Source organism: Mycobacteriales bacterium (genome assembly GCA_030697205.1).
Classification (GTDB): domain Bacteria; phylum Actinomycetota; class Actinomycetes; order Mycobacteriales; family SCTD01; genus JAUYQP01.
Genome location: JAUYQP010000011.1, coordinates 56,693 through 97,676, shown reverse-complemented (window position 1 = coordinate 97,676; position 40,984 = coordinate 56,693). Strand labels below are relative to the sequence as shown.

45 protein-coding genes, 2 tRNA genes and 1 pseudogene (1 of these 48 only partly in view) are annotated in these 40,984 nt (G+C 73.7%); 32 read left to right on the top strand and 16 right to left on the bottom strand.

Going from position 1 to position 40,984, the window contains the following annotated elements:
• Together Q8R60_03295 and Q8R60_03290 are read right to left on the bottom strand one after the other, a co-directional pair.
• On the bottom strand, positions 1-323 hold a 323-nt coding region (locus Q8R60_03295), incomplete at its 3' end, for a hypothetical protein (GenBank protein ID MDP3711496.1).
• A 216-nt stretch (positions 324-539) separates the two neighbouring features.
• The gene (locus tag Q8R60_03290; GenBank protein ID MDP3711495.1) at positions 540-2,747 is read right to left on the bottom strand and encodes a hypothetical protein; all 2,208 of its coding nucleotides are present in this window, start codon (positions 2,745-2,747) and stop codon (positions 540-542) included.
• 278 nt (positions 2,748-3,025) lie between these two features.
• Between Q8R60_03290 and leuA the strand changes: the two are divergent.
• The 9 genes and pseudogenes from leuA to Q8R60_03245 all read left to right on the top strand — a co-directional run bounded on the left by leuA (position 3,026) and on the right by Q8R60_03245 (position 11,202).
• A pseudogene (leuA, locus tag Q8R60_03285) lies at positions 3,026-4,681 on the top strand (2-isopropylmalate synthase).
• A gap of 101 nt (positions 4,682-4,782) precedes the next feature.
• On the top strand, positions 4,783-5,796 hold the full coding sequence (locus tag Q8R60_03280) for a 3-isopropylmalate dehydrogenase (GenBank protein ID MDP3711494.1): 1,014 nt from the start codon (positions 4,783-4,785) through the stop codon (positions 5,794-5,796).
• A gap of 102 nt (positions 5,797-5,898) precedes the next feature.
• Positions 5,899-6,519 carry a hypothetical protein gene (locus Q8R60_03275; GenBank protein MDP3711493.1) on the top strand — a complete coding sequence of 207 codons (621 nt, stop codon included), beginning with the start codon at positions 5,899-5,901 and terminating at the stop codon, positions 6,517-6,519.
• 63 nt (positions 6,520-6,582) lie between these two features.
• A complete protein-coding gene (locus Q8R60_03270; GenBank protein ID MDP3711492.1) occupies positions 6,583-6,963 on the top strand; it encodes a CBS domain-containing protein in 381 nt (126 codons plus the stop codon).
• A 162-nt stretch (positions 6,964-7,125) separates the two neighbouring features.
• Positions 7,126-8,691 carry a citramalate synthase gene (gene cimA, locus Q8R60_03265; protein MDP3711491.1) on the top strand — a complete coding sequence of 522 codons (1,566 nt, stop codon included), beginning with the start codon at positions 7,126-7,128 and terminating at the stop codon, positions 8,689-8,691.
• A 49-nt stretch (positions 8,692-8,740) separates the two neighbouring features.
• Positions 8,741-9,532, top strand: a complete 792-nt coding sequence (locus Q8R60_03260; protein ID MDP3711490.1) for a fumarylacetoacetate hydrolase family protein — start codon at positions 8,741-8,743, stop codon at positions 9,530-9,532.
• Positions 9,529-10,977, top strand: a complete 1,449-nt coding sequence (gene gltX, locus Q8R60_03255) for a glutamate--tRNA ligase (protein ID MDP3711489.1) — start codon at positions 9,529-9,531, stop codon at positions 10,975-10,977. The genes Q8R60_03260 and gltX overlap by 4 nt, the downstream gene beginning before the upstream one ends.
• Before the next feature lie 44 nt (positions 10,978-11,021).
• A tRNA-Gln gene (locus Q8R60_03250) sits at positions 11,022-11,093 on the top strand.
• 36 nt (positions 11,094-11,129) lie between these two features.
• A tRNA-Glu gene (locus tag Q8R60_03245) sits at positions 11,130-11,202 on the top strand.
• Positions 11,203-11,249: 47 nt separating this feature from the next.
• Here the strand turns inward: Q8R60_03245 and Q8R60_03240 are convergent.
• The 3 genes from Q8R60_03240 to Q8R60_03230 form a co-directional block, all read right to left on the bottom strand.
• Positions 11,250-11,933, bottom strand: a complete 684-nt coding sequence (locus Q8R60_03240) for an HNH endonuclease (protein ID MDP3711488.1) — start codon at positions 11,931-11,933, stop codon at positions 11,250-11,252.
• 48 nt (positions 11,934-11,981) lie between these two features.
• Entirely contained in the window at positions 11,982-12,254 is a 273-nt protein-coding gene (locus tag Q8R60_03235; GenBank protein MDP3711487.1) for a hypothetical protein, read from the bottom strand.
• A gap of 108 nt (positions 12,255-12,362) precedes the next feature.
• The gene (locus Q8R60_03230) at positions 12,363-13,064 is read right to left on the bottom strand and encodes an IclR family transcriptional regulator (GenBank protein MDP3711486.1); all 702 of its coding nucleotides are present in this window, start codon (positions 13,062-13,064) and stop codon (positions 12,363-12,365) included.
• A 48-nt stretch (positions 13,065-13,112) separates the two neighbouring features.
• On the opposite strand from Q8R60_03230, the gene leuC reads away from it, so the two are divergent.
• From leuC to Q8R60_03210, 4 genes are all read left to right on the top strand, one after another.
• A complete protein-coding gene (leuC, locus tag Q8R60_03225; GenBank protein MDP3711485.1) occupies positions 13,113-14,540 on the top strand; it encodes a 3-isopropylmalate dehydratase large subunit in 1,428 nt (475 codons plus the stop codon).
• Positions 14,540-15,136 (top strand): 3-isopropylmalate dehydratase small subunit, encoded by a 597-nt coding sequence (gene leuD, locus Q8R60_03220; GenBank protein MDP3711484.1) that lies wholly within the window; start codon positions 14,540-14,542, stop codon positions 15,134-15,136. Before leuC ends, leuD begins: the two co-directional genes overlap by 1 nt.
• Complete coding sequence (locus tag Q8R60_03215) at positions 15,133-15,378, top strand: hypothetical protein (GenBank protein MDP3711483.1); 246 nt, start codon at positions 15,133-15,135, stop codon at positions 15,376-15,378. Before leuD ends, Q8R60_03215 begins: the two co-directional genes overlap by 4 nt.
• A 137-nt stretch (positions 15,379-15,515) precedes the next feature.
• On the top strand, positions 15,516-16,013 hold the full coding sequence (locus Q8R60_03210) for an HU family DNA-binding protein (GenBank protein ID MDP3711482.1): 498 nt from the start codon (positions 15,516-15,518) through the stop codon (positions 16,011-16,013).
• A gap of 62 nt (positions 16,014-16,075) precedes the next feature.
• On the opposite strand, the gene Q8R60_03205 is transcribed toward Q8R60_03210, so the two are convergent.
• Genes Q8R60_03205 through cofC form a run of 3 tightly spaced genes read right to left on the bottom strand, consistent with a single transcriptional unit; the run spans position 16,076 to position 19,730 of the window.
• Positions 16,076-16,951, bottom strand: a complete 876-nt coding sequence (locus tag Q8R60_03205) for an NUDIX domain-containing protein (GenBank protein ID MDP3711481.1) — start codon at positions 16,949-16,951, stop codon at positions 16,076-16,078.
• On the bottom strand, positions 16,938-19,073 hold the full coding sequence (locus Q8R60_03200; protein ID MDP3711480.1) for an RNA degradosome polyphosphate kinase: 2,136 nt from the start codon (positions 19,071-19,073) through the stop codon (positions 16,938-16,940). Before Q8R60_03200 ends, Q8R60_03205 begins: the two co-directional genes overlap by 14 nt.
• 18 nt (positions 19,074-19,091) lie before the next feature.
• The gene (cofC, locus tag Q8R60_03195) at positions 19,092-19,730 is read right to left on the bottom strand and encodes a 2-phospho-L-lactate guanylyltransferase (protein ID MDP3711479.1); all 639 of its coding nucleotides are present in this window, start codon (positions 19,728-19,730) and stop codon (positions 19,092-19,094) included.
• 101 nt (positions 19,731-19,831) lie between these two features.
• Between cofC and Q8R60_03190 the strand changes: the two genes are divergently transcribed.
• From Q8R60_03190 to Q8R60_03160, 7 genes are read left to right on the top strand one after another with little or no spacing between them, the layout of a single operon-like run.
• Positions 19,832-20,551 carry a lysophospholipid acyltransferase family protein gene (locus Q8R60_03190; protein MDP3711478.1) on the top strand — a complete coding sequence of 240 codons (720 nt, stop codon included), beginning with the start codon at positions 19,832-19,834 and terminating at the stop codon, positions 20,549-20,551.
• Positions 20,548-21,552 (top strand): NAD(P)H-dependent glycerol-3-phosphate dehydrogenase, encoded by a 1,005-nt coding sequence (locus Q8R60_03185; GenBank protein ID MDP3711477.1) that lies wholly within the window; start codon positions 20,548-20,550, stop codon positions 21,550-21,552. Before Q8R60_03190 ends, Q8R60_03185 begins: the two co-directional genes overlap by 4 nt.
• Positions 21,553-21,564: 12 nt before the next feature.
• Complete coding sequence (locus tag Q8R60_03180; protein MDP3711476.1) at positions 21,565-22,740, top strand: aminotransferase class I/II-fold pyridoxal phosphate-dependent enzyme; 1,176 nt, start codon at positions 21,565-21,567, stop codon at positions 22,738-22,740.
• On the top strand, positions 22,737-23,480 hold the full coding sequence (locus tag Q8R60_03175) for an endonuclease III domain-containing protein (GenBank protein MDP3711475.1): 744 nt from the start codon (positions 22,737-22,739) through the stop codon (positions 23,478-23,480). Before Q8R60_03180 ends, Q8R60_03175 begins: the two co-directional genes overlap by 4 nt.
• A 57-nt stretch (positions 23,481-23,537) precedes the next feature.
• Positions 23,538-24,914 carry an NAD(P)/FAD-dependent oxidoreductase gene (locus Q8R60_03170; protein ID MDP3711474.1) on the top strand — a complete coding sequence of 459 codons (1,377 nt, stop codon included), beginning with the start codon at positions 23,538-23,540 and terminating at the stop codon, positions 24,912-24,914.
• Complete coding sequence (locus Q8R60_03165) at positions 24,911-25,669, top strand: glucose 1-dehydrogenase (protein ID MDP3711473.1); 759 nt, start codon at positions 24,911-24,913, stop codon at positions 25,667-25,669. Before Q8R60_03170 ends, Q8R60_03165 begins: the two co-directional genes overlap by 4 nt.
• 9 nt (positions 25,670-25,678) lie before the next feature.
• Positions 25,679-26,767, top strand: a complete 1,089-nt coding sequence (locus Q8R60_03160; GenBank protein MDP3711472.1) for a D-alanine--D-alanine ligase family protein — start codon at positions 25,679-25,681, stop codon at positions 26,765-26,767.
• 37 nt (positions 26,768-26,804) lie between these two features.
• On the opposite strand, the gene Q8R60_03155 is transcribed toward Q8R60_03160, so the two are convergent.
• From Q8R60_03155 to Q8R60_03135, 5 genes are read right to left on the bottom strand one after another with little or no spacing between them, the layout of a single operon-like run.
• Positions 26,805-27,758: a universal stress protein gene (locus tag Q8R60_03155; protein ID MDP3711471.1), complete on the bottom strand. Its 954-nt coding sequence runs from the start codon at positions 27,756-27,758 to the stop codon at positions 26,805-26,807.
• Between the two features lie 13 nt (positions 27,759-27,771).
• A complete protein-coding gene (locus Q8R60_03150) occupies positions 27,772-28,359 on the bottom strand; it encodes a class I SAM-dependent methyltransferase (protein MDP3711470.1) in 588 nt (195 codons plus the stop codon).
• The gene (locus Q8R60_03145; GenBank protein MDP3711469.1) at positions 28,356-29,123 is read right to left on the bottom strand and encodes an alpha/beta hydrolase; all 768 of its coding nucleotides are present in this window, start codon (positions 29,121-29,123) and stop codon (positions 28,356-28,358) included. The genes Q8R60_03150 and Q8R60_03145 overlap by 4 nt, the downstream gene beginning before the upstream one ends.
• Positions 29,123-29,596, bottom strand: a complete 474-nt coding sequence (locus Q8R60_03140; protein MDP3711468.1) for a DUF3515 family protein — start codon at positions 29,594-29,596, stop codon at positions 29,123-29,125. The genes Q8R60_03145 and Q8R60_03140 overlap by 1 nt, the downstream gene beginning before the upstream one ends.
• Before the next feature lie 8 nt (positions 29,597-29,604).
• Positions 29,605-29,838, bottom strand: coding sequence for an Lrp/AsnC ligand binding domain-containing protein (locus Q8R60_03135; GenBank protein MDP3711467.1), 234 nt, complete (start codon positions 29,836-29,838; stop codon positions 29,605-29,607).
• A gap of 33 nt (positions 29,839-29,871) precedes the next feature.
• Between Q8R60_03135 and Q8R60_03130 the strand changes: the two genes are divergently transcribed.
• Both Q8R60_03130 and thiD read left to right on the top strand, forming a co-directional pair.
• Positions 29,872-30,888, top strand: a complete 1,017-nt coding sequence (locus tag Q8R60_03130; protein MDP3711466.1) for a thiamine-phosphate kinase — start codon at positions 29,872-29,874, stop codon at positions 30,886-30,888.
• Positions 30,885-31,667 (top strand): bifunctional hydroxymethylpyrimidine kinase/phosphomethylpyrimidine kinase, encoded by a 783-nt coding sequence (thiD, locus tag Q8R60_03125; GenBank protein MDP3711465.1) that lies wholly within the window; start codon positions 30,885-30,887, stop codon positions 31,665-31,667. Before Q8R60_03130 ends, thiD begins: the two co-directional genes overlap by 4 nt.
• A 25-nt stretch (positions 31,668-31,692) precedes the next feature.
• Here the strand turns inward: thiD and Q8R60_03120 are convergent, their stop codons facing one another.
• From Q8R60_03120 to rpmB, 3 genes are all read right to left on the bottom strand, one after another.
• Entirely contained in the window at positions 31,693-31,872 is a 180-nt protein-coding gene (locus tag Q8R60_03120; GenBank protein MDP3711464.1) for a hypothetical protein, read from the bottom strand.
• 87 nt (positions 31,873-31,959) lie between these two features.
• A complete protein-coding gene (locus Q8R60_03115) occupies positions 31,960-32,163 on the bottom strand; it encodes a cold-shock protein (protein ID MDP3711463.1) in 204 nt (67 codons plus the stop codon).
• 229 nt (positions 32,164-32,392) lie between these two features.
• A complete protein-coding gene (gene rpmB, locus Q8R60_03110; protein MDP3711462.1) occupies positions 32,393-32,587 on the bottom strand; it encodes a 50S ribosomal protein L28 in 195 nt (64 codons plus the stop codon).
• A gap of 116 nt (positions 32,588-32,703) precedes the next feature.
• Between rpmB and Q8R60_03105 the strand changes: the two genes are divergently transcribed.
• From Q8R60_03105 to rnc, 10 genes are all read left to right on the top strand, one after another.
• Positions 32,704-34,308, top strand: a complete 1,605-nt coding sequence (locus Q8R60_03105) for a DAK2 domain-containing protein (protein MDP3711461.1) — start codon at positions 32,704-32,706, stop codon at positions 34,306-34,308.
• A complete protein-coding gene (gene recG / locus Q8R60_03100) occupies positions 34,308-36,449 on the top strand; it encodes an ATP-dependent DNA helicase RecG (GenBank protein MDP3711460.1) in 2,142 nt (713 codons plus the stop codon). Before Q8R60_03105 ends, recG begins: the two co-directional genes overlap by 1 nt.
• 191 nt (positions 36,450-36,640) lie before the next feature.
• Positions 36,641-37,180: a 16S rRNA (guanine(966)-N(2))-methyltransferase RsmD gene (gene rsmD / locus Q8R60_03095; protein ID MDP3711459.1), complete on the top strand. Its 540-nt coding sequence runs from the start codon at positions 36,641-36,643 to the stop codon at positions 37,178-37,180.
• Complete coding sequence (coaD, locus tag Q8R60_03090; GenBank protein MDP3711458.1) at positions 37,177-37,659, top strand: pantetheine-phosphate adenylyltransferase; 483 nt, start codon at positions 37,177-37,179, stop codon at positions 37,657-37,659. Before rsmD ends, coaD begins: the two co-directional genes overlap by 4 nt.
• A 43-nt stretch (positions 37,660-37,702) precedes the next feature.
• Entirely contained in the window at positions 37,703-38,206 is a 504-nt protein-coding gene (locus tag Q8R60_03085) for a hypothetical protein (GenBank protein ID MDP3711457.1), read from the top strand.
• 69 nt (positions 38,207-38,275) lie between these two features.
• The gene (locus Q8R60_03080; GenBank protein MDP3711456.1) at positions 38,276-38,839 is read left to right on the top strand and encodes a YceD family protein; all 564 of its coding nucleotides are present in this window, start codon (positions 38,276-38,278) and stop codon (positions 38,837-38,839) included.
• Positions 38,840-38,842: 3 nt separating this feature from the next.
• The gene (gene rpmF, locus Q8R60_03075) at positions 38,843-39,013 is read left to right on the top strand and encodes a 50S ribosomal protein L32 (protein MDP3711455.1); all 171 of its coding nucleotides are present in this window, start codon (positions 38,843-38,845) and stop codon (positions 39,011-39,013) included.
• A gap of 23 nt (positions 39,014-39,036) precedes the next feature.
• Positions 39,037-40,047: a phosphate acyltransferase PlsX gene (plsX, locus tag Q8R60_03070; GenBank protein MDP3711454.1), complete on the top strand. Its 1,011-nt coding sequence runs from the start codon at positions 39,037-39,039 to the stop codon at positions 40,045-40,047.
• Positions 40,044-40,313, top strand: coding sequence for an acyl carrier protein (locus Q8R60_03065; GenBank protein MDP3711453.1), 270 nt, complete (start codon positions 40,044-40,046; stop codon positions 40,311-40,313). Before plsX ends, Q8R60_03065 begins: the two co-directional genes overlap by 4 nt.
• A protein-coding gene (gene rnc / locus Q8R60_03060) for a ribonuclease III (protein ID MDP3711452.1) crosses the window boundary here: on the top strand, positions 40,310-40,984 show its 5' portion. It continues 45 nt past the right edge of the window; the window shows 675 of its 720 coding nt (coding positions 1-675); the start codon lies at positions 40,310-40,312; its stop codon lies off the right edge, out of view. Before Q8R60_03065 ends, rnc begins: the two co-directional genes overlap by 4 nt.

Below are 40,984 nucleotides of genomic sequence, written 5' to 3'. Positions count from 1 at the left end.
GTGACTTGCTCGGGGGTGAGGGTGTCGTAGATCGCGAACGAGACGGCGAGGGCCGCGACGCGGGTCGCTTCGCGCAGGAGGCGTTCGGCGCGGCGTTCGCTGATGCGCAGGCAGAACGCGAGGCTGATGTCGGTGAACGCCGCGGCGGGGCCGGACGCGGCCTGCAGCGCAAGGGTGAGCTGGAGGAGCCGGGCGTGCTCGGCCGCGTTGGACTGCGCCCACGCTTCGAGCTCGGCCTCGATCTGAGCAGAGGTCTCAGCTGCAGCACTACCGGGTTCGGGGCAGCCGGGAGCCACCGGCGTGGTCGCTCCGGTGGCTGGCATCTGGTCCCTTTCCCGTCTGACGTCAGTAAAGCATAGGCAACCTGGTGTGGCAACATCCTGGTGCAAGATGTGTCCCGCGGCCCAGCCGGGGGTGTGGCGCGGCGCCCAAGGGCCAGGTCAGCGGGCAGCCGTCATCGTCACCCGACTCGCGACCCCGTGGGGCCGAGAAGGCCGAGCATGTGGACAGCCGAAAGGCCTGTGGAGACAGGCCGTGGGTTACGCCGGGCCGAACCACCCGGCGACGTCGGCGATGAGGGCGACTGCCCCGCTGTTGTTGTAGAAGCGCACCTTCGAGCCACTGCCGACCGGGACGATCGCCGCGTCCGCGGCGGTCTGACCCGGGACGAGGTTGAGGGTGCTGACGGTCGGTACGGCGCTGCCACTGGCCGGTGCCGGGAAGACCCGCACGTCTGTCGACCGGGTGGGCCCGGTGCCGGTGACGTTGAGGACCACGGCGGTCGCGCCCGCGCCGACACCGCCCGCGCCGGCGACGACGAGGTCGATGGAGCCGGGCCCACTGACCTTGGTGACCGTGTTGCGCCGCGTGTCGAGCACTCGGTCCGGGGTGAGCGCGCGGAACAGCGAGCCCGAGGCCGACGGGTCGTAGTAGCCGTAGACGTCGGCGAGCAGGTCGACCTCGCCGCTGTTGTTGCGCAGCCGCACCTTGCCGTCGGTCCCGAGGGCGACGATCACGAGGTTGGGCGTCGGCCCGCCGCGGTAGGCGTTGATGTTGCTGATCTCGGGCGACGCGCTCCCGGCGAGGGGGAAGACCCGCACGTCGGTGCTCGCTGTCGCGTTGGCGGCGGTGACGCCGAGGACCACGGCCGTCGCCGACGGCGGCACCCCGGCGACCCCGGCCACCTGCAGGTCACGGACATCGCCCGCGGCGACCTTGCCCGCGACGGCGACACCGCGCGTGTCACCCGGCCGGGTGTCCAGGGTGCGCACCGGTGAGACCGGGAAGTAGGTCGAGCTCGCTCCGGGGCTGTAGAAGCCGGCGAGGTCCGCGACGAGGTCCACCGTCCCGCTGTTGTTGCGGAGCCGGACCTTCCCGCCCGCGCCGACCTTGACCGTCACGAGGTTGGCCCGGGTGAGGCCCTTGGCGAGGTTGAGGTTGGACACCGTCGGTGCAGCCGACGGCGCGCTCGGGGTCGGGTAGACGCGGATGTCGGTGGCGACCGAGGGTGCGACGCCGGTGACGTTGAGGACGACGGCCGTCGCGTCGGACGGGACGCCGTTGGTCCCCGCCACCTGCAGGTCGCGGGTCGCGCCGGCCCCCACGCGCGCGAGCGTCGTACCGACGCCGCTGCGGGTGTCGAAGACGCGAGCCGGAGCCAGCGGTGTGTAGCGCGTCGCCACCGGCGGGTCGGCCGCGGCCGACAGCTGCCAGCCCTGGTCGGCGAGGATCCCGAGCGCGATCGGGCCCGGCTCGTTGTTGACCTCCTGGGCGTCGCCGATCGGCGTCATCAGCGAGTTGAGGGTGCCTGACGCGTAGACCGTCTCGTCGAGGTGGCTGTAGCTCGAGCCCTGCTGCCAGGTCGAGGGCGCGAAGAGCTCCGGCCGCGTCCCGCCGGCCGCGGCGACGCCCTTGGCGCCGTCCCAGAAGACCGACCCGCTGCGCAGCGCCGTCCCCATGGCGGTGCTGCCGCAGGCGTAGTCGAGCAGCCGGGTCGTCGAGCTGGTGACGTGGACCGTCGAGCGGTCGAAGATGAACGGCGCGTCGAAGGCCGGGTCGCAGCTGCCGTAGCCGCCCTGGTCGCCCTGCACCGTGAGCGCTCCGAGGAAGCCGAGACCGTGGCCGAGCTCGTGCATGACGGTGCTCGCGAAGTCGTACTTCCCGGCCGGGACGTTGCCGTCGGTCCCGTAGTAGATGAGGTTGTCGTCGTCGGCGAAGGTCGCGTCGATGTCGACGTCGGCGTCGTAGGGGTCGGTGCTGCTCGTGCCCGGCGGGTCGAGGTCCTCACCGGCCAGGGCGTTGGCGAGCGCGACCGCGTAGAACGCCTCCGTCGAGGAGTTGTAGAGCGCGTTGGCCGGCCCGGCGGAGCCGAGCACGCCCGGGTCGAGGACGGCGAGCTCGGCCCGCACGACGATCGGGATCGAGCTCACCAGCAGTCGTGACCACACGTCGACGGCCTTCTGGAAGGCCGCTTTCTGCTGGGAGTCCCACGCGCCGACGTAGCTGGTCTGGAAGGTCGCGGTCACCGGGTCGGAGGGGTCGACCGAGGCCCGCAGCGCCCGCATCGCGCGGCGCTCCGCCTTCGGGACCGCGCGGCCGCTGGCCAGGCGCACGACGGGAGCCGGGGCGCCGACGGCGGTCCAGGACGTGGGGGTGGAGGCGGCTGCCGGCAGCGCGGGCGTGCCCGCGACGAGCAGGGCGACACCTGCGGCGAGACCAGCCAGATACGAGCGGGCGGGGACGGGCACGGGACTCCCTCCGGTTCACCCGGGCGGGTGACAGGACCGAGCCTGCCCTGTCCCGGCCGCGAGCGGTAGGACCCTTGCGGAGACGGCACGGCGACGATCGGGTTACCCTCGTCCTGTGACGCGGTCGAGCCTCCTGCTTACGCGCCGCGGCGGGGCCCTCTCCTAGGCCGGCTCCCTGCCGCGGGTCGACGTGCTGGCCGCACCCACCCCGTCGTACTGGAGCCACTCCCGTGAGCCGTCCCGCCACCCCCGTCGTCACCCGGATGCCGTTCGGGCGCTACACCGCCTTCCCGCCGGTCGGCCTGTCCGACCGCACCTGGCCCGATCAGGTCATCACCGCCGCGCCGACGTGGTGCAGCGTCGACCTGCGCGACGGCAACCAGGCCCTCATCGACCCGATGGACACCCCGCGCAAGCTGCGGATGTTCGAGCTGCTGGTGGCCATGGGCTACCGCGAGATCGAGGTCGGCTTCCCGTCGGCGAGCCAGACCGACTTCGACTTCGTGCGCGCCCTCGTCGAGGAGGACCGCGTCCCCGAGGGCGTGACGATCCAGGTGCTCACCCAGGCCCGTGAGGAGCTCATCGAGCGCACCGTGCAGTCGCTCGCCGGCTTCCGCGGCACCGCGCTGATCCACCTCTACAACTCCACCTCGACCCTCCAGCGCCGGGTCGTCTTCGGTCTCGACAAGGACGGGGTGAAGGACATCGCCGTCCAGGGCGCTCAGTGGTGCCAGAAGTACGCCGAGCAGCTGCTCGAGGGCACCGACGTCCGTTGGCAGTACTCCCCGGAGTCCTTCACCGGCACCGAGCTCGACTACGCGCTCGAGGTCTGCACCGCCGTCATGGACGTCTGGGGCCCCACGCCCGAGCGCCCGGTCGTCCTCAACCTCCCGGCCACGGTCGAGATGTCGGTCCCGTCGACCTACGCCGACCAGGTCGAGTGGTTCTGCCGCGCCCTGGGCGAGCGCCGCGAGAGCGTCATCCTCTCGCTGCACCCCCACAACGACAGGGGTACGGCGGTGGCCGCCGCAGAGCTGGGCGTCCAGGCGGGCGCCGACCGCGTCGAGGGGTGCCTGTTCGGCAACGGCGAGCGCACCGGCAACGTCTGCCTCGTGACGCTCGGCCTCAACCTGTTCAGCCAGGGCGTCGACCCGCAGGTCGACTTCTCCGACATCGACGAGGTCCGGCGCACCGTCGAGTACTGCAACCAGCTGCCGGTGCACCCGCGCCACCCCTACGGCGGCGACCTCGTCTACACCGCCTTCTCCGGCTCCCACCAGGACGCCATCAAGAAGGGCTTCGAGGCGCTCGAGCGCGACGCCGAGGCCGCGGGCGTCCCCGTGCGGGACTTCACGTGGGGCGTGCCCTACCTGCCGATCGACCCGCTGGACGTGGGTCGCTCCTACGAGGCCGTCATCCGCGTCAACAGCCAGTCCGGCAAGGGAGGTGTGGCCTACGTGCTGAAGAACGAGCACCACCTCGACCTGCCGCGGCGGATGCAGATCGAGTTCTCCCGCGTCGTGCAGGAGGTGGCCGATGCCGACGGCGGCGAGATCGCGGGCTCGGCGATCTGGGAGCTGTTCCAGACCACCTACCTGCGCCACGCGACCCCGCTCGAGCTGGTGTCCTACACGAGCAGCAGCGGCGACCTCGACTGCGTCGACGCCCTCGTGCGCTGGCAGGGGGAGGAGCGGACCGTGAGCGGCTTCGGCAACGGCCCGCTGTCGGCGTTCGTCCACGCCCTTGCCGAGCTCGACCTCGACGTGCGGGTCCTCGACTACGCCGAGCACGCCACCGGAGCCGGTGAGGAGGCGCAGGCGGCGTCCTACCTCGAGGTCGCCGTGGACGGTCGCGTCCTGTGGGGCTGCGGGGTCCACCCGAGCATCGTCACCGCGTCGTTCCGCGCCATCGTCAGCGCCGTCAACCGCGCCTGACGGTGGTCACCGAGACCGCGAGCGTGATCACGCGGGCAGTCTCCCACCCCGCCCCCGTCCTGCATGTTGGGACGCGCCATCTCACTGGCTAGGCTGCCACCATGACGACGAAGCTCGCGGTCATCGGTGGCGACGGCATCGGCCCGGAGGTGGTGGCCGAGGGCCTGAAGGTCCTCGACGCGGTCCTGCCCGGTGTCGAGCAGACCCACTACGACCTCGGCGCGACGCTGTGGCACCGCACCGGGGAGGCGCTTCCCGACAGCGTCCTCGAGGAGCTGCGCGGCCACGACGCGATCCTGCTCGGTGCCGTCGGCGACCCGTCGGTGCCACCCGGTGTCCTCGAGCGCGGGCTGCTCCTGCGGCTGCGCTTCGCCCTGGACCACCACGTCAACCTGCGGCCGGTCCGGCTCTTCCCCGGGGTCACCGGGCCGCTGCGGGACAAGGCCTTCGACTTCGTCGTGGTCCGCGAGGGCACCGAGGGCCCCTACGTCGGGGCCGGCGGCTCGATGCGCACCGGCACCCCCCATGAGGTCGCGACCGAGGTGAGCCTCAACACCGCGTACGGCGTGGAGCGCGTGGTCCGCGACGCCTTCCACCGGGCCACCGCCCGGCGCGGCCACCTCACGCTGGTCCACAAGAACAACGTCCTCGTGCACGCCGGTGGGCTCTGGAAGCGGGTCTTCGACGAGGTGCGCACCGACTTCCCCGGCGTCGCGGTCGACTACCAGCACGTCGACGCCGCCTCGATGTTCTTCGTCACGCAGCCCGAGCGCTTCGACGTCGTCGTCACCGACAACCTCTTCGGCGACATCCTCACCGACATCGGGGCCGCGATCGGCGGCGGCATCGGGCTGGCCGCCAGCGGCAACCTCGACGTCTCGCGCGCCCACCCGTCGATGTTCGAGCCGGTGCACGGCAGCGCCCCCGACATCGCCGGCCAGCAGAAGGCTGACCCGACGGCGACGGTGCTCTCGGTCGCGCTCCTGCTCGACCACCTCGGCCACGCCGAGCAGGCCGCCCGCGTCGAGTCCGCCGTCGCCGCCGACCTCGCCACCCGAGGTGACGCCGTCCGCACGACCAGCCAGGTGGGCGACGCGCTGGTCGCGCTGCTCTGATCCCACCCGTCCGAGGCCTTGCCCTCCGGCTCTGTCAGGAGCACCCTGCCGCTGCGGCCGGGTGCCGACAGGGCACCTGCCTCGACGGAGGGAGGTGGCGCGATGCACGTCCGCGCCACGACGATCAGCGCCGACCCGAGCCGGGTCGATGAGCTCATCCGCTTCGCGGCGGAGCAGGTCGCGCCGGCCTGCGACGGCCTGCGTGGCTCGCGCGGCCTGTCGATGTTCGTCGACCGGACGACCGGGACCTGCACCATCAGCACGGCCTGGGAGAGCGAGCAGGACCGCGACGACTCGGACTCTGCTCTGCGGCCGCTCCGGAGCCGTGCGGGGGAGCTGTTCGGCGCCACCCCGGCAGTCGAGCTGCTCGAGATGGTCGTGCTCGACCGGCGCCGTCCGGCCGAGCCCGGCTTCTGGGCCCGCACGACGCGGGTGTCGATCGACCCGGCGCACGTCGACGATGCCATCGACGCCTACGGCGCGACCACGCTGCCCGCCGTCGAGCTGATGGACGGCTTCTGCAGCGCGGTGCTCCTCGTCGACCGCACCGCCGGGGCCGGTGTCTCCACGGTGGTCTTAGACACCCGCTCCGCCCTCGAGGCCAGCCGGCCGGCCGCCGACGAGATCCGCCGCACCAGTGCCGCGAAAGCCGGTGCGGAGGTCGTCGACGTTCGCGAGTCGGAGGTGGTGCTCGCGGGCATCCGGGCACCAGAGACCGGGTGAGCCTGCTGACGAGCACACCGCGTCGGGTCTAGGGTCGGCCCCCAGTCGACCTGGAGGTGGCCGGTGCTGGTCCGAGACGCCATGACCCCCGCGGTGCTCACGGTGGGGCCGACGCACACCCTGCGACAGGCTGCCAAGCAGATGGCCGGCCGCAAGGTGGGAGCGGCCGTGGTGATGGACCCCGACGGCAACGGCCCCGGGATCCTCACCGAGCGCGACGTGCTCGAGGCGCTCGCGCAGGACCAGGACCCCGACGTCGAGATCGCCGGTGACCACCTGACGCCCGACGCCGTGACGGCCACGCCCGACTGGGACCTGCAGCGCGCCGCGCAGGTCATGGTCGACGGCGGCTTCCGGCACCTCGTCGTCTGCGAGGGCGACGAGGTCGTCGGCGTGCTCTCCGTCCGCGACCTCGTGCGGGTCTGGAGCGGTCCTAAGGCGTGAGACGCGTTTGACGCCTGATGAGACGACTGGCACCGTGGCGGGCGATGACCCGCACCGTGATCATTCGCAGGCGCGCACTGCAGGGGTAGTGACCCCCGCACTGCGCGCGACCCTCCACGCCCTCGGGCCTGGGGGGTCTTCTCGTCTCAGGAGCACCCACGCATGAGCGTCCCCACCGACGCCTTCCACGTCTACGACACGACGCTGCGCGACGGCGCGCAACGCGAGGGCTTCTCGCCGTCGGTCAACGACAAGCTCGCGATCGCCCGCCACCTCGACGACCTCGGCGTCGGCTTCATCGAGGGCGGCTGGCCGGGGGCCAACCCCAAGGACGCGGAGTTCTTCGCCCGCGCCCGCACCGAGCTGGTCCTGCAGACCGCGCAGCTCGCGGCCTTCGGCTCCACCCGGCGGCCCGGCGGCGACGTCGCGAGCGACCTCGCCCACCTTCGCGACAGCGGGGCCGGCATCGCCACGATGGTCGCGAAGGCCGACGTGCGCCACGTCGAGCGGGCGCTGCGCACGACCCGCGAGGAGAACCTCGCGATGGTCCGGGACTCGGTGGCCCACCTGCGCGGCGAGGGCATGCGCGTCTTCCTGGACGCCGAGCACTTCTTCGACGGCTACCGCGCGGATGCGGCGTACGCCCTGGAGGTCCTGCGGGTCGCGGCCGACGCGGGCGCCGACGTGCTGGTGCTGTGCGACACCAACGGCGGGATGCTGCCGTCGCAGCTGCAGGACGTCGTGGGCGCCGCGGTCGCCACCGGCCTGCGCATCGGCATCCACGCCCACGACGACACTTCCTGCGCCGTCGCCAACTCGCTCACCGCGATCGACGTCGGCGCGACCCACGTGCAGGGCACCGCCAACGGCTACGGCGAGCGGTCGGGCAACGCCGACCTCTTCAGCGTCGTCGCCGCATTGGAGGCCAAGCTCGGCCGGCAGGTGCTGCCGGACGGCCGGCTCAAGGAGCTCGGACGGGTCTCCCACGCCGTCGCCGAGGTCGCCAACATCACGCCCGATCCGCACCAGCCGTGGGTGGGCGCGAGTGCCTTCGCCCACAAGGCCGGGCTGCACGTCAGCGCCATCAAGGCCGACCCCGACCTCTACCAGCACGAGGACCCCTCGGTCGTCGGCAACGACATGCGGCTGCTCATCAGCGAGCTCGCGGGCCGCGCGACCATCGAGCTCAAAGGCCGCGAGCTCGGGCTCGAGCCCGATGCCGCCACCATCACCAGGGTCATCGACCGGGTGAAGGACCTCGAGAGCGTCGGCTGGTCCTTCGAGGTGGCAGAGGCGAGCTTCGAGCTGCTGCTGCGTGAGGAGATGGGGGAGCGGCCGCGCTTCTTCGAGCTGGAGAGCTGGCGCGTCATCGTGGAGCGGCGCGACGACGAGAGGGTCGTCTCGGAGGCGACCGTCAAGCTGCACGCCCACGGCGCGCGCATCGTCGCGACCGGCGAGGGCAACGGCCCGGTCAACGCCCTCGACACGGCGCTGCGGACCGCGCTGCTGGAGCTCTACCCGGGGCTGTCGGCTCTCGAGCTCGTCGACTACAAGGTGCGCATCGTCAGCGGCGCCCACGGCACCGACGCGGTGACGCGGGTGCTTGTCGAGACCAGCGACGGCCACACCGAGTGGAGCACCGTCGGGGTCCACGAGAACGTCATCGCCGCGTCCTGGCAGGCCCTCGACGACGCCTACACGTCGGGGCTCCACCGCCAGCAGTCCTGACCGCCCGGCCCCGCGACCGGGCGGGACGGCCCGGGTAGCCTCGCCCCTCGTGCGCATCTGCCGGTTCTCCCGTGACGGGGACGTCTCCTTCGGTGTCGTCGAGGGGCCGGGGGACGACCCCGCCGACCTCGTCGTCCACGCGATGGCGGGCCACCCGTTCGCCCCGATGCAGCCCACCGGCGAGCAGCACCCGCTGAGCGCCGTGCGGCTGCTTGCCCCCGTGCTGCCCAGCAAGGTCGTGTGCATCGGCAAGAACTACGCCGACCACGTCGCCGAGATGGCCGCCGTGACCGGGGGCGAGGCGCCGGCGACGCCGGTGACCTTCCTCAAGCCGTCGACGTCGGTCGTCGGACCAGGCGACGCGATCGTGCTGCCGCGCGACAGCGAGCGGGTCGACCACGAGGCCGAGCTCGCCGTCGTCATCGGCCGGCTGTGCCGCGAGGTGCCGCGGGCGCGCTTCGCCGACGTGGTGCTCGGCTACACCGTCGGCAACGACGTCACCGCCCGCGACCACCAGAAGGCCGACGGCCAGTGGACCCGAGGCAAGGGCCACGACACCTTCTGCCCGCTCGGTCCCTGGGTCGAGACCGAGATCGACCCACGCGACCTGCGGGTCACCTGCACCGTCGACGGACAGCCCCGTCAGGACGGTCGGACCTCGGCGCTGCTGCACGACGTCGGGGCGATCGTCGAGTGGGTGAGCGCCTTCATGACGCTGCTGCCCGGTGACGTCATCCTCACCGGCACCCCCGCCGGGGTGGGTCCGCTGTCCGCAGGGCAGTCGGTGTCCTGCGCCATCGAGGGCATCGGCACCCTCACCAACCCGGTGGTGTCCCGATGACCGTGCGTGTCCGCGTCGCCCCTTCGCCGACCGGCGACCCGCACGTCGGTACGGCGTACATGTCGTTGTTCAACCTCGCCTTCGCGCGCCAGCAGGGCGGCCAGTTCCTGCTGCGGGTGGAGGACACCGACCGCGCGCGGTTCCGCGCCGACAGCGAGCAGCAGGTCTACGACACGCTGTCCTGGCTCGGCCTCGACTGGGACGAGGGGCCTGATCGCGGGGGCCCGGTCGGGCCCTACCGGCAGAGCGAGCGGCTCGAGACCTACCGCCCCGTCGTGCAGCAGCTGCTCGACGCCGGCCACGCCTACCACTGCTGGTGCACCCCCGAGCGGCTGCAGCAGATGCGCGAGGACCAGCAGGCGCGCAAGGTCCCGACCGGCTACGACCGCCTGTGCCTCGGCAAGTCGGCAGAGGAGCGGGCCGAGCTGGGCGGTGCCTCCGAGGTGCCGGTCGTACGGATGCTCGTGCCCGACGACGCGCCGCTCGCCTTCACCGACCTCATCCGCGGCGAGGTGCACGCGCCGCGGCCCGACGACCAGGTGCTGCTGAAGGCGGACGGCTTCCCGACCTACCACCTGGCCGTGGTCGTCGACGACCACCTCATGGGCATCACCCACGTCGTGCGCGGCGAGGAGTGGATCAGCTCGACGCCCAAGCACGTGCTGCTCTACCGCTGGCTCGGCTGGGACGAGCCGGCCTTCGCCCACATGCCGCTGCTGCGCAACACCGACAAGTCCAAGATCTCCAAGCGCAAGAACCCCGCGGCCCGGCTCACGTGGTTCCAGGAGCAGGGCTACCTGCCGGAGGCGCTGCTCAACTTCCTCGGCCTGCTCGGCTACTCCCTGCCGTCGCAGGAGGAGGTCTTCTCCTTCGCCGAGATGTCCGCGAGCTTCGACTGGGCGCGGGTCAACACCGTCGGGCCGGTCTTCGACCTCGAGAAGCTGTCGTGGCTCAACGGCCACTACGTGCGGGAGCTCTCGCCCGCGGAGTTCGTACGACGTACGACGCCCTTCCTCGTGGCCGCCGGTCTGGTGAGCGAGCCCGTCCCGGCCGACGCCGCAGCGCTGATGGCCGACCTCGTCCCGCTCGTCCAGACCCGGGTCGCGCTGCTGTCGGAGCTGCCCGCGCTGGTCCGCTGCTTCTTCGTCGCCGACGACGACTTCGCGGTGGACCCCGAGGCCGCGGCGAAGTCCCTCGGCCCCGACGCCGCTCCCGTGCTCACCTCCTGCGCCGACGCCCTCGAGGGGCTGGAGTCGTGGACGACCGAGTCCGTGCAGGCCGCCATGGACGCCGCGCTCATCGACGGCCTCGGCCTCAAGCGGGGCAAGGCCTACGGCCCGGTGCGGGTCGCCGTCTGCGGTGCCTCCATCGCGCCGCCCCTGCCGGAGTCGATGGCGCTGCTGGGCAAGCAGCGCGTGCTGAGGCGGCTGCGGGAAGCGGTTTGAGGTCCGACCTCGCGGTCCGCTAGACTTCACGACCGCTGCACCTGTGGGCTATGGGGTAATTGGCAGCCCGACGGTTTCTGGTTCCGTTAGTCTTGGTTCGAGTCCAGGTAGCCCAGCGCATCACCACAACTCCACATGCACGACCAAGTCCGGCCCCCGTCGTCTAGCGGCCTAGGACGCTGCCCTCTCACGGCAGTAGCGTGGGTTCGAATCCCATCGGGGGTACATTCAGTAACTGTCCGACTACGCAAAGTAGTCGGACAGTTCTGCGTCTAGGGACGATCCACCGCCGCGGGTGGGACCTCGCGGAGCGCGTGAGGTGCGTACGTCAGCAGAAGCTGGTGGGCCCACTCGACCAGGTCCTCGACGCGTTGGCCCTGTGGCTGGAACCGCGACCAGAGCTCGAGGTTGGAAGGCCGGTTGTCGTCGCGCTGGCCGTTGCGGTGGTGGACGGACTCGGCTGGGGTAAGCGGGCGTCCTAGCATCCTTGCCATCACGAGGCGGTGCTCGGCCGCGCTGGTCGCCCCCGACACCAGCCAGCGGTCCTCGGAGGCGACGGGCACGTAGCGGTAGCCGCGCTTGACGTACCCGGTACCTGCGGGAGTGCGCACCGGTTCCTCAGGTGCGGCGTCACCAGAAGTCCGGTGCCTGCCGACGTGGGTGCGGCACAACCCGTGGGAGTGGTGCGGTCGGACGCACGACGGGACCGAGCAGGCGTCAGGGGTGACCTCGCGGAGTGGCTCGTCGGCGCGGACGTCGCCGTGGCGCGACCAGCGCAGGTAGTGACCGTGGCACCAGCCTCGCGTCACGGCGCGTCGGTCGCAGGCCTCGACGGCGCAGGCGGTCGGCGCCTGGTCGGGCAGCAGGGTGCCGTGGCGGAGGAGCTGGCGGTAGTGGCGCGAGCAGTGACCGCGGGCGTAGACGGGGGCGGTGCAGCCAGGGTCCGAGCAGTCCATGCCGACATGGTCACGCGGTGGTGCGACAGGCCGGGTGCGGCCTGTGGATCAGCGGGCCGAGACGCGCCGGACGAGCTCGAGGGCGGCGGCCTCCACAGGCTCGAGGCCGCCCCAGGAGCCCTGCAGGGCGTCGAGGAACGCCGCCGGCACGTAGCGGACGGGGGCCGCGGCGGTGCGGCGCACCGCGACCTCGTGGCGGCTGCGCCAGGCAGCGAGGTCGACGGGGGCGGCCGGGGCGCCGGCTCGGGCGCGGCGGCGCTGCGACGGGACGCCGGTGACGCCGGTGACGCCGGTGACACATCGGACGGGGGAGCGGTGCACGGTGACCTCCGGAGGGGGCGGGGCGACTGCACCCACTGTCCGGCCGGGCGGCGGTGCCCGCCATGGCCCGGTGTGACCGTTTTGCGGCACCTGACCTGACTAGTCCGGTCAGGCCCCGAGCTGGCGGGAGAGCTCGCCGGCGGCCGCGACGACGGCCTCGGCGTGCAGTCGGCCGGGGGAGCGGGTGAGGCGCTCCAGCGGGCCGGAGACGCTCAGCGCCGCCAGGACCCGGCCGTCGCGGCCGCGGACGGGCGCGGAGACCGAGGCCACGCCCTGCTCGCGCTCGGCGACCGAATGCGCCCAGCCGCGGCGGCGGACCTCGGCGAGGGTGCGGGCGGTGTAGGCGCTGCCGGCGGGCGGCTCGGCCGGGTCGGTCCAGGCCAGCAGGACCTGCGCGGCGGAGCCGGCGGTCATCGGCAGCAGGCTGCCGACGGGCACGGTGTCGCGCAGCCCGCTGCCGCGCTCGGACGCCGCGACGCACAGCCGGCGGTCGCCCTGCCGGCGGTAGAGCTGGGCGCTCTCCCCGGTGTGGTCCCGCAGTCTCTGGAGCACCGGGCCGGAGCGGGCCAGTAGCAGGTCCTCCGCGGGACCTCCGGCGAGCTCCGCGGCCCGCGGGCCCACCTTCCAGCGGCCGTCGCGGTCCCGGGCCAGCAGGCGGTGCACCTCCAGGGCCACGGCCAGCCGGTGGGCCGTCGCGCGCGACAGCCCGGTGCGCGCCGTCAGCTCAGCAAGGGTCTGCGCGCCGCCCTCGATGGCACCCAGGACGAGGACGGCCTTGTCCAGGACGCCGACTCCGCTAGTCTGTTCCACACGTTGATACTGCCATCTCAGATACTGAGAGTGCAAGGAGAGGTCGCCATGGGACGCACGCTGGCCGAGAAGGTCTGGGAGCACCACGTCGTACGACGTGCCGACGGTGAGCCGGACCTGCTCTACATCGACCTCCACCTCGTGCACGAGGTCACCAGCCCGCAGGCCTTCGACGGGCTGCGACAGGCTGGTCGGGCCGTGCGCCGGCCCGACCTCACCCTCGCCACCGAGGACCACAACGTCCCCACCGACGTCCTCGAGATCCGTGACGCGGTCAGTCGCCAGCAGGTCGAGACGCTGCGCCGCAACTGCGAGGAGTTCGGCGTCCGGCTGCACCCGATGGGTGACAAGGACCAGGGGATCGTCCATGTCATCGGCCCGCAGCTCGGCATCACCCAGCCCGGCATGACGATCGTCTGCGGCGACAGCCACACCAGCACCCATGGCGCGTTCGGGGCGCTCGCCTTCGGCATCGGCACCAGCGAGGTCGAGCACGTCCTCGCCACCCAGACCCTGCCGCTGCCGCGGCCGCGCACGATGGCCGTCACGGTCGAGGGCGACCTGCCGGCGGGCACCACCGCCAAGGACCTCGTCCTCGCGCTCATCGCGCAGGTGGGCACGGGCGGTGGCCAGGGCTACGTCGTGGAGTACCGCGGCGCCTCCATCGAGGCGCTGTCGATGGAGGGCCGCATGACGGTCTGCAACATGAGCATCGAGTGGGGTGCGCGCGCCGGCCTCATCGCCCCCGACCGGACCACCTACGACTTCCTGCAGGGCCGTCCGCACGCGCCCACCGGCGCGGACTGGGACGCCGCCGTCGCGCACTGGGAGTCGCTGCGCACCGACCCCGACGCGGTCTTCGACAAGGAGATCGTGCTCGACGCCTCGCTCGTCACCCCCTTCGTCACCTGGGGGACCAACCCCGCGCAGGGCGTCGCGCTGTCGGGCTCCGTGCCCGACCCGCAGGCCCTGCCGGTCGGCAACCAGCGCGACGCCGCGGAGCGAGCCTTGGCCTACATGGGCCTCGCCGCCGGCACGCCGATGCGTGACATCGCCGTGGACACGGTGTTCCTCGGCTCCTGCACCAACGGCCGGATGGAGGACCTGCGGGCCGCGGCCGCGGTCGTGCAGGGCCGCACGGTCGCCGACGGCGTGCGGATGCTCGTCGTCCCGGGCTCAATGCTCGTCAAGCTCCAGGCCGAGCTGGAGGGCCTCGACCGGGTCTTCACCGACGCTGGAGCCGAGTGGCGCAACGCCGGCTGCTCGATGTGCCTGGGCATGAACCCCGACACCCTCGCTCCTGGGGAGCGCAGCGCCAGCACCAGCAACCGCAACTTCGAGGGCCGTCAGGGCCGCGGCGGTCGCACCCACCTCGTCTCCCCGCAGGTCGCCGCGGCCACTGCCGTCGTCGGCCGGCTGGCCGCCCCCACCGACCTGCCCGCCCTCGCATCCACCCCCGACGGGAGCACCTCCTGATGGAGCCCTTCACCACCCACACCGGCACCGCCGTACCGCTGCGCCGCAGCGACGTCGACACCGACCAGATCATCCCGAGTGACTGGCTCAAGCGCGTGGAGCGCACCGGCTTCGGTGCGGGGCTCTTCAGCGAGTGGCGTGAGGACGCATCGTTCGTCCTCAACCAGCCCGAGCGGCAGGGCGCGAGCGTCCTCGTCGCGGGGGAGAACTTCGGGACCGGCTCGTCGCGCGAGCACGCCGTCTGGGCCCTGACCGACTACGGCTTCCGGGCCGTCATCAGCAGCCGCTTCGCCGACATCTTCCGGGGCAACAGCCTCAAGGGCGGGCTGCTCCCCGTGCAGCTCCCCGCCGAGGTCGTGGCAGAGCTCCAGCAGCTCGTCGAGGACGAGCCGACCACCCAGGTCACGGTCGACCTGGAGGCCCGCGAGGTCCGCGCCGCAGGCATCACCGCGGCCTTCGAGCTCGACGACTTCACCCGCTGGCGGCTCATGGAGGGCCTCGACGACGTCGGACTGACCCTGCGGCACGCCGAGGCGATCGACGACTTCGAGTCACGTCGGCCCCCCTTCCTGCCCCGCGCGCGCGTCACGGCGTGACCGACCCGTCCGACGCCGAGGCGAGAGCAGCGGCGCTCGCGGACCGACTGCGCGACGCGCACCGCGCGTTGCGTTCGCTCGACGTCTCCGACGACGAAAAAGCCCGTGCTGCAAGGAGATTGCTCGCGATCAGCGATGCGGCCAAGCACGACGTCGACCGCGCCGCGCTCCGGCTCGACAGCCTCCTGTCGGACTGGGAAGCGGGCCGCGTGGGTGCCGCGGACGACGCCGGAACGACCTGATCCAGGGTCGTCGTGACGGGAAAAGGCCCGCGACACAAGCAGATTCCGACGTCGAGGTGTTTGTGGTGACCCCTCGTGACCCCTACCGTTCCTGGCAAGGGGCACAGTGCCTCGTCCGTCCAGGAAGGGACACCGTCGTGAACAAGGCCGATCTGATCGAGGCCATCACCGAGCGGGTCGGTGACAAGCGGACCGCCAGCAACGCCGTCGAGGCCGTCGTCGACGCCATCACCGCCGCCGTGGCTCGCGGTGAGAAGGTCGCCATCACGGGCTTCGGCGTCTTCGAGAAGATCGACCGCGCCGCCCGCACCGCGCGCAACCCCGCGACCGGCGCGGCCGTGAAGCTCAAGGCCACCTCGGTGCCGAAGTTCCGCGCCGGCCAGGGCTTCAAGGACGTCGTCAGCGGAGCCAAGAAGGTCGCCGCGGCCACGTCGGCCAAGACGACCGCGAAGGCCACCGCCAAGGCGGCTCCGGCGAAGAAGGCCGCTCCGGCCAAGAAGGCAGCGCCCGCCAAGGCGGCGGTCAAGAAGGCCGCGCCCGCCAAGGCCGCGGTCAAGAAGGCCGCGCCCGCCAAGAAGGCCGCTCCGGCCAAGAAGGCGGCCCCCGCGAAGAAGGCCGCTGCCAAGAAGAAGTAGCAGCACCCGCACCTCGCACGAAGGGCCCCGGCGCATGCCGGGGCCCTTCGTGCGTGCCGGGGTCAGGGAAGCGGCAGGGTGTGGTCGGCGTCGACGAACCTGCCGTCGGTGTCGAACGACAGCGCCCAGGTGCTGCCCTTCTTGGCCCGGACCCGCCCGTCCGTGGACGTGAGGTGCGCGACGAGGTCGGGGATCGCGCCGCCCTGGCTGCAGATCACGGCGGGGGTGCCGGCACGGGCCAGGCCCCGTAGATCGGCCAGTGCGGCGTCGCGGTCCCAGGCGTCCTCGCCCCAGTGCGCGACGACCTCGACGTCGTGGCCGACCCGCGCGGACAGCGGCGCCACTGTCGCCCTGCACCGCACCGGCGGCGCCGACAGGACCCGCACCGGCCGCCACAGGGACAGCACGTCCGCGAGCAGGTCGGCCTGAGTGCGACCGTCGTCGTCGAGGGGCCGTCGGTCGTCAGTGCCGCGGAAAGACGAGCGGTCACCCGCGGACGCGTGACGCACCACCAGCAGGGTCACCGCGTCCGCAGGGCCGGACAGGAAGCGCCGCAGCGGCGCCGCCTCCGCCCCGAGCAGGTCCACTGCTGCGGCGGCGTCGACCCAGCGCAGCTCGTCGACCTCGTCGCCTGCCGTGAACGCCCCCTCGGCGGCTTCGAGCGACCACCAGCGCACGGTCTTGGGCACCAACCGACCGGCGACGACCACGTCGTACTCCGTGGTCCCCAGCCCGCGACCGAGCGGGCCCGTGAAGCCGGTCTCCTCGACGACCTCGCGCACGGCCGCGACCGCCTCCGGCTCCGACGGGTCGAGCTTGCCCTTGGGCAGCGACCAGTCGTCGTAGCGAGGGCGGTGGACCAGCGCGACCTCGACCCCCGCGGGGGAGCGGCGCCACAGGACCGCGCCGGCCGCGCGCACCAGGTCAGCCACCGGCACCGCGCTCGAGCGTCCGGGTCATGAGCTCCGTCTGCAGGTCGCAGACGGGTACGCCGTGGAGCGGCCGGCGGGTCCACGAGCCGTCAGGCCCCAGCGCCCAGTGCGCGACGTCGTCGGCGAACGCCCGGTCGAGCACCGCGTCGAGCTGGGCCCGGACGTGGGCGTCCTTGACCCGCACCAGCACCTCGACCCGCCGGTCGAGGTTGCGGTGCATGAGGTCGGCGCTGCCGAGCCAGTGCTCCTGCTGGCCGGCAAAGACCATCGCGCGGGAGTGCTCGAGGAAGCGCCCGACGATGCTGCGCACGGTGATCTGCTCGGACAGCCCGGGAACGCCCGGGCGCAGCGCGCAGATGCCACGCACCAGGACCTCGACGGGGACCCCGGCCTGCGAGGCTCGGTAGAGCGCGTCGATGAGCGCCTCGTCGACCACGCCGTTGGCCTTGAGCCTGATGCCGCAGGGCTTGCCCTGGCGGGCGAGGTCGGCCTCCCCGTCGATGCGCTCGACGAGACCGGCACGCACGCCGTGCGGAGCGACCATGAGGGTGCGGTAGTCGGTCTGCCGGCTGTAGCCGGTGAGGGTGTTGAACAGGTCGGTGAGGTCGGCGCCCACCTGCGGGTCAGCCGTCAGCAGGCCGAAGTCCTCGTAGACACGGGCGGTCTTGGGGTTGTAGTTGCCGGTGCCGATGTGGGCGTAGCGGCGCAGCTGGCCCTTCTCCTGTCGGACCACCAGCGAGGTCTTGCAGTGCGTCTTGAGGCCGACCAGGCCGTAGACGACGTGGCAGCCGGCCCGCTCGAGCTCGCGCGCCCACTTGATGTTGGCCTGCTCGTCGAAGCGGGCCGTGATCTCGACGAGCACCACGACCTGCTTGCCGGCCTGCGCGGCGTCGACCAGGGCGTTGACGATCGGCGAGTCGCCTGAGGTGCGGTAGAGCGTCTGCTTGATGGCGAGCACGTTGGGGTCGGCCGCAGCCTGCTCCACGAAGCGCTGCACCGACGTGGCGAAGGAGTCGTAGGGGTGGTGGACCAGGACGTCTCCCTCGCGCAGGGCAGCGAAGACGTCGGTGGCCTTCTCGCCCTCGGCCAGGCGCGGGTGGGTCGACGGGACGAACGGGTCGTCCTTGAGGTCGGGCCGGTCGAGCTCGTAGAGCTGCCAGAGCGACGACAGATCGAGCAGGCCGTCGACCTGGACGACGTCGTCGTCGGTGATCTCGAGCTCGCGCACCAGCAGGTCGAGGACGTGCGGGTCCACGTCGTGGCCGACCTCGAGGCGGACGGCCGGGCCGAAGCGGCGCCGAGCGAGCTCGCGCTCCAGCGCCTGCAGCAGGTCCTCGTCGCGGTCCTCCTCGACCTCGACGTCGGCGTTGCGGGTGACCCGGAAGGCGTGGTGGGCCGTGACCTCGAGGCCGGGGAACAACTGCGGCAGGTGGGCGCCGATCAGCTCCTCCAGGGGCAGGAAGGTGACGTCGGCGTCGTCGGCCACGACGGGCAGGAAGCGGCGCACGTTGTTGGGCACCTTCACCCGGGCGAAGCGCTCGCCCCCGGTGTCGGGGTCGCGGACGAGCACGGCGAGGTTGAGCGACAGCCCGCTGATGTAGGGGAACGGGTGCGCCGGGTCGACGGCCAGCGGGGTGAGGATCGGGAAGAGCTGGGCCCGGAAGTAGTCGTGCAGCGGGGACTGCTGCTCGGGCGACAGCTCGCGCCACAGCGCGATCCGGATGCCCGCAGCGGCCAGGGAGGGCCGCACGTCGTCGAGGAAGGTCCGGGCGTGGTCGGCGACCAGCTCGCGCGCGCCGCGGCTGATCAGCGCGAGCTGCTCGCGGACCCCCAGTCCGTCGGCGCTGCGCTTGCCGAGCCCGGTCGACTGGCGGCGCTTGAGCCCGGCGACGCGGACCATGAAGAACTCGTCGAGGTTGCTGGCGAAGATGGCGAGGAACTTCGCGCGCTCGAGCAGCGGCGCCGAGGTGTCCTCGGCGAGCGCCAGCACGCGGGCGTTGAAGTCCAGCCAGCTCACCTCGCGGTTGAGGAAGCGGTCGCGGGGGAGCTCGGCCAGTGCCTGGTCCGCGGGTGCGGGCCCAGCGGTCGGCGTCTCGTCCTCGAGGGACTCCGTCAGGTGCGCGGTCATGTGCACATCGTGCACCGCTCAGGTGAACGACAGGGCGGCGAGCGCCTCCGTGGTGTGGGGTCCCACTCCGAGGGCGACGGCGGCCGCGAGGTCGTCCGCGGTGTCGACGTCGCGACGCAGCCGGGCAGGGCCAGTCAGCTCGGTGGCACCGGAGGTGCGGTGCCGCTCGCGGGAGGCAGCGCCGTACGCCGGGAGCAGTGCCGCTCCGGGACCGGCCGCCAGCAGCGTCGTGCCGGTGCCGGCGGCGTCGGGCACGAAGCCGCGCTGTCCCGGCTCGACGGTCGACAGCACCGCGGTGAGATCGCCCGCCGTCGCGGCGGGCAGGTCCGACGACACCGTCGCCACCGCGAGGTCGGGGGACTCTGCGCGCAGCAGGTCGGCGCCGTGACTGAGCGCCGGGTTGAGCCCGGCGTCCGGGAGGTCCGGTACGACGAGGGCACCGAGAGCGGCCAGCGCCGCCGAGGCCTGCGGGTCGTCGGTGACGACCAGGACGGTCGTGACCAGCGGACAACCGAGCCCCGCGGTGACGACGTCGCAGGCAAAAGCGAGCGCGAGGGCCTCGCGTGCCGCGGTCGGCCCGGCGGGGTGCCCCGGGACGTGCAGCCTGGTCTTGGACAGCGCGAGGCGCTTCACCGGCACCACGAGTCCCCACGCCACGACACGACCAGTGTCGCAGGCTGCTCGACACGGGGTGCCGGACGGACGACACTCGCCGCTCGGGCACGACGTCGTGCCCGGTCGAGAAGGAGGTCGGTGGCGTGGGGCTGCGGATCGGGCCGTGGATGCGCTTCGGAGTGCTGCTGGTCAAGCCGGGGCTGCTGGCCTTCACGCGCACCCGCTGGTCGGGTGAGGGCAACGTGCCTCCCGGTGGCGTCATCCTCGCCGCCAACCACATCAGCCACGCCGACCCGCTGACCTTCTGCGACTGGATCCTGTTCGGCCTGCGGCGCAAGCCGCACTTCCTGGCCAAGAGCACGCTGTTCAAGCGCCGCACCCTCGTCGGCGCGGTCATGCGGGGCGCGGACCAGATCCCCGTCCACCGCGGCACGGCCGACGCCTCCCTCGCCCTGCAGGACGCCGTCGTAGCCCTGCAGGCAGGCAAGGTCGTCGCGATCTACCCCGAAGGCACTGTGTCGCGCGACCCCGACAAGTGGCCCATGGTCGCCCGCACCGGCGTCGCGCGGCTCGCGCTGCTGTCGGGCGCCCCCGTCGTCCCCGTCGCCCAGTGGGGCGCGCAGGACATCCTCGACACCTACCGCAGCAAGGGACTCCACCTGCTGCCCCCGAAGCGGAGCATCGTGCGCGCCTTCCCCCCCGTCGACCTGTCCGCCTACCAGGGCAAGGAGCTCACCGCCGACGTCCTACGGGCCGCCACAGCGGACATCATGGCGGCGATCACCGCGGGCGTCGCCGAGCTGCGCGGCGAGAGTCCTCCCGTCGTCGCCCACGACCCGGGCCAGCACCGGAGCGTCGCGTGACGCGGGCAGCCGTCCTCGGCTCCGGCTCGTGGGGCACCGCCTTCGGCAAGGTGCTCGCCGACGCCGGCACCGACGTCGTGCTGTGGGCCCGCCGGCCCGAGCTCGCGGCTCAGGTCCGCGACCGCCACGAGAACGCCGACTACCTCCCTGGCATCGCGCTGCCCGAGCGGCTGACGGCCACCGACGACGCACGCGCCGCCGTCGAGGGCGCCGACTTCGTCGTCCTGGCCGTGCCGTCCCAGAGCCTGCGCGACAACCTCGCGGCCGTCGCCTCCGCCCTCGCGCCGGGCGCGGTGCTCGTCAGCCTCATGAAGGGCATCGAGCTCGGCACCAGCAAGCGCATGAGCGAGGTGATCTGCGAGGTCGCCGACGTGCCCGCCGAGCAGGTCGCCGTGGTGTCCGGCCCCAACCTCGCCAAGGAGATCGCCCACGGCCAGCCGGCCGCCACGGTCGTGGCGTGCACCGACGGCCGCGCCGCGGAGCGGCTCCAGGCGGCCTGCCTCACGGCGTACTTCCGGCCCTACACCCACACCGACGTCGTCGGCTGCGAGCTCGGCGGTGCGGTGAAGAACGTCATCGCGCTCGCCACCGGCATGGCCGAGGGCATGGGCTTCGGTGACAACACCAAGGCCTCGCTCATCACCCGCGGCCTGGCCGAGACCGCCCGGCTCGGGGCGGCGCTCGGAGCGGACCCGATGACCTTCTCCGGGCTCGCCGGGCTCGGCGACCTCGTCGCGACCTGCACCTCGCCGCTGTCGCGCAACCGCACCTTTGGCGAGAAGCTCGGGCGCGGCCAGACGCTCGAGGAGATCCTCGCCCAGAAGCAGCAGACCGCGGAGGGCGTGAAGTCGTGCCGGTCGGTGCTCGACCTCGCCCGCAAGCACGACGTGGACATGCCCATTACCGAGCAGGTCGTCGCGGTCTGCCACGAGGGCCTGTCGCCGCGCGAGGTGATCCGCAACCTCATGACCCGCGAGGCGAAGTCCGAGCAGACCGGGTGACAGGCTGAGGGCATGACGCCCGGCGAGCACACCCGAGCCGTCCACCATCGGACCGCCGAGCCGCTCCTCCAGCGGCCGCTCACCCCGCCGGTCCACCGCTCGACGACCTTCGCCTTCAGCTCCGCGCAGGAGATGGCCGAGGTCTTCGCCGGCGCACCAGGCTGGTCCTACAGCCGCACCGACAACCCGACGGCCGTCGGCTTCGCCCGGGCGGTCGCCGACCTCGAGGGGGCCGAGGCCGGCGACGCGCAGTCCTCGGGCACCGCGGCCGCGACCGCCGTGCTGCTTGCGCTCACCGAGGCGGGGTCGCACGTCGTCGCGCCGCGGGAGGTCTACGGCGGCACGTGGGCCCTGCTCGTCCACCAGCTGGCCCGCTTCGGCGTGACGACCACCTTCGCCGACTACGCCGACCCCGAGGCCGTGCGGGCCGCGCTGACACCCCGCACCGCGCTGGTCTGGGCCGAGGTGCTGTCCAACCCGACGATGGCGGTGGCGGACCTGCCGGCCCTCGCCGTCACCGCCCACGAGGCCGGCCTGCCCCTGGTCGTGGACGCGACCTTCGCCTCTCCCGCGATGTGCCGGCCGCTCGAGCACGGGGCCGACCTCGTCGTGCACTCGGCGACGAAGTACCTCGGCGGGCACAGCGACGCGACGGGCGGCGTGGTGGTCGGGGGAGCGGAGCTGGTCGCCCGCGTCCGGCGGGTCCGCGTCGACACCGGAGCGGCGCTCGCCCCCGACGAGGCCGCACTCATGCTGCGCGGGCTGCACACCCTGCCGCTGCGGGTCGCGCGGCAGTGCGCGACCGCGCTGGAGGTCGCCCGGGCGCTGGAGGCCCACCCCGCCGTCGAGCGCGTCGACCACCCCGGCCTCGCCTCGCACCGCGACCACGCGGTGGCCGTCCGGCTGCTCGACGAGGGTCGCTACGGCGCGGTGCTCATGGTCACGCCGCGGGGCGGACGGGAGGCCGGACTGGCGATGGTCGACCGGCTGCAGCTCGTCGCCAGGGCCACCTCGCTGGGCGGGACCGCCAGCAAGGCGGTGCACATCGCCACGACCACGCACCGCCAGCTCAGCCCCGAGGCGCGCGCGGCCGGGGGGATCGGTGAGTCGTCGGTGCGACTGTCGGTCGGTCTCGAGGACCCCGCCGACCTCGTTGCCGACCTCGTCCGGGCCCTCGACGGTCTGTGACCGGACCCGCGGCGACCCTCGACCTCGTCACCGTCGCGGAACGGCTGCTCCAGCACTACGGCGAGGAGCCCTGGTGGTGGCCGGTGCTGCTGCCCGAGCTCGACCGGCCCGACGAGCTGCTGCTCGGGGCGGTGCTGTGCCAGCAGTCCCGGTGGGAGCGCGTCGAGCAGGCGCTGCTGCGGATGTCGGCTGCCGGCCTCGTCACCTGGGACGCCCTCGCGGGCGCGGACCCGGCCGTCCTGACCCCGCTGCTGGTCGGCGTGGCCTACCCGCCCACCCGCGCGCGCCTGCTCCCGGTGCTGGCCGACCGGGTGATCGACGCGGGCGGGCTGCGCGCGCTGCTCGCCGGGCCCGACCCGCTGGCGGCGCTGCTCGCGCTGCCGCAGGTCGGCCCGGAGACCGCCGACACGCTGCTCGCGTTCACCGGCACCTCGGTGCCGGTTGTCGACGCCTATTTGCGGCGCGTCCTGGGCCGGCTCGGCCTGGTCGACCCGACCGCGTCCTACGCCGCCGTCCGGTCCCACCTCGCGCAGCAGGAGGCGGGCCTGCCCTGGGATGTGCTCCACGCGCTGGTCGTGGAGCACGGCATCCACCACTGCCTCACCGGCGCGCCGCGCTGCCACAGCGCCGGGGCGGTCCGTCGCGACTACGCCGAGCCGCGCAAGTGCGCCACCCACTGCCCCGCGGGCTGTGCTGGCCACTGCCCGCTGCGGGAGGTCTGCCCGACCGCACAGGTGTAGGCGCGCAGGTGTAGGCGCACAGGTGTAGGCGACTGCCCCACGGGTGACAGACCTGGCATGGACTCCTTCGACGTCGTCGTGCTCGGTGCCGGCTCGGCCGGTGAGCTGGTCGCGGGTGACCTCGCGGACGCGGGCCGCAGCGTCGCCCTGGTCGAGTCCCTGCGGGTGGGAGGTGAGTGCCCCTACGTCGCCTGCATGCCGAGCAAGTCCTTGCTGCGCAGCGCCGAGGCCCGCCACGCCGCCCAGCACCTCAGCAGCCTCGGTGGTGCGTCGTCCGACCCCGTCCTCGACGACCCCGACGTCGCCTTCCGGGCGGCAGTGGCGCGCCGCGACGACATCGCGGAGCACCGCGACGACAGCGGCTCGGCGAAGCGGGCCGAGGCCAAGGGCGTCGTGCTGGTGCGCGGCCGCGGTCGGGTCGTGCGGCCCGGTGTCGTCGACGTCGACGGTCGCGAGCTGGCCTACCACGACCTCGTCCTCGCGACCGGCTCCCAGCCGGTGGTGCCCGACCTGCCGGGCCTCGACCGGGTCCCGACCTGGACGAGCGACCAGGCCCTGTCGGCGCAGGACCGGCCGGCGTCGCTGCTCGTGCTCGGTGGAGGGGCCGTCGGCTGCGAGCTGGCGCAGGCGATGACCCGCTTCGGGGTACGCGTCACCCTGGTCGACAGCGGTCCGCGGCTGCTCGGCAAGGAGGAGCCGAGCATCGCGGAGGTGCTTGCCCAGGTGCTGCGCGACGAGGGCGTCTCGGTGCGGCTCGGCGTCGAGGTGGAGCGCTTCGAGCCCGGCGCCGACGGGGCCGCGGTCGCCCACCTGTCCGACGGCACCCGTGTCGAGGCCGACCGGGTGCTGATCGCCGTCGGCCGCCGTCCCACCACCGACGGTCTCGGTCTGGAGCTGCTCGGCATCGAGCTGGCCGACGACGGGTCGGTTGAGGTCGACGACCACTGCCGGGTGACCGGCAGGGTGTGGGCGGCCGGGGACGTGACCGCGGCGGCGCCCTACACCCACACCGCCAACTACCAGGGCCGGGTCGTTGTCGCCAACCTGCTCGGGGAGGACCGGCGGGCGGACCTGCGAGCGATCCCGCGGGCCGTCTACACCGATCCCCCGGTCGCGAGCGTGGGGCGGGCGGAGGAGCAGGCCCGCGAGGACGGCGTCGACGCGGTCACCGCGGTGATGGACCTCGGCCAGACCGCCCGCGCCGCGACGGAGGGCACGGGCGGCCGCCTGGTGCTGACAGCCGACCGCGCGAAGGGAGTCCTCATCGGCGCGGCCGCGATCGGGCCGCGCGCGGAGGAGTGGCTCGCCGAGGCAGTCCTCGCCATCCGCGCGGAGGTGCCGCTCGCGGTCCTCGCCGACGTCGTGCACCCGTTCCCCACTTTCGCCGAGGCCTACGAACCGCCCGTGCGCGAGCTGCGCGAGCGCTGCCGGTGACGCCGCTCGACGGGCAGGTCGCGCTCGTCACCGGAGGCGGCAGCGGCATCGGCGCGGAGACCTGCGTGCAGCTCGCCCGCCTCGGGGCCGCGGTCGTCGTCAACGGGCGCACGCAGGGCCCGGTCGACGAGGTCGTCGCCCGGTGCCGCGAGCTCGGCGTCGAGGCGGTGGCCGCCCTCGGCAGCGTCGACGACCCCGACGACGTCACCCGGGTCGTGGCGGTCGCAACCGAGCAGCTCGGCGGGCTGCACGTCGTCGTCAACAACGCCGGCACCCAGGAGGAGACGCCCTTCCTCGAGCTCGACCTGCAGACCTGGCGCCGTCAGCTGTCCGTCGACCTCGACGGCGCCTTCCTCGTCGCTTCGGCCGCGGCCCGCCACATGGCGGCCCTGGGGAGCGGTGTCATCGTCAACGTCACCAGCGTCCACGAGCACCAGCCGCGCCCCGGCTACGCCGCCTACTGCACGGCCAAGGCCGGCCTCGGCATGCTCACGCAGGTGATGGCCCGTGAGCTCGCGTCCCGCGGCGTCAGGGTGGTGTCGGTGGCCCCCGGCGCGGTCGAGACCGCCATGCAGGGCGAGCAGGCGCCGCAGGAGCGCGAGGAGCAGCTCGACGGCATCCCCGCCCGGCGGCTGGCGCACCCCGCGGAGGTGGCGGCGGTCATCGGCTTCCTGTGCTCACCGGCGGCGTCGTACGTCTCGGGGACGTCGGTCGTCGTGGACGGGGCGCTCATGACCCAGGTCTCGCTCGCCTAGTCTCGCGCCATGTCCCGTACCCGTGTCGCCGTCGTCTTCGGGGGTCGCAGCACCGAGCACGCCATCTCGTGCGTGTCGGCCGGCAGCGTCCTCGCGGCCCTCGACCGCGACACCTACGACGTGGTCGCGGTCGGCATCACGCCCGAGGGTCGCTGGGTGCTCGGCCCGGACGATCCCTCGCAGCTGGCCATCGCGGGCAGCGAGCTGCCCGCGGTGAAGGACGGCCAGGCGCTCGCCCTGCCCGGTGACCCGACTGCGGGGGGCCTCGTCGCGCTGGAGGACGGGCCTGCCGTGCTCGGCACCGTCGACGTTGTCTTCCCGGTGCTGCACGGTCCCTACGGCGAGGACGGCACCATCCAGGGCCTGCTCGAGCTGGCCGACGTCCCCTACGTCGGCAGCGGTGTGCTGGCCTCCGCGGCGGCCATGGACAAGGCGGTCGCGAAGCGGCTGCTCGTGTCCGACGGCCTGCCTGTCGCGCCGTGGACCGTGGTTACCCGCAAGGCGTACGCCGCAGACCCGCGCGCGTGCGTCACAGACGCCCGCGACCTCGGGCTCCCGGTCTTCGTCAAGCCCGCCCGTGGCGGCTCGTCGATCGGCATCAGCAAGGTGTCCTCGTGGGACGACCTGCCCGCCGCGGTCGAGCTCGCGCTGCGGTCCGACACCAAGGTGCTCGTCGAGGCTGCGGTCGTCGGCCGCGAGGTCGAGGTGGGCGTGCTCGACGACGCCGCCGGGCCGCGTGTGTCGGTCCCCGCCGAGGTCCGGGTCGTGGGGGACCACGAGTTCTACGACTTCGACGCGAAGTACCTCGACGGCGCGACCGAGCTCGACTGCCCGGCGGACCTGCCCACTGACGTCGTCGAGCGGCTGTCGGGCCTCGCGCTGCGCGCCTTCGACTCGCTCGGTTGCGAGGGCCTGGCCCGCGTCGACTTCTTCGTGACCCCCGACGGCGGGCTCGTCCTCAACGAGGTCAACACGATGCCGGGCTTCACTGCGACGTCGATGTTCCCGCTGATGTGGGCCAAGACCGGCGTGGACTACCCCGCTCTCGTCGACCACCTGGTCCGCGACGCCCTGCGCCGCGGCACCGGACTGCGCTGACCGCTCACGACGCGGCGACCACCGGGTCCTGATCCGCTCAGCGGACCAGGACCGCCTCGCACCCGGCGTGCTCGACGACCTGCGAGGCCACCGAGCCGAGCGGCAGCCCGGGAAAGCCTCCCCGGCCGCGCGTGCCGACCACGAGCAGGTCCTCCGGTGTCGCCCTCGCGAGCAGCGTCGCCGTGGGATGGCCGCGCACCGCCTCGACGACGACGTCGGGTTCGCAGCCCGGCCGGATGGACAGGACCCCGTCGACGACGGCGAGCAGCCACGCCCGCGTGCTGCCCTGGAGGTCGGCGAGCGCGGCCGAGCCCTCGCCCAGGGCGGGGAGCCCGTCGGCGTGCCAAGCGTGCACGGCGTGCACCGCTGAGCCGTCCCGCACGGCCCGGTCGAGCGCCCAGAGCAGGGCCCGTTCCGCGGGGCGGCTGCCGTCGACGCCGACGAACAGCCGCGGCGACGGGCCGGGCGCGGGGCCGAGGCCCGACCCGGGGTCGGCGCCCGGCACCACCATGACGGGGCAGCGGGCCCGCTGCACGACGTCGCGCGCGGTCGCGCCGAGCGAGGCGGTGAGGCACCGCGACCGTCCGTTGCGCCCCACGACCAGCAGGTCCGCGGAGACGGACGCCTCGGTGAGCGTCTGCCCCGGGTCCCCCTGCACCGTGTGGACGACGACCGGCACGTCCGGGATCTCGAGCGGTGTCATGGCTCGCCCGAGCTCGTTGTCGGCCAGCCGCTGCGCGGCGGCCTCGGCACTGAGGTCGTGGTCCCAACCGGGTGACGACCACGCGTGGACGAGGGTCAGCGCGGCGCCGTCGATCTCGGCCTCCCACAGCGCGCGGCGGAGGGCCCGGCGGCTCCCGTCGGACCCGTCGACGCCCACGACGACGCTCCGGGCACGGGCATCGCTGGTCGTCGGCATGCTCTCCACAGTGATGCCGGCAGGGGTGCTGCGGCAGAACCGCAGGTCCTCGCTCGACGGGACCTTCGGCACTGCTCGTGGCCACCTACTCGGAGTGCGTCGCCAGGACGAGCAGCCAGGGCTCGCGAGCCGTGGCGTGCAGGACCTGCCTGACCTCCCAGCCGGTCTGCCGCAGCAGCTCCGTCAGTGGGGCCTCGCGCCAGTAGGTGAAGCGGCGCGGCAGCTCGAGCCGGTCGGTGGTCCAGGCCTGTCCGTCGCCCTCCTTGACCGTGAAGGCGAGCACCGGCGCGACGGGCACGAGCCGGCGCAGCAGGTCGGCGAGCTCGTCGCGGTCGAGGTGGAGCAGTACCGCGATCGCGACGACGAGGTCGTGCGGGCCGCCGAGGACGTCGGTGCGGACGTCGAGCAGCTCCGCGGTGTGGCCGTCGGCGCGCAGGAGGTCGACGAAGGACTGCGCGCCGTCGGTGCGGCGCACGGCGACGCCGCGCTGCTCAAGCAGCGGGGTGTCGCGACCCGGGCCGGTGCCGAGCTCGAGTGCGCTCGCGCCCGGCGGCAGCAGCGCGCAGGCGGCGTCGAGCAGCGCGACCAGCTCGGGCAGGGGAGCGGGTGCGGCGAGGTCGCGGTAGAGACGCGCCGCCGCCTCGTAGGTCCGCAGGGTCTCGTCGTCGGTCACCACTGCAGGACCCTCGCGCGGGCCGTGCGCCACGAGGCGCTGGTCGGGTCGACGGCGTCGCGGTGCACCTCACCGGGTGGGGTCACGAGCTCTGCGCCGGACGCTGCCGCGTAGTCGCGCGAGCGTGCCACCGGGATCGTCGTGTCAGCCTCGGGGTGCACGACCAGGGTCGGCACCGACAGCGGCAGCAGGGACATCGGGTCGGCGAGGTCCCACCGCTCGGGCACCTGCTCGACGGTGCCGCCGAGCAGCTCGCTGGCCGCGTCATCGGCCCGCCGCAGGTGCGTGACCGGAGCGAGGGCCACCACGAGAGACGGGCCTACGACGGGGCCGGCGCCCGGAGCGCCCCGTGGGAGACCGGCCCGGGCGCCGGCCCACAGCGCCAGGTGGCCGCCCGCCGAGTGGCCCACCACCGCGACCCGGTCCAGGTCGAGCCCGTCGACGCCCGCGAGCGCGTCGATGCCGGCCGCGACGTCGTCGAAGGTCGCGGGCCAGCCGCCCCCGCCACCCCGGCCGGTGCCCAGCCTGCGGTACTCGAGGTTCCACGCCGCGACGCCGTGCGAGACGAGGTCCAGCGCGACCGGGCGGGTGACGAGCCGGCCGAAGCCGGTGCGCCAGTGGCCGCCGTGCAGCACGACCGCGACGGGGTGCGGACCGGCGCCGCGCGGCAGGTGCAGGTCGGCGACCTGAGAGGGGCCGGGGCCGTAGCGGTGGCGGGTGCCGCGACGCAGCGCGGACAGCGCGACCCGCACCGCCAGCGACATCAGGAGAGCCGGGCGGTGAGCAGCGGGACGAGGTCGACGAGGTAGGCCCCGGGGTGGCGGTCGGGGACGGTGACCCGCACGTCGACGGCCAGCTCACCGGTGGTGAAGGTCCGGGCGGCGCCGACGTCGTCCTGCAGGAACGACAGCGTCGTGCCGCCCGGGGGCGCGTAGGAGAAGACGTCGCCGACCAGCGGGGCGTCGGGGACGCCGCACTCCAGCAGCACCGGCGGGTCGTCGCCCCAGGCGGCAGCGCGCGGCTCGTCGACGGGCCGTCGGGCGAGCGGGCCCGCCTCGGCGGTCAGGGTCGCGGGCAGCGCGGCGACGAGCGCCACGCAGCGGTCGACGACCGACGGCGCGGCGCTCGGCAGCATGACGGTGACGGGACCGGTCGGGACCGGTCGCGGCTCGTCGGTGGTCGTGCAGGCCGGGGTGAGCAGCGCGCAGAGCAGGGCGGCCGGGAGGGTCGCCCGCACGGGCTGGCTCAGAGGTGCACGACCGGGCAGGTCAGGGTGCGGGTGATGCCGTCGACGCCCTGGATCTTCGCGACGACCAGCTTGCCGAGATCGTCGACGCTCTGCGCCTCCGCCCGCACGATGACGTCGTAGGGACCGGTGACGTCCTCGGCCTGCGCGACACCGTCGATCTCGGCGATGGCGGCGGCGACGGCCGCGGCCTTGCCGACCTCGGTCTGGATGAGGATGTAGGCCTGGACCACGGCGCCGGAGTCCCTTCTGGAAGTCTTGCGGACGTGGCGGACGCTACCGCACGGGACGTGGGCGAGTTCGGGCTGATCGACGCGGTCGTCGCGCGGCTCCCGAGCGGCCCCGGCGTGCTCCTCGGACCCGGCGACGACGCGGCGGTCGTCGCGGCGCCGGACGGCCGCGTGGTGGCGACGACCGACGTCCTCGTCGAGGGCGTCCACTTCCGCAGGGACTGGTCCACGGCGTACGACGTGGGTCGCAAGGCCGCCGCCGCCAACCTCGCGGACGTGGCGGCCATGGGCGCCACCGCGACCGCCCTTCTCGTCGGCCTCGCCGCACCGGCCGACCTCCCGCTCGAGTGGGCGCTCGGCCTCGCCGACGGGCTGCGCGACGAGGCGGCGCTCGTCGGCGCCAGCGTCGTCGGGGGCGACACCGTCACGAGCGACCGGGTGGTCGTGTCGGTGACCGCGCTCGGTGACCTCGGTGGCCGCGCCCCCGTGACCCGCTCCGGCGCGCGGCCTGGCGACGTCGTCGTGGTCGTCGGCTCGCTCGGGTGGTCGGCGCTCGGGCTGCTCGCGCTGTCGACGCCCGACCTCGACGTGCGGGTCGCCGCCCTGCCCGTGGCCGGGCGGGCGCGGGTCGAGGAGGCGCTGGCCCGGGCGGTGGCGCTGCACCTGCGCCCCGAGCCGCCCTACGCCGCGGGTCCGGCGCTGGCCGACCTCGGCGCTACCGCGATGTGCGACGTCAGCGACGGCCTGGTCGCCGACGCCGGGCACCTCGCTGAGGCCAGCGGTGTGCGCATCGAGCTCGACGACCTGACCGGCGAGATCGACGGCGACCTGCGCGACGTGCTCGAACACGTCCTCGGTAGGGGTGTCGCGGACCACGCGGTGCTGCACGGGGGCGAGGGGCACGCGCTCGTCGCGACGCTCCCGTCCGCGGCGCTGGTGGCTGCCGAGGTGCACGGGATCCGTCGGGTCGGCAGGGTGGTCGAGGGTGCCGGCGTGGTCCGGTGCGCGGACGGCGCCCCGCTGGCGCCTCAGGGCTGGAGGCACTTCTCGTGAAGCGGGTCCTCACGGTCGCCGGCAGCGACTCCGGCGGTGGCGCCGGGATCCAGGCCGACCTCAAGACGATGCTGGCCTGCGGCGTCCACGGCATGAGCGTCGTCGTCGCGGTCACCGCTCAGAACTCCGTCGGGGTCCAGGGGGCGTGGGACCTGCCCGTCGAGGCGGTAACGGCTCAGCTCGACAGCGTCCTCGGTGACATCGGCGTCGACGCGGTCAAGACCGGGATGCTGTCCTCGCCGGAGCTGGTCGCGGCGGTGGCCGACCGGCTCAGGACCGTCACCGCCCCCGTCGTCGTCGACCCGGTCGGGGTGAGCAAGCACGGCGACCCGCTGCTGCGCGCCGACGCCCTCGAGGTCCTGCGCGGGCAGCTCCTCCCGCTCGCCACCGTGGCGACCCCCAACCTCCCGGAGGTCGAGCAGCTCACGGGAGTGCGCGTCGACGCGGCGGCTGACCTGCGACGGGCGGCGGAGGCCGTGCTCGCGCTCGGCCCGCGGTGGGTCCTCGTCAAGGGCGGGCACCTGCTCGACGGCGACGCCACCGACCTGCTCACCGACGGCACGACCGACGTGCTGCTGTCGGCGCCGCGCCTCGACCGTCGCCACACCCACGGGACCGGGTGCACGCTGGCGAGCGCGCTCGCGTCGTACCTCGCCCTGGGTCAGGACGTGCCGGCTGCCGCGCGGCTCGCCAAGGACTACGTCACGGGCGCGATCCGCGGAGGCTTCGCCCTGGGAGCCGGCATCGGCCCCGTCGACCACGGCTGGCAGCACCGCTGACCGACGCCGACCGGCGACCCTGCTCTCAGTCCTCGCCGTGCTCCCAGGCGCGGTCCTCGGCGTCGATCCGCTCGTTGCGCTCCTTGACGGTCTGCAGCGCGCGCTCGGCCTCGACGCTGGTCGCGTAGGGGCCGAGCCGGACCTCCCCGCGGCACTCGCCGTCGCCCTCGACCGTCTTGTGCTCCAGGCACCACCAGTACGCCATGTCGCTCACCTTCCCACCGTGGGGCCGCTCATGCGAACGGGCCCGCCCCCCGAGGGGAGCGGGCCCGTGCGTGCAGTGAGGGAGGGCTCAGATCGGGCGCACCGCGTCGGCCTGCGGGCCCTTCTGGCCCTGCGTGATGTCGAACTCCACGCGCTGGCCCTCGTCGAGCGAGCGGTAGCCGTCGCTCTGGATGGCCGAGTAGTGGACGAAGACGTCCGCGCCGCCGCCGTCGACGGCGATGAAGCCGAAGCCCTTCTCGGCGTTGAACCACTTCACGCTGCCCTGTGCCATGTACCTGTCTCTTTCCGTGCGGGACGGACCCGCTCTCTGCGGGCCCGAGTCGTGCTGGCCCGCCCTGGAAGAGGCGACGAGCCCGCGATCGTCCATGCGGGCGTGGGTACGCAGGTGCTGGAACGTCGACCGCGGCGAGAGTACACAGCGACGGGCGAGCAGAAAAGAGCCTCGAGGGCAGGTTCTCCGAACCCGTCCCGGGCGTCCCGCGGAGCGGGTGACGTGCGGGCTAGGAGGCCCGGACGACCTTGCCGGCCTTGATGCAGCTCGTGCAGGCGTTGACCTTCTTGGAGGTCCCGCCGCCGGCCGCGGCACGCACCGTCTGGATGTTGGGGTTCCAACGACGGCGGGTACGGCGGTGCGAGTGGCTGACGGACATGCCGAAGCCGGGGCCCTTGCCGCAGACGTCGCAGGTGGCAGCCACGGTGTTGCTCCAGGAGATCAGGTGGGAACGGCCGACCGACCGGCCGACCTGGCAACAGTAGCAGTGGGTAGGTTCGGCGCTCTCCCGCCCGACCCCGCGACCGCCCTGGAGGATGCGTGCTGCAGGTCCTCGACGCCCACGCCGTGCGGCGCTGGTGCGCGACGGGCCTGACCGCCCTGCAGGCCGCCCGCGTCGAGATCGACGACCTCAACGTCTACCCCGTGCCGGACGGTGACACCGGCACCAACCTCGTCCTCACGATGGAGTCGGTGGCCGAGGCGCTCGGCCTCGCGGCCGAGGACCTCGCGGCCACGACGGGAGCGGTCGCGCACGGGGCGCTGATGGGCGCACGCGGGAACTCCGGCGTGATCCTGTCGCAGCTGCTCCGGGGCATCTGCGAGGTCCTTTCCGAGGGGGGCACGGGTGAGCACCTGCAGGCCGCGCTCGTGCGGGCCGCCCAGCTCGGCTACGCCGCGGTGTCCGCACCCGTCGAGGGCACCGTCCTCACCGTGATCCGGGAGGCCGCCGCGGCGGCGGCCGAGCTCGGCCCGGCCGACCTCGCCTCGGTGGTGCGCGCGGCCCGGTCTGGTGCCGCCGCCGCGCTCGAGTCGACCCCCGACCTGCTGCCGGCCCTGAAGGCCGCCGGGGTCGTCGACGCCGGCGGCCGGGGCCTGTGCGTCCTGCTCGAGGCGCTCGAGGCCGTCGTCACCGGCGTGGTCCCGCCGAGCTCCGCGCAGCTGCTCGTCGCCCGCGACCGCTCCGCCGTGACCGTCGCCCGCGAGGCCGGCAGCGACGAGTTCGCCTACGAGGTGCAATTCCTGCTCCACGAGTCGAGCCCCGAGCGGGTCGAGGGCCTCAAGGACGTCCTCGAGGGGCTGGGCGACTCCCTCGTGGTCGTCGGCGGGCCGCAGCTGTGGAACGTCCACGTGCACGTCAACGACGTCGGTGCCGCGGTCGAGGCCGGGGTCGAGGCGGGCCGCCCGGCCCGCATCACCGTCACTCGCTTCGAGGACCAGGTCGCGGCGCAGCGGGCCGGCTCGGTGCCCGACGGCACGCGCTCCGGCCGGGTCGTGGTGGCCGTCGCACCCGGCGCCGGGCTGGCCGCGCTCTTCGAGCAGGCCGGGGCGGTCGTCGTCGACGGCGGCCCGAGCGCCAGCCCGAGCACCGCCGAGCTGCTCGCCGCGGTGCGCTCCAGCGGGGCCGCCGAGGTCGTGCTGCTGCCCAACGACACCAACACCGTGGCCGTCGCGGGGGCGGCCGCGGGTGCGGCCCGCGACGAGGGCCTGTCGGTCGCAGTCGTCCCGACGCGCTCGGTCCTGCAGGGACTCGCGGCGCTCGCGGTCGCCGACGCCGACCGCGCGCTCGCCGACGACGTCGGCTCGATGGCCGCCGCCGCCGGTGCGACCCGCACCGGAGAGGTGACGACCGCCGTGCGCGAGGCCGTCACGATGGCCGGCATCTGCCGGCCCGGGGACGTGCTGGGTCTGGTGGAGGGTGACGTCGTCGTGCTCGGCAGCGACCTCGAGGCGGTGGCGCGCGAGCTGCTCGACCGGATGCTCGCCGGCGGCGGGGAGCTCGTCACGGTGGTGACCGGGGCGCAGGCCCCCGAGGGCGTCGACGCGCGGTTGGCGGCGTACCTCTCCTCGTCCCACCCCGAGGTCGAGGTCGTCGCCTACGACGGGGGCCAGCCGCACTACCCGATCCTGCTGGGCGTCGAGTAGTGGTCGCGCTGGGGGCGCCGGTCCACCACGCGGTGGGCAAGTCGGCGAAGGCCTTCGAGCAGCTGCTCGGGCTGCGCACGGTCGGCGACCTGCTGCGGCACTACCCCAGGCGCTACGCCGAGCGCGGGAAGCTCATGCCCTTCAGCGAGCTGGTCGTCGGTGAGCACGCGACCGTGATGGCCGAGGTCGTGCACGTCGCCGGTCGGCTGCTGCGACCCAAGCTGCACAAGACCGACGTGACGATCCGCGACGACGGCGGCGCCACGATGAAGCTCGCGATCTTCAACCGGCCGTGGGTCGCCGGCACGCTCACGCCCGGTCGGCGCGCGCTGTTCTCCGGGAAGGTCGAGGTCTTCAACCGGGCGGTGCAGCTGGCCAACCCGGAGTTCGCGCTCGTCGACGACGACGACGGCACCGTGGTGTCGGAGTTCGCCGGCGCGCTGCTGCCGATCTACCCCGCGACGGCCAAGCTCGACAGCGTCGCGATCGCCAGGTCGGTGCGGATGGCGCTCGACATCGCCGACCTCGACGACGACCCGCTGCCTGCGTCGCTGCTCGCCGACAAGGCCCTGCCCTCGCTGCGTGAGGCGCTGCACCTCGTGCACCGTCCCGAGTCCTGGGCCGATGTGAGCCTTGCCCGGCAGCGGCTGAAGTGGGACGAGGCCTTCGTCCTGCAGGTCGTGCTGGCCCAGCGGCGCGCGGCGCTCGTCGCCATGCCGGGGGTGCCGCGACCTGGACGGGCGGGTGGCATCCACGACGCGCTGCTCGCCCAGCTGCCCTTCACCCTCACCGGCGGCCAGCGCGAGATCGGCGAGGTGCTCGCGGCCGAGCTCGCCGACGACCACCCGATGCATCGGCTGCTGCAGGGCGAGGTCGGCACCGGAAAGACGCTGGTCGCCCTGCTCGCGATGCTGCGCGTCGTCGACAGCGGCGGGCAGGCGGCGCTGCTGGCGCCCACGGAGGTCCTCGCCCAGCAGCACCACCGCTCGATGCGGGCGATGCTCGGCGCGCTCGGTCAGGCCGGCGAGCTCGGCGGGGCCGACGTCGCGACCCGGGTGGCGCTGCTCACCGGCTCGCAGGGCGCCGCCGCCCGCCGCGACGCCCTCGACGAGGTCGCCTCCGGGGCCGCGGGCATCGTCGTGGGCACCCACGCCCTGCTGTCGGAGGGCGTCGCCTTCGCCGACCTCGGCCTCGTCGTCGTCGACGAGCAGCACCGCTTCGGGGTCGAGCAGCGCGACGCCCTGCGGGCCAAGGGCGAGGCGCCGCACGTGCTCGTCATGACCGCGACGCCGATCCCGCGCACCGTCGCGATGACCGTCTACGGCGACCTCGAGGTGTCGACCCTCACGGAGATGCCGGCCGGTCGCTCGCCGGTGAGGACCGCGGTCGTGCCGGTCGCCGAGCAGCCGGCCTGGCTGGAGCGGGCCTGGGAGCGGGTCCGCGAGGCGGTGTCCGACGGGCGGCAGGCCTTCGTGGTGTGCCCGCGCATCGGTGGTGACGACGAGGGCCCGGCCGAGGACGGCCGCCGGCCCGCCGTGGCCGTCGAGGAGCTGCTGCCGGTCCTGACCGACGGGCCGCTGCGCGGGCTGCGGGTCGCGGGCCTGCACGGCCGGATGGGCAACGACGCCAAGGACGACGTGATGGGCCGCTTCGTGCTCGGCGAGGTCGAGGTCCTCGTCGCGACGACGGTCGTCGAGGTCGGCGTCGACGTGCCCAACAGCAGCGTGATGGTGGTGATGGACGCCGACCGCTTCGGGGTCTCCCAGCTGCACCAGCTGCGCGGGCGGATCGGCCGCGGCGAGCACGGCGGTCTGTGCCTGCTCGTCACCGAGGCGCCCCTCGGCTCGCCGGCCCGCGAGCGGCTCGACGCGGTCGCGGCCACCTCCGACGGCTTCGCCCTGTCGCGCATCGACCTCGAGCAGCGCCGCGAGGGCGACGTCCTCGGCGCCGCGCAGTCCGGGTCGCGCTCGTCGCTGAAGATGCTGCAGCTGCTGCGCGACGAGGACGTGATCCGCGAGGCCCGCGAGGCGGCCGCTGCGCTCGTCGCGAAGGACCCCGCGCTGGAGCGCCACGCGGCGCTGCGCGACGCGGTCCGCGAGCTCGTCGACGACCAGCGCGCCGACTTCCTCGAGAAGGCCTGACCGCCGCCCCGCTGCCCGCCCGCGGATCCGCGCTGCTTCCACCTCCGCGGGCCGGGGTGCTGGCGCGCGCCTGACGTGGCGGGTGCGCTGGCTGTGAGGCGAGGACTGGAAGCAGTTCGGATCGCGGGGCGCCGCTGGGAGGGGTCGGGGCGGGTGGGCTGGCAGGCTGGTGGGGTGATGAGGCCGGCGGCGTGACGCGGATCGTGGCCGGACAGGCCCGCGGCCGGCGGCTCGCCGTGCCCGACGGCGCGCGACCGACCGGTGACCGGGCCCGCGAGGGGCTGTTCTCGAGCCTCGAGACCCTCACCGACCTGGAGGGCGCACGGGTGCTCGACCTCTACGCCGGCACCGGTGCGCTCGGGCTCGAGGCGCTGTCGCGCGGTGCCGCCTCCGTCGTGCTCGTCGACCACGACGGCGGTGCGGCAGGGGTCCTGCGGCGCAACGCCGAGGCGGTGGGGCTGCCGGGCGCCGAGGTCGTGCACGCCCCTGTCGACCGCTGGCTCGCGGGACCGGCAGCGGCGTACGGCCTGTTCGACGTCGTCTTCCTGGACCCCCCCTACGCCCAGGCGGGGCTGCCGCTGCCGGTCCTGCGGGCGCTGCTGTCGGCCGATGCCGTCGTCGTCGTGGAGCGGTCCGCGCGCGACGCCGCACTGGAGTGGCCGGAGGGCTACGAGGGGCTGCGCTCCCGTCGCTATGGTGAGGCCATGATCTGGATCGGGGCCCTGGTGTGAGGCGCGCAGTCTGCCCAGGGTCGTTCGACCCGATCACGCTGGGCCACCTCGACGTCGTCGAGCGCGCCGCGGCCCTCTACGACGAGGTCACCGTCGCGGTGCTCGTCAACAAGAAGAAGTCCTCGCTGTTCACTGTCGAGGAGCGCATCGACCTCATCCGCGAGGCCGTGCGGCCGTGGCCCAACGTCGTGGTCGACAGCTTCCACGGCCTGGTCGTCGACTACTGCCGTGACCGCGACATCCCGGTCATCGTCAAGGGGCTGCGGGCCGTCAGCGACTTCGACTACGAGCTGCAGATGGCGCAGATGAACCACGGGCTGGCCGCGGTCGAGACGATGTTCATGCCGACCAACCCGCTCTACTCGTTCCTGTCGAGCAGCCTGGTCAAGGAGGTCGCGACGTACGGTGGGGACGTCAGCGGGCTCATCCCCGCGACCGTGCACGCGGCCCTGACCGAGCGGCTCTCCGAGACGCGCTAGCCGCTCCCGGTCCCGCCCACCACCCTTGCGAGGAGCACCACCCGTGGACGCCGTCCAGGAGACGCTCGACCGGATCACCTCCATGGTCGACAGCGCCCGCTCGATGCCGATGTCGGCGTCGTGCGTGGTCAACCGCGCCGACCTGCTCGCGTTGCTCGACGAGCTGCGCGGCCAGCTGCCCGAGGCCTTCGACGAGGCCCAGGTGGTCCTCGGCGACAAGGACGCGGTCGTCGAGGAGGGGCGTCGGCAGGCCTCCCGCATCGTGGCGGAGGCCAAGCAGGAGCGGTCCCGCCTCGTGTCGCAGACCGAGGTCATGCAGGAGGCCGTCGAGGAGTCCGAGCGGCTGCTCGAGGAGTCGCGCAGCTCGGCCGAGGCGATGCGCCTCGAGGTCGAGGACTACGTCGACGCCAAGCTCGCCAACTTCGAGATCGTGCTCACCAAGACGCTGTCCGCGGTCGAGCGGGGGCGCCAGAAGCTGTCGGGCCGCCACGAGCTCGAGGCGCTGCGGGACAACGACGGCGACGACGTGGAGCCACTCCCTGAGTAACGGCCGGTCGACCCCGACGGGGCTCTCGGCTACGCTTGTTGACGGTCTCGCCCGAGCCCACGACCTCTCATGCCCGTGACCAGGAAGCAGCAGCACCGCCTCGACCCCCGCCTCCCCCTCGTGCTCGACACGCGCGAGCTGGGACGGCGGCCGGGATCGATGCGGGAGGTGCGGTTCCCTGCTCCCGCGCCCGAGGGCCTGGGGCTCGAGCTCATCACGGTGCCCACCGGAAGCGACATCGACCTGGACCTCAGGCTCGAGTCGGTCATGGAGGGCGTCTTGGTGAGCGGCACCGCCACCGTCGACCTGGTCGGGGAGTGCGGCCGCTGCCTGGAGACCGTGAGCGACACGCTCACGGTCGACCTGCAGGAGCTGTACGCCTACGACGAGTCGGAGGTGGAGGAGGGCGAGGCAGCGCGGATGGAGGGCGACCACCTCGACCTCGAGCCGCTGCTGCGTGACCAGGTGGTGCTCGCACTGCCCATCACACCGCTGTGCCGGCAGGACTGCCCAGGGCTCTGCTCCGAGTGCGGAGAGCGCTGGGAGACCCTGCCGGAGGACCACGCGCACGGCACCGCCGACCCCCGGTGGGCGGGCCTCGCAGACCTGATGAAGAACGACGAGGAGAACTGAGCCATGGCCGTCCCGAAGCGCAAGATGTCGCGCAGCAACACCCGCTCGCGGCGTGCGCAGTGGAAGACCACTGCCCCGACCCTCACCACCTGCGACCGTGGCCACACCACGCTGCCGCACACCGTCTGCCCCGAGTGCGGTCGCTACGACAAGCGCACCGTCGTCGCGGTCTGACGACACCAGACACCCGCACCTGCGTGACCCGGGTCGCTCTCGATCTCCTCGGAGGCGACAGCGCCCCGGACTGCGTGGTCGACGGCGCCCTGCTCGTCGCCGACAGCAGCCCTGACGTCGAGGTCCTCCTCGTCGGCCCGGTCGACGTCGCCGAGACGCTGCTGCGCGACCGCGGGGCCAGTGGCCGCTTCGCGCTCGTCCAGGCCACCGAGGTCGTCGGCATGGACGAGGACCCGGCCCGGGCGATCCGCAGCAAGCGCGACGCGACCGTCCGGGTCGCTGCGCGGCTGGTCCGTGACGGCGCGGCCGACGCGGTCGTCTCCGTCGGCTCGACCGGCGCGGCCCTCGCGGCCGCGCTGTTCACCCTCGGTCGGCTGCCCGGTGTCAGCCGACCCGCGCTCGCCGCGGTCATCCCGGCCCCGGGCGGCCACCTCGTCCTGCTCGACGCCGGCGCCAACCCGGACGGCTCGGTCGAGCTGCTGACGCAGTTCGCGCTCGCCGGTCACGCCTTCGCCCAGGTCCGCCTCGGGATCGCCTCGCCGCGGGTCGGGCTGCTGTCGATCGGCGCCGAGCCCGGCAAGGGCGACGCGCTGCGCAAGGAGGCCTTCGCGGCCCTGTCCGCGCTGCCGGTCGACTTCGTCGGCTGCGTCGAGGGCGGCGACGTCCCTCACGGCGGCAGGGCCGACGTCGTCGTCACCGACGGCTTCACCGGCAACGTGCTCCTCAAGGGCCTCGAGGGCGCGGCGGCGATGCTCACCGACGCCGTCGTCGACGCGCTCACCGCCACCCCGGAGCGGGCCGCTGCCTCGAAGGACCTGCTGCCCGTGCTCGTCGAGGCGACCGCGGGCATGCAGCCCGACGTGCTGGGCGGGGCGGTGCTGCTCGGCGTCAACGGGGTGTGCGTCGTCGGCCACGGCGGGTCGAGCCCGCAGGCCGTCGCGGCGTGCGTCGGCGTGGCGGGGCAGGCGGTGCGAGAGGGTCTGGTCCCGAGGGTCGCCGCGGCCCTGCTCGAGCTGAAGGAAGCCAGCGCATGACTCACGACATGACCCACGACGAGGTGCTGGCCGTCGTGCAGGGCGCCGTCGCGACCGTGCTCGAGCTGGACCCCGCGTCGGTGACCCGCGACACGAGCTTCCGCGAGGACCTCGCCGCCGACTCGCTCGCCCTCGTCGAGATCGTCGAGATCGTCGAGGAGACCCTCACCCCGCGCGCCCGCGCCGAGTTCCACATCGCCGACGAGGACCTCGACGGACTCACGACCGTCGGCGAGGCCGTCGACTACGCGCTGGCCCGCCTGTGAGGAAGGGCCCGCCCTACACCGTCCTCGAGGCGGCGCTCGGCACCGCGCTCGAGATCGGGTTGCTGGAGCGCGCCCTCACCCACCGCTCCTACGCCTACGAGCACGGCGGGCTGCCGACCAACGAGCGGCTGGAGTTCCTCGGCGACGCCGTCCTCGGTCTCGTCGTCACCGACGCGCTCTACCTCACCCACCCCGACCTGCCCGAGGGCCAGCTCGCCAAGCTGCGCGCCTCCGTCGTCAACACCCGCGCGCTCGCCGACGTCGCCCGCGCGCTGGGCCTCGGCGACTGGATGCGCCTCGGCAAGGGCGAGGAGGTCACCGGCGGCCGTGACAAGGCGTCGATCCTCGCCGACACCATGGAGGCCGTGATCGGGGCGGTCTACCTCGAGCGCGGGCTGCCGGGGGCGACAGCCGTCGTACGCCGGTTGTTCGACCCCCTGATGGCCGCCGCCTCGCAGGACGACGCCGCCCTCGACTGGAAGACCTCCCTGCAGGAGCTGACGGCGTCGCGGTCGCTGGGCGTCCCCGAGTACGCCATCAGCGAGAGCGGGCCCGACCACGCGAAGTCCTTCATGGCGCGGGCCGTCATCGCCGGCGAGCCCAAGGGCAGCGGTCGGGGACGAAGCAAGAAGGAGGCCGAGCAGCAGGCGGCCGAGGGGGCCTGGCGGGCG

Excerpts from the sequence above, each read along its gene's own strand:
- Q8R60_03280 (MDP3711494.1), top strand. The coding sequence starts at position 4,783 with ATGACGACGAAGCTCGCGGTCATCGGTGGCGACGGCATCGGCCCGGAG.
- Q8R60_03275 (MDP3711493.1), top strand. The coding sequence starts at position 5,899 with ATGCACGTCCGCGCCACGACGATCAGCGCCGACCCGAGCCGGGTCGAT.
- cimA (MDP3711491.1), top strand. The coding sequence starts at position 7,126 with ATGAGCGTCCCCACCGACGCCTTCCACGTCTACGACACGACGCTGCGC.
- gltX (MDP3711489.1), top strand. The coding sequence starts at position 9,529 with ATGACCGTGCGTGTCCGCGTCGCCCCTTCGCCGACCGGCGACCCGCAC.
- Q8R60_03240 (MDP3711488.1), bottom strand. The coding sequence starts at position 11,933 with ATGGACTGCTCGGACCCTGGCTGCACCGCCCCCGTCTACGCCCGCGGT.
- leuC (MDP3711485.1), top strand. The coding sequence starts at position 13,113 with ATGGGACGCACGCTGGCCGAGAAGGTCTGGGAGCACCACGTCGTACGA.
- leuD (MDP3711484.1), top strand. The coding sequence starts at position 14,540 with ATGGAGCCCTTCACCACCCACACCGGCACCGCCGTACCGCTGCGCCGC.
- Q8R60_03200 (MDP3711480.1), bottom strand. The coding sequence starts at position 19,073 with ATGACCGCGCACCTGACGGAGTCCCTCGAGGACGAGACGCCGACCGCT.
- Q8R60_03180 (MDP3711476.1), top strand. The coding sequence starts at position 21,565 with ATGACGCCCGGCGAGCACACCCGAGCCGTCCACCATCGGACCGCCGAG.
- Q8R60_03170 (MDP3711474.1), top strand. The coding sequence starts at position 23,538 with ATGGACTCCTTCGACGTCGTCGTGCTCGGTGCCGGCTCGGCCGGTGAG.
- Q8R60_03160 (MDP3711472.1), top strand. The coding sequence starts at position 25,679 with ATGTCCCGTACCCGTGTCGCCGTCGTCTTCGGGGGTCGCAGCACCGAG.
- Q8R60_03145 (MDP3711469.1), bottom strand. The coding sequence starts at position 29,123 with ATGTCGCTGGCGGTGCGGGTCGCGCTGTCCGCGCTGCGTCGCGGCACC.
- Q8R60_03120 (MDP3711464.1), bottom strand. The coding sequence starts at position 31,872 with ATGGCGTACTGGTGGTGCCTGGAGCACAAGACGGTCGAGGGCGACGGC.
- Q8R60_03115 (MDP3711463.1), bottom strand. The coding sequence starts at position 32,163 with ATGGCACAGGGCAGCGTGAAGTGGTTCAACGCCGAGAAGGGCTTCGGC.
- Q8R60_03080 (MDP3711456.1), top strand. The coding sequence starts at position 38,276 with ATGCCCGTGACCAGGAAGCAGCAGCACCGCCTCGACCCCCGCCTCCCC.
- rpmF (MDP3711455.1), top strand. The coding sequence starts at position 38,843 with ATGGCCGTCCCGAAGCGCAAGATGTCGCGCAGCAACACCCGCTCGCGG.
- Q8R60_03065 (MDP3711453.1), top strand. The coding sequence starts at position 40,044 with ATGACTCACGACATGACCCACGACGAGGTGCTGGCCGTCGTGCAGGGC.